60 protein-coding genes and 3 tRNA genes (1 of these 63 cut by a window edge) are annotated in these 56,191 nt (G+C 70.9%); 28 read left to right on the top strand and 35 right to left on the bottom strand.

Going from position 1 to position 56,191, the window contains the following annotated elements; all coding sequences use genetic code 11:
* Positions 1 to 41: the final stretch of an ATP-binding cassette domain-containing protein gene (locus UW392_RS15335; protein WP_320775535.1), read on the top strand. Its footprint begins 1,024 nt before the window's first position; the window shows 41 of its 1,065 coding nt (coding positions 1,025-1,065); its start codon lies beyond the left edge, outside the window; it ends in the stop codon at positions 39 to 41.
* A complete protein-coding gene (locus UW392_RS15330; RefSeq protein ID WP_320775534.1) occupies positions 38 to 886 on the top strand; it encodes an ABC transporter permease in 849 nt (282 codons plus the stop codon). Before UW392_RS15335 ends, UW392_RS15330 begins: the two co-directional genes overlap by 4 nt.
* A gap of 76 nt (positions 887 to 962) precedes the next feature.
* On the opposite strand, the gene UW392_RS15325 is transcribed toward UW392_RS15330, so the two are convergent.
* From UW392_RS15325 to pdhA, 6 genes are all read right to left on the bottom strand, one after another.
* Positions 963 to 2,060 (bottom strand): potassium channel family protein, encoded by a 1,098-nt coding sequence (locus UW392_RS15325; RefSeq protein ID WP_320775533.1) that lies wholly within the window; start codon positions 2,058 to 2,060, stop codon positions 963 to 965.
* Entirely contained in the window at positions 2,057 to 3,661 is a 1,605-nt protein-coding gene (locus tag UW392_RS15320; protein ID WP_320775532.1) for a molybdopterin molybdotransferase MoeA, read from the bottom strand. Before UW392_RS15320 ends, UW392_RS15325 begins: the two co-directional genes overlap by 4 nt.
* Positions 3,658 to 4,710, bottom strand: coding sequence for an NTP transferase domain-containing protein (locus UW392_RS15315; protein ID WP_320775550.1), 1,053 nt, complete (start codon positions 4,708 to 4,710; stop codon positions 3,658 to 3,660). The genes UW392_RS15320 and UW392_RS15315 overlap by 4 nt, the downstream gene beginning before the upstream one ends.
* 161 nt (positions 4,711 to 4,871) lie before the next feature.
* The gene (locus UW392_RS15310; RefSeq protein WP_320775531.1) at positions 4,872 to 6,296 is read right to left on the bottom strand and encodes a dihydrolipoamide acetyltransferase family protein; all 1,425 of its coding nucleotides are present in this window, start codon (positions 6,294 to 6,296) and stop codon (positions 4,872 to 4,874) included.
* Entirely contained in the window at positions 6,296 to 7,300 is a 1,005-nt protein-coding gene (locus UW392_RS15305; protein WP_320775530.1) for an alpha-ketoacid dehydrogenase subunit beta, read from the bottom strand. The genes UW392_RS15310 and UW392_RS15305 overlap by 1 nt, the downstream gene beginning before the upstream one ends.
* Positions 7,297 to 8,457: a pyruvate dehydrogenase (acetyl-transferring) E1 component subunit alpha gene (gene pdhA, locus UW392_RS15300; protein ID WP_320775529.1), complete on the bottom strand. Its 1,161-nt coding sequence runs from the start codon at positions 8,455 to 8,457 to the stop codon at positions 7,297 to 7,299. Before pdhA ends, UW392_RS15305 begins: the two co-directional genes overlap by 4 nt.
* Positions 8,458 to 8,631: 174 nt before the next feature.
* Between pdhA and UW392_RS15295 the strand changes: the two genes are divergently transcribed.
* Complete coding sequence (locus UW392_RS15295) at positions 8,632 to 9,132, top strand: Lrp/AsnC family transcriptional regulator (RefSeq protein ID WP_414496171.1); 501 nt, start codon at positions 8,632 to 8,634, stop codon at positions 9,130 to 9,132.
* Positions 9,133 to 9,203: 71 nt separating this feature from the next.
* On the opposite strand, the gene UW392_RS15290 is transcribed toward UW392_RS15295, so the two are convergent.
* Positions 9,204 to 9,794: a TetR/AcrR family transcriptional regulator gene (locus UW392_RS15290; protein WP_320775528.1), complete on the bottom strand. Its 591-nt coding sequence runs from the start codon at positions 9,792 to 9,794 to the stop codon at positions 9,204 to 9,206.
* Positions 9,791 to 11,308, bottom strand: coding sequence for a 3-hydroxyacyl-CoA dehydrogenase (locus tag UW392_RS15285; protein ID WP_320775527.1), 1,518 nt, complete (start codon positions 11,306 to 11,308; stop codon positions 9,791 to 9,793). The genes UW392_RS15290 and UW392_RS15285 overlap by 4 nt, the downstream gene beginning before the upstream one ends.
* 175 nt (positions 11,309 to 11,483) lie before the next feature.
* Here UW392_RS15285 and paaN point away from each other — a divergent pair, with 175 nt between their 5' ends.
* Positions 11,484 to 13,175, top strand: a complete 1,692-nt coding sequence (paaN, locus tag UW392_RS15280; RefSeq protein WP_320775526.1) for a phenylacetic acid degradation protein PaaN — start codon at positions 11,484 to 11,486, stop codon at positions 13,173 to 13,175.
* Here the strand turns inward: paaN and UW392_RS15275 are convergent.
* From UW392_RS15275 to UW392_RS15245, 7 genes are all read right to left on the bottom strand, one after another.
* The gene (locus UW392_RS15275) at positions 13,172 to 13,924 is read right to left on the bottom strand and encodes a TrmH family RNA methyltransferase (RefSeq protein WP_320775525.1); all 753 of its coding nucleotides are present in this window, start codon (positions 13,922 to 13,924) and stop codon (positions 13,172 to 13,174) included. The genes paaN and UW392_RS15275 overlap by 4 nt on opposite strands.
* On the bottom strand, positions 13,921 to 15,288 hold the full coding sequence (locus tag UW392_RS15270; protein WP_320775524.1) for an HTTM domain-containing protein: 1,368 nt from the start codon (positions 15,286 to 15,288) through the stop codon (positions 13,921 to 13,923). Before UW392_RS15270 ends, UW392_RS15275 begins: the two co-directional genes overlap by 4 nt.
* On the bottom strand, positions 15,285 to 16,001 hold the full coding sequence (locus tag UW392_RS15265; protein ID WP_320775548.1) for a DUF5819 family protein: 717 nt from the start codon (positions 15,999 to 16,001) through the stop codon (positions 15,285 to 15,287). The genes UW392_RS15270 and UW392_RS15265 overlap by 4 nt, the downstream gene beginning before the upstream one ends.
* 93 nt (positions 16,002 to 16,094) lie before the next feature.
* Positions 16,095 to 16,424, bottom strand: coding sequence for a rhodanese-like domain-containing protein (locus UW392_RS15260; protein WP_320775547.1), 330 nt, complete (start codon positions 16,422 to 16,424; stop codon positions 16,095 to 16,097).
* 14 nt (positions 16,425 to 16,438) lie between these two features.
* On the bottom strand, positions 16,439 to 17,281 hold the full coding sequence (locus UW392_RS15255) for a hypothetical protein (protein WP_320775523.1): 843 nt from the start codon (positions 17,279 to 17,281) through the stop codon (positions 16,439 to 16,441).
* 72 nt (positions 17,282 to 17,353) lie between these two features.
* Entirely contained in the window at positions 17,354 to 18,805 is a 1,452-nt protein-coding gene (locus UW392_RS15250) for a DUF2252 domain-containing protein (protein WP_320775522.1), read from the bottom strand.
* 235 nt (positions 18,806 to 19,040) lie between these two features.
* Positions 19,041 to 19,124, bottom strand: a tRNA-Leu gene (locus UW392_RS15245).
* Positions 19,125 to 19,625: 501 nt separating this feature from the next.
* Between UW392_RS15245 and UW392_RS15240 the strand changes: the two genes are divergently transcribed.
* The 7 genes from UW392_RS15240 (at position 19,626) to UW392_RS15210 (ending at position 28,643) form a co-directional block, all read left to right on the top strand.
* Complete coding sequence (locus UW392_RS15240; RefSeq protein WP_320775521.1) at positions 19,626 to 20,486, top strand: DUF3662 and FHA domain-containing protein; 861 nt, start codon at positions 19,626 to 19,628, stop codon at positions 20,484 to 20,486.
* A 10-nt stretch (positions 20,487 to 20,496) separates the two neighbouring features.
* Entirely contained in the window at positions 20,497 to 21,021 is a 525-nt protein-coding gene (locus UW392_RS15235; RefSeq protein ID WP_320775520.1) for an FHA domain-containing protein, read from the top strand.
* Between the two features lie 144 nt (positions 21,022 to 21,165).
* A complete protein-coding gene (locus UW392_RS15230; RefSeq protein ID WP_320775519.1) occupies positions 21,166 to 22,695 on the top strand; it encodes a Stp1/IreP family PP2C-type Ser/Thr phosphatase in 1,530 nt (509 codons plus the stop codon).
* 27 nt (positions 22,696 to 22,722) lie between these two features.
* Complete coding sequence (locus UW392_RS15225; RefSeq protein WP_320775518.1) at positions 22,723 to 24,156, top strand: FtsW/RodA/SpoVE family cell cycle protein; 1,434 nt, start codon at positions 22,723 to 22,725, stop codon at positions 24,154 to 24,156.
* Positions 24,153 to 25,625, top strand: coding sequence for a peptidoglycan D,D-transpeptidase FtsI family protein (locus UW392_RS15220; protein ID WP_320775517.1), 1,473 nt, complete (start codon positions 24,153 to 24,155; stop codon positions 25,623 to 25,625). Before UW392_RS15225 ends, UW392_RS15220 begins: the two co-directional genes overlap by 4 nt.
* Positions 25,626 to 25,815: 190 nt before the next feature.
* Positions 25,816 to 27,825, top strand: coding sequence for a Stk1 family PASTA domain-containing Ser/Thr kinase (pknB, locus tag UW392_RS15215; RefSeq protein ID WP_320775516.1), 2,010 nt, complete (start codon positions 25,816 to 25,818; stop codon positions 27,823 to 27,825).
* A gap of 182 nt (positions 27,826 to 28,007) precedes the next feature.
* Positions 28,008 to 28,643, top strand: a complete 636-nt coding sequence (locus tag UW392_RS15210; RefSeq protein WP_320775515.1) for a restriction endonuclease — start codon at positions 28,008 to 28,010, stop codon at positions 28,641 to 28,643.
* Between the two features lie 41 nt (positions 28,644 to 28,684).
* Here the strand turns inward: UW392_RS15210 and UW392_RS15205 are convergent, their stop codons facing one another.
* From UW392_RS15205 to UW392_RS15180, 6 genes are read right to left on the bottom strand one after another with little or no spacing between them, the layout of a single operon-like run.
* Positions 28,685 to 29,449: a class E sortase gene (locus tag UW392_RS15205; RefSeq protein WP_320775514.1), complete on the bottom strand. Its 765-nt coding sequence runs from the start codon at positions 29,447 to 29,449 to the stop codon at positions 28,685 to 28,687.
* 13 nt (positions 29,450 to 29,462) lie between these two features.
* Complete coding sequence (locus UW392_RS15200; protein WP_320775513.1) at positions 29,463 to 30,590, bottom strand: class E sortase; 1,128 nt, start codon at positions 30,588 to 30,590, stop codon at positions 29,463 to 29,465.
* On the bottom strand, positions 30,587 to 31,225 hold the full coding sequence (locus tag UW392_RS15195; protein WP_320775512.1) for an aminodeoxychorismate/anthranilate synthase component II: 639 nt from the start codon (positions 31,223 to 31,225) through the stop codon (positions 30,587 to 30,589). Before UW392_RS15195 ends, UW392_RS15200 begins: the two co-directional genes overlap by 4 nt.
* Entirely contained in the window at positions 31,222 to 31,419 is a 198-nt protein-coding gene (locus tag UW392_RS15190; RefSeq protein WP_320775551.1) for a hypothetical protein, read from the bottom strand. The genes UW392_RS15195 and UW392_RS15190 overlap by 4 nt, the downstream gene beginning before the upstream one ends.
* Before the next feature lie 16 nt (positions 31,420 to 31,435).
* Complete coding sequence (locus UW392_RS15185) at positions 31,436 to 32,089, bottom strand: class E sortase (protein WP_320775511.1); 654 nt, start codon at positions 32,087 to 32,089, stop codon at positions 31,436 to 31,438.
* 58 nt (positions 32,090 to 32,147) lie between these two features.
* Positions 32,148 to 32,927, bottom strand: a complete 780-nt coding sequence (locus UW392_RS15180) for a DUF881 domain-containing protein (protein ID WP_320775510.1) — start codon at positions 32,925 to 32,927, stop codon at positions 32,148 to 32,150.
* A gap of 151 nt (positions 32,928 to 33,078) precedes the next feature.
* Between UW392_RS15180 and crgA the strand changes: the two genes are divergently transcribed.
* Positions 33,079 to 33,333, top strand: a complete 255-nt coding sequence (crgA, locus tag UW392_RS15175) for a cell division protein CrgA (RefSeq protein ID WP_320775509.1) — start codon at positions 33,079 to 33,081, stop codon at positions 33,331 to 33,333.
* Between the two features lie 258 nt (positions 33,334 to 33,591).
* Here crgA and UW392_RS15170 read toward each other — a convergent pair whose 3' ends face one another.
* The gene (locus UW392_RS15170) at positions 33,592 to 34,482 is read right to left on the bottom strand and encodes a rhomboid family intramembrane serine protease (protein ID WP_320775508.1); all 891 of its coding nucleotides are present in this window, start codon (positions 34,480 to 34,482) and stop codon (positions 33,592 to 33,594) included.
* Between the two features lie 121 nt (positions 34,483 to 34,603).
* The gene (locus tag UW392_RS15165) at positions 34,604 to 35,137 is read right to left on the bottom strand and encodes a peptidylprolyl isomerase (protein WP_320775507.1); all 534 of its coding nucleotides are present in this window, start codon (positions 35,135 to 35,137) and stop codon (positions 34,604 to 34,606) included.
* 352 nt (positions 35,138 to 35,489) lie between these two features.
* Here UW392_RS15165 and UW392_RS15160 point away from each other — a divergent pair, with 352 nt between their 5' ends.
* Entirely contained in the window at positions 35,490 to 36,191 is a 702-nt protein-coding gene (locus UW392_RS15160) for a DUF5324 family protein (protein ID WP_320775506.1), read from the top strand.
* A gap of 120 nt (positions 36,192 to 36,311) precedes the next feature.
* Here UW392_RS15160 and UW392_RS15155 read toward each other — a convergent pair whose 3' ends face one another.
* On the bottom strand, positions 36,312 to 37,088 hold the full coding sequence (locus UW392_RS15155) for an isoprenyl transferase (RefSeq protein ID WP_320775505.1): 777 nt from the start codon (positions 37,086 to 37,088) through the stop codon (positions 36,312 to 36,314).
* 452 nt (positions 37,089 to 37,540) lie between these two features.
* Positions 37,541 to 37,613, bottom strand: a tRNA-Ala gene (locus UW392_RS15150).
* Positions 37,614 to 37,796: 183 nt separating this feature from the next.
* Here UW392_RS15150 and UW392_RS15145 point away from each other — a divergent pair.
* Entirely contained in the window at positions 37,797 to 38,345 is a 549-nt protein-coding gene (locus tag UW392_RS15145; RefSeq protein WP_215170393.1) for a helix-turn-helix domain-containing protein, read from the top strand.
* A gap of 99 nt (positions 38,346 to 38,444) precedes the next feature.
* Positions 38,445 to 39,929 carry a serine/threonine-protein kinase gene (locus UW392_RS15140; protein WP_320775504.1) on the top strand — a complete coding sequence of 495 codons (1,485 nt, stop codon included), beginning with the start codon at positions 38,445 to 38,447 and terminating at the stop codon, positions 39,927 to 39,929.
* Positions 39,930 to 40,016: 87 nt separating this feature from the next.
* Here UW392_RS15140 and UW392_RS15135 read toward each other — a convergent pair whose 3' ends face one another.
* Together UW392_RS15135 and UW392_RS15130 are read right to left on the bottom strand one after the other, a co-directional pair.
* On the bottom strand, positions 40,017 to 41,234 hold the full coding sequence (locus UW392_RS15135) for a hypothetical protein (RefSeq protein WP_320775503.1): 1,218 nt from the start codon (positions 41,232 to 41,234) through the stop codon (positions 40,017 to 40,019).
* 466 nt (positions 41,235 to 41,700) lie between these two features.
* Positions 41,701 to 41,829, bottom strand: a complete 129-nt coding sequence (locus UW392_RS15130; protein WP_003999697.1) for a DLW-39 family protein — start codon at positions 41,827 to 41,829, stop codon at positions 41,701 to 41,703.
* Between the two features lie 349 nt (positions 41,830 to 42,178).
* Between UW392_RS15130 and UW392_RS15125 the strand changes: the two genes are divergently transcribed.
* Entirely contained in the window at positions 42,179 to 42,550 is a 372-nt protein-coding gene (locus UW392_RS15125; protein ID WP_320775502.1) for a DUF6344 domain-containing protein, read from the top strand.
* Between the two features lie 97 nt (positions 42,551 to 42,647).
* Here the strand turns inward: UW392_RS15125 and UW392_RS15120 are convergent, their stop codons facing one another.
* A complete protein-coding gene (locus tag UW392_RS15120; protein ID WP_320775501.1) occupies positions 42,648 to 42,839 on the bottom strand; it encodes a ferredoxin in 192 nt (63 codons plus the stop codon).
* 375 nt (positions 42,840 to 43,214) lie between these two features.
* Positions 43,215 to 43,475 (bottom strand): winged helix-turn-helix domain-containing protein, encoded by a 261-nt coding sequence (locus tag UW392_RS15115; protein WP_320775500.1) that lies wholly within the window; start codon positions 43,473 to 43,475, stop codon positions 43,215 to 43,217.
* Between the two features lie 124 nt (positions 43,476 to 43,599).
* On the opposite strand from UW392_RS15115, the gene UW392_RS15110 reads away from it, so the two are divergent.
* The gene (locus tag UW392_RS15110) at positions 43,600 to 43,818 is read left to right on the top strand and encodes a hypothetical protein (protein ID WP_320775499.1); all 219 of its coding nucleotides are present in this window, start codon (positions 43,600 to 43,602) and stop codon (positions 43,816 to 43,818) included.
* 89 nt (positions 43,819 to 43,907) lie between these two features.
* Here UW392_RS15110 and UW392_RS15105 read toward each other — a convergent pair whose 3' ends face one another.
* From UW392_RS15105 to UW392_RS15095, 3 genes are all read right to left on the bottom strand, one after another.
* Complete coding sequence (locus UW392_RS15105) at positions 43,908 to 44,081, bottom strand: hypothetical protein (RefSeq protein WP_167531786.1); 174 nt, start codon at positions 44,079 to 44,081, stop codon at positions 43,908 to 43,910.
* A gap of 961 nt (positions 44,082 to 45,042) precedes the next feature.
* A complete protein-coding gene (locus UW392_RS15100; protein WP_320775498.1) occupies positions 45,043 to 45,708 on the bottom strand; it encodes a YdcF family protein in 666 nt (221 codons plus the stop codon).
* Positions 45,709 to 46,500 (bottom strand): GntR family transcriptional regulator, encoded by a 792-nt coding sequence (locus UW392_RS15095; protein WP_320775497.1) that lies wholly within the window; start codon positions 46,498 to 46,500, stop codon positions 45,709 to 45,711.
* Between the two features lie 160 nt (positions 46,501 to 46,660).
* Between UW392_RS15095 and UW392_RS15090 the strand changes: the two genes are divergently transcribed.
* The 11 genes from UW392_RS15090 (at position 46,661) to UW392_RS15040 (ending at position 52,930) form a co-directional block, all read left to right on the top strand.
* Positions 46,661 to 46,990: a hypothetical protein gene (locus UW392_RS15090; RefSeq protein WP_320775496.1), complete on the top strand. Its 330-nt coding sequence runs from the start codon at positions 46,661 to 46,663 to the stop codon at positions 46,988 to 46,990.
* Positions 46,991 to 46,992: 2 nt separating this feature from the next.
* The gene (locus tag UW392_RS15085; protein WP_320775495.1) at positions 46,993 to 48,339 is read left to right on the top strand and encodes an FtsK/SpoIIIE domain-containing protein; all 1,347 of its coding nucleotides are present in this window, start codon (positions 46,993 to 46,995) and stop codon (positions 48,337 to 48,339) included.
* A gap of 14 nt (positions 48,340 to 48,353) precedes the next feature.
* Complete coding sequence (locus UW392_RS15080; RefSeq protein ID WP_320775494.1) at positions 48,354 to 49,034, top strand: DUF2637 domain-containing protein; 681 nt, start codon at positions 48,354 to 48,356, stop codon at positions 49,032 to 49,034.
* Positions 49,035 to 49,052: 18 nt separating this feature from the next.
* Positions 49,053 to 49,235: a hypothetical protein gene (locus UW392_RS15075; RefSeq protein WP_320775546.1), complete on the top strand. Its 183-nt coding sequence runs from the start codon at positions 49,053 to 49,055 to the stop codon at positions 49,233 to 49,235.
* A 5-nt stretch (positions 49,236 to 49,240) separates the two neighbouring features.
* On the top strand, positions 49,241 to 49,429 hold the full coding sequence (locus UW392_RS15070; RefSeq protein ID WP_320775493.1) for a mobile element transfer protein: 189 nt from the start codon (positions 49,241 to 49,243) through the stop codon (positions 49,427 to 49,429).
* Between the two features lie 12 nt (positions 49,430 to 49,441).
* On the top strand, positions 49,442 to 49,597 hold the full coding sequence (locus tag UW392_RS15065; RefSeq protein WP_320775492.1) for a hypothetical protein: 156 nt from the start codon (positions 49,442 to 49,444) through the stop codon (positions 49,595 to 49,597).
* Positions 49,598 to 49,621: 24 nt separating this feature from the next.
* Complete coding sequence (locus UW392_RS15060) at positions 49,622 to 49,915, top strand: SpdD protein (RefSeq protein ID WP_320775491.1); 294 nt, start codon at positions 49,622 to 49,624, stop codon at positions 49,913 to 49,915.
* Positions 49,916 to 50,068: 153 nt separating this feature from the next.
* Complete coding sequence (locus UW392_RS15055) at positions 50,069 to 50,194, top strand: hypothetical protein (protein ID WP_414496161.1); 126 nt, start codon at positions 50,069 to 50,071, stop codon at positions 50,192 to 50,194.
* Positions 50,191 to 51,588 carry a replication initiator protein RepSA gene (gene repSA, locus UW392_RS15050; RefSeq protein ID WP_320775490.1) on the top strand — a complete coding sequence of 466 codons (1,398 nt, stop codon included), beginning with the start codon at positions 50,191 to 50,193 and terminating at the stop codon, positions 51,586 to 51,588. Before UW392_RS15055 ends, repSA begins: the two co-directional genes overlap by 4 nt.
* On the top strand, positions 51,585 to 51,773 hold the full coding sequence (locus UW392_RS15045) for a helix-turn-helix domain-containing protein (RefSeq protein WP_320775489.1): 189 nt from the start codon (positions 51,585 to 51,587) through the stop codon (positions 51,771 to 51,773). The genes repSA and UW392_RS15045 overlap by 4 nt, the downstream gene beginning before the upstream one ends.
* Positions 51,773 to 52,930, top strand: a complete 1,158-nt coding sequence (locus tag UW392_RS15040; protein WP_320775488.1) for a site-specific integrase — start codon at positions 51,773 to 51,775, stop codon at positions 52,928 to 52,930. The genes UW392_RS15045 and UW392_RS15040 overlap by 1 nt, the downstream gene beginning before the upstream one ends.
* A gap of 68 nt (positions 52,931 to 52,998) precedes the next feature.
* Here the strand turns inward: UW392_RS15040 and UW392_RS15035 are convergent.
* The 3 genes from UW392_RS15035 to gyrA form a co-directional block, all read right to left on the bottom strand.
* Positions 52,999 to 53,075 (bottom strand) — tRNA-Ile (locus UW392_RS15035).
* Between the two features lie 88 nt (positions 53,076 to 53,163).
* A complete protein-coding gene (locus UW392_RS15030; RefSeq protein WP_320775487.1) occupies positions 53,164 to 53,949 on the bottom strand; it encodes a DUF3566 domain-containing protein in 786 nt (261 codons plus the stop codon).
* 18 nt (positions 53,950 to 53,967) lie between these two features.
* The coding region (gene gyrA / locus UW392_RS15025) for a DNA gyrase subunit A (protein ID WP_320775486.1) at positions 53,968 to 56,191 on the bottom strand (2,224 nt) is incomplete at its 5' end.

Here is a 56,191-nt window from a genome sequence, read left to right as displayed (position 1 = left end):
CCGGCTCCGGCGACGACACGAAGGACGAGGTGGCGGCATGAGTACGGCCACGAGCACCGAGACCAAGGAACTCGCACCGGTCAGCGCCGAGTCCCTGGCCGCCCTCCTGATCGCCGGGGACCGGCCGCCACGGCCCAGCCCCCTGTCGGCGTCGCTGACGTTCGGCTGGCGCGCGGTCCTCAAGATCAAGCACGTACCGGAGCAGCTCTTCGACGTCACCGCGTTCCCCATCATGAACCTGCTGATGTTCACGTATCTCTTCGGCGGCGCGCTGGCCGGTTCGCCGGGTGACTACATCCAGTTCGTGCTGCCCGGCATCCTCGTGATGTCGGTCGTGATGATCACCATGTACACCGGGGTGTCGGTCAACACCGACATCGAGAAGGGCGTCTTCGACCGCTTCCGCACCCTGCCGGTCTGGCGGCCCGCCGCGATGGTCGGCTACCTCCTCGGCGACGCCCTGCGCTACACCATCGCCTCCGTCGTGATGCTCGTCGTCGGCCTGGTCCTCGGCTACCGGCCGGACGGCGGCCTCGGCGGCGTGGTCGGCGGGATCGCGCTGCTGCTGGTCTTCTCGTTCGCCTTCTCGTGGATCTGGACGATGTTCGGGCTGCTGCTGCGCACCGAGAAGGCGGTGATGAGCGTCAGCATGATGGTGATCTTCCCGCTCACCTTCCTGTCCAACGTCTTCGTCGACCCCTCGACCATGCCGGGCTGGCTCCAGGCGTTCGTCAACAACAGCCCGGTCACCCACGTGGCCTCCGCGGTGCGCGGACTGATGGCGGGCGACTGGCCGACCGACGAGATCGCCTGGTCACTGGGGTGGTCCGCCCTGTTCCTGCTGGTCTTCGGCCCGATCACGATGCGGCTCTACAACCGCAAGTGACCCCCGTGTCCTCACGACGACGGCGCCCCCGGCCTCGCGGCCGGGGGCGCCGTACGACCGTCTCCCGCCCTTCGGATCAGTCCCGGGGCAGCGGCCGGGCGTCGGGCGCGACCTGCGTGACCGCCGTCGCGCGTACGATCGTGATCAGCCGGTCCGTCAGTTCCAGCCCGCCGACGACCGGATCGTCGTAGCCGAGTACCCGGTGCCCGCGCAGGATGCTCACGACCAGGTCGTCGACTTCCCGGGGGCTCTTGCCCACCTCGGCCTTTATGACGGGCCGTTCCACGAGGTCGAGACCGCTGCCCTGGCTGATGAGGTCCTCCATGACCATGCCGGCGGCCGGGCTGAGCACGGAGAGACCGAGCAGCCGGCCCGCCGCGCTCGCACTGGTGATCACGGCGTCCGCGCCGGACTGCTTCAGCAGCGGCGCGTTCTCCTCCTCGCGGACCGCGGCCACGATCTTCGCGCCCCTGTTGAGCTGCCGGGCCGTCAGCGCCACCAGCACCGCCGTGTCGTCGCGCTGCGTGGCGATGATGATCTGCCGCGCCCGGTGCACCTCGGCGCGCTTCAGCACCTCGCTGCGGGTGGCGTCCCCTATCACCCCGGCGAACCCGTCGGCCGTGGCCGCCTCGATCGCCTTGCCGCTCGGGTCGACCACCACGACCTGCTCCCTGCGCAGCCCCGTCGCGCAGACGGTACGTACCGCCGACCTGCCCTTCGTGCCGAATCCGACGACGACGGTGTGATCACGCAAGGTGGACCTCCAGCGGTTCAGTCGCCATTCCTCCCGGGTGCGCTCGGTGAGGGCCTCCAGCGTGGTGCCGACGAGGATGATCAGGAACAGCACGCGCAGCGGCGTGATGACGAAGATGTTGGTCAGCCGGGCGGCGTCGCTGACGGGCGTGATGTCGCCGTACCCGGTGGTGGAGAGGGTGACGGTGGCGTAGTAGAACGCGTCGAGCAGGTCGACCGCACCGTCGGAGTTGTCGTTGTAACCGTCTCTGTCGGCCCACACTATGAACGCGGTCGCCACCAGCACCACCAGCGCCCACGACAGCCGCTTGCCGACCTGGCGGATCGGGTGCTCCACCAGCTTCCGCGGCAGCTTGACCTTGTGGGTCACCAGATGTTCGTCCGCCTGGCGCGCGATGGCGTCCTGGCCGGGAAGTTTCACGTGAAACACACTCCGATTCCGCCGGTGGCCCAGGGCAGGCCGAGCATCTCGGCCTCCTGACCCGGCCGCGCGCCGCCCGGGGGGACGACCGCGAGGGCGTCGGCGGCCGCGATCCCCCGCAGCATGGCCGGTCCGTTGTAGCGCAGCGGCACGGCCCCGTCGTCCCGCAGCAGCACGGGGACGAGCCGGGTGTCGTGCGGGTGACCGTGCACCTCACCGCGGAACGGCAGCGTGTACGGCTCCGGCACCGGACGCGCCGCCAGCATCCGCAGCAGCGGCTCGGCGAGGGTGAGCAGCCCGGAGACGGCGGCGAGCGGATTGCCGGGCAGCCCCACGAGATGCTGGGCCTTCCCGATACGCGCCAGCAGCATCGGGTGACCGGGCCGTACCGCCACGCCGTCCACGAGGAGTGCGGCGCCGGTCCGCTCCAGCGTGGGGTGGACGTGGTCGACCGGACCGGCGGCGGTACCGCCGGTGGTGACGACGAGATCGGCGTCGGACGTGGTGACGGCCCGGTGCAGGGCCTCGGCGTCGTCGCCGAGCCGGCGCACGGCGGTCACCTCGGCGCCCAGGGCCCGCAGCCAGGACGGCAGCATCGGGCCGAGCGCGTCCCGGATGAGGCCGTCGTGCGGCAGTCCCTCGGTGAGCAGTTCGTCGCCGAGGACGAGCACCTCGGCCCGGGGACGCGGTACGACGGTCAGCGCGTCGTACCCGGCGGCCGCCGCCAGGCCCAGCACGGCCGGGGTCACCAGCGCGCCGGCCGGCAGCAGCGCCTCGCCGCTGCGACACTCCTGGCCGCGCGCGCGGATGTCCTGGCCTGGGACGACCTCCCGGACGGCGTGCAGCCGGTCGTTCGCGTCGGTGCGGCCGTGCTCACTGCGGAGCACGGCCGAGGTGTCGGCGGGGATCCGGGCGCCGGTCGCGATCCGGACGGCCTCCCCGTCGGCGAGGGGTGACTGCCCGGCGTGCCCCGCCAGGACGCCCTCCTCCCGCACGGCCCACGGGCCTGGCCCCGCGACCGCCCAGCCGTCCATCGCCGAGGTGTCGAAGGACGGCAGGTCGGTGAGGGCGCCGAGCGGCACGGCCAGGGTGAGGCCGAGGGCCTCGTCGAGGGGTACGGAGACCGGGGCGCGGCCCGCTGCCCGCGCACCGTCCCGGCCGGCCCGCTCGGCGGCCCGGCGGGCGTCCGGCCAGGAGGCGGCACGGTGCCGGGTCCCACCGGATCGGGGGGACCCGGCGGGACGCCGACCGTCGGCAGCGGAGGGACGCCGCCCGTCGGCGGAGGCGGAGGCAGGAGTGGGAGTGGAGGCTGAGGCGGACGTGGAGGCGGCGGCTGAGGTGGAGGGGGTGGCGGCGGTCGTGGTGGTGAAGCCGACCGGGTCGTCCGGTCCGGAGTCGCCGGAGACGGCGGGGCCCGCAGAGCCCGGGGAGCCACCGCCGGGCCGGTGGGCGTCCTCCCGGCCCGGCCTCCGCGCGGACCGGGACGAGGGGTGACGGTCCTCGTTCACGAGGGCGAGCGCCTCCTCGACATCGAGGTCCTCGGGGTCCAGGCCGGTACCGGTACCGGTACCGGCGCCCGTACCCGAGGAGCGGGGGGTCATCCGGCGTCCGGACGGCCGCCGGGGCCCGCGTCGGCCCCCTTCGGGTCCGCGGCGACGTCAGGGCTGAAACCCACGCCCGTCCCGTCGGCCGTCCCGGCGTCCGTCCCAGGGGTTGCCCCGGCGTCCGTCCCGGCGGTCGTCCCGGCGTCCGTCCCAGGGGTTGCCCCGGCGTCCGTCCCGTCGGTCGTTGCGGGGATCGTCCCCGCGGTCGTCCCGGCGGTCGCCCCCGCGTCCGGCCCGGGAGAGTTCTCCTCCTCCCAGCGTAGGGCGAGTGCCGCGGCCTTGCGGGCGGCTTCGTCGACGGCCTCGGGGCCTCCTCCGGCCCGCCCGGCCGCGTAGCCGACGAGGAAGGTGGTCAGCGGGGCCGCGGGCCGGGCCACCCCATGGGCGGCGTCGCGGGCCAGATCGAGCAGGACGGCGGTGTCGACGTCGAGCTCGATGCCGAGTTCGTCCTTGGCGGCGGAAATCCATTCATCCAACACGTGCCCATGCTCCCTGATGCGTGCCCTTGCGGTGGCGATGTCGTCCCAGGTGTCGCAGTCGAAGGACGCGACGGGGTCGGGGACGCGGACGAGGTGCAGCCCTGCGGTCAGCCGGCGCAGGGGGAGCCCGGTGAGCCCTCCGTGCGCGGCGTCCAGTGCGGTGAGTTCACGGCGGAGTGCCGACGCGCGGTACGCGGCGACCAGCGGCTGGTCGCGTCCGTCGGCGTCGGTGAGCAGCGCGCCCTCGGCTCCGCTCCCGGCGAGGGACGTCAACAGCCGCCGCACGGTGGTCCGGTGGAGGAAGGGCAGGTCGGCCGAGACCACGAGCACGTGCTCCGCCGACGTACCGCGCAGACCGGCCGCGAGCGCCGCGACGGGTCCGGCACCGGGCGGGTCCTCGCGCGCCCAGGTGACGGGCCGTACGGTCGGCCGGGCGTCGGCCACGACGACGGTGGCCGTGGCCCCGGCGCAGGCGGTGAGCACCCGGTCGAGCAGCGGACGGCCGCCGACCCGGACGCCGGGCTTGTCGGCGCCGCCGAGCCGCCGGGCGGCCCCGCCGGCGAGCACGACGGCATCGTGCGGGGCGTCGTACCGGGCGTCGTGCTCGTCGGCGCCGTCGTGTGCGGCGGTGGACTCGTACGCGGTCACCCCCCGAGTATGCGACCCAGGCCGATCACACGGAACGCGGGGGAGGGCCCGCAATCACAGAGTGCGCTTGGCAGGGGTGTTCAGAGCGTGCGCAGCAGGACCGCCGGCTGTTCGACGCAGTCGGCGACGTACCGCAGGAAGCCGCCCGCCGTGCCGCCGTCGCACACCCGGTGGTCGAAGGTGAGGGAGAGCTGTACGACCTGCCGCACCGCCAGTTCCCCTTCGTGCACCCAGGGTTTGGGGGCGATCCGGCCGACGCCGAGCATGGCCGCCTCGGGGTGGTTGATGATCGGCGTGGAGCCGTCGACGCCGAACACGCCGTAGTTGTTGAGGGTGAAGGTGCCGCCCGTGAGCTCCGAGGGGTTCAGTGTCCCGGTCCTGGCCGCCTCCGTCAGCCGGGCGAACTCGGCGGTGAGGGACTCCGCGTCCCGCCCGTGCGCGTCCCGGACGACCGGCACCACCAGGCCCCGGTCGGTCTGCGCGGCGAAGCCGAGGTGGACGCGGTCGAGCCGGACGATCTCCCGCGCCTCGGTGTCGACGGTGGAGTTCAGCTCGGGGTGGCGGGCGAGCGCGGCGGTGCAGATCCTGGCCAGCAGGGCGAGCAGGGAGATCTTCGGCCGTCCGGCGGTGTTCATCGTGGTCCGCGCCCGCATCAGCTCGGTGGCGTCGGCGTCCACCCAGACGGTCACCTCCGGTATCTCGCGCCGGCTGCGGGAGAGCTTGTCGGCGACGGCACCGCGGACGCCCTTCAGCGGGACGCGGTGACCGTCCGCGGCGAGTACACCGGCTCCCCGCCCGGCATCGGCGGGCACGGGAGCGGGGACGGGAGCGGGGACGGCGGCGTCGACGGGCCCGGGAACCGTGGCGTCCGCGATCCGTGCGGCGGCGGCCCGCAGTTCGTACTCCACGTCCGCGCGCAGGATCAGCCCGTCCGGTCCCGAACCGGTCATCTCCCGCAGATCCAGACCGTTCTGCCGGGCCAGTCGGCGCACCAGCGGCGAGATGACGGGAACGGGCCCGTCGGCCCGCTCCTCGGTCCGCACGCCGGCCGGCCCGCGTCCGTTGACCCGCCCCACGTCCCCGGTCACTCGCACCCGGCGCCGCGGCGAGGTCACCCCCGCCGTGCCGTACCCCACGAGAACATTCCCGGAGCCCTCGTCGGCCCTCTCGTCGGACCCCTCGGTGCCACCCGCATCACCGGCACCACTGGCACCACTGGCACCTCTCGAACCACCCGCATCACTCGCCCCCTCCGCCACCGTCAGCAACGGAGACCCCACCGGCATCTCCGTCCCCTCCTCACCGAAGCGGGCGGTGACGACACCGGCGTAGGGACAGGGCACCTCCACCATCGCCTTGGCCGTCTCGACCTCGACGACCGGCTGGTCGACGGTGACGGCGTCGCCGACCTCGACCATCCACCGCACGATCTCCGCCCCGGTGAGCCCCTCACCGAGGTCGGGGAGCCGGAACTCCCGGCCGTGCCCGTCAGAAGCATGTGCCATCAGCTCTCGGCCTCCCATTGCAGACGCCCCACCGCGTCCAGGATGCGGTCGACACCGGGCAGATGGTGACGCTCCAGCATCGGCGGCGGATACGGGATGTCGAACCCGGCCACCCGCAGCACCGGCGCCTCCAGGTGATGGAAGCAGCGCTCGGTGACCCGGGCCACGATCTCCCCGCCCGGTCCGCCGAACGCGCCCGACTCGTGCACGACGACCGCCCGTCCCGTCCGCCGTACCGAGGCGCACACCGTCTCGTCGTCGAACGGCACCAGCGAGCGCAGATCGACAACCTCCAGGTCCCAGCCCTCGGCCCGAGCCGCCTCGGCCGCCTCCAGGCAGACCGGCAGCGACGGCCCGTACGTGATGAGTGTGGCGCTCCGGCCCGAGCGCCGCACCACCGCGCGGCCTATCGGTTCAACGGATGCCGGCTCCTCGGGGTTCCAGGCGTCCTTGGCCCAGTACAGCCGCTTGGGTTCGAGGAAGACGACGGGGTCGTCGGAGGCGATGGCGGCGCGCAGCAGGCCGTAGGCGTCGGCGACGGTGGCGGGGGTGACGACGTGCAGGCCCGGCGTCGCGGCGTAGTACGCCTCGGAGGAGTCGCTGTGGTGCTCGACGCCGCCGATGCCGCCGCCGTAGGGAATGCGGATGGTCAGCGGCAGGGGCATCGCGCCGCGGGTGCGGTTGCGCATCCGGGCGACGTGGGAGACGAGCTGCTCGAAGGCCGGGTAGGCGAAGGCGTCGAACTGCATCTCCACGACCGGGCGGAGCCCGTACATCGCCATGCCGACGGCCGTGCCGAGGATGCCGGCCTCGGCGAGCGGCGTGTCCGAGCAGCGCTCCTCGCCGAACTCTGCGGCAAGTCCGTCGGTGACCCGGAAGACACCGCCGAGCGTGCCGACGTCCTCGCCCATGACGTGGACGGCGGGGTCGGCGGCCAGGGCGTCGCGCAGCGCGCGGGTGAGGGCCTGCGCCATGGTGGCCGGGCGGACGGCGACCGTCGTCATCGGCGCGCCCCTTCCGCCCCGGCCCCGCTGCCGGCGGCCGCGTCGGCGGCCAGCTCCGCGCGCAGCAGCTCGCGCTGCTCGCGCAGGTGCGGGGTCGGCTCGGCGTAGACGTGGTCGAAGAGGTCCATGGGGTCGAGCACGGGGTCCTGGTGCATACGGGCGCGCAGGTCGGCGGCCATGGCCTCGGCGTCCTCGCGCGCCACCCGCGCGGTGTCCTCGTCGAGCAGGCCGCGCCGGGTCAGCTCGTGCTCCAGCAGGTCGACGGGGTCGTGGCCGCGCCAGGTCTCGACCTCGGCGTCGCCGCGGTAGCGGGTCGCGTCGTCGGCGTTGGTGTGCGCGTCCAGGCGGTACGTGATCGCCTCCACCAGGACCGGGCCGCCGCCCTCGCGCGCGTGCCGTACGGCGTCGGAGAGCACCTCGTGCACGGCGAGCGCGTCGTTGCCGTCGACGAGCCGGCCGGGCATGCCGTAGCCGACGGCCTTGTGGGCCAGCGACGGCGCCGCGGTCTGCTTGGCGAGCGGGACGGAGATCGCGAAGCCGTTGTTCTGCACGAGGAAGACGACCGGTGCCCGGCGGACCGCCGCGAAGTTCAGCGCCTCGTGGAAGTCGCCCTCGCTGGTGCCGCCGTCGCCGACCAGCGCGAGCGCGACCACGTCGTCGCCCTTGAGGCGGGCCGCGTGCGCGAGACCGACGGCGTGCGGGAGCTGGGTGGCGAGCGGCGTGGAGAGCGGGGCGACCCGGTGCTCGTAGGGGTCGTAGCCGGTGTGCCAGTCGCCGCGCAGCAGGGTGAGCGCCTCGACGGGGTCGACGCCCCGCGCGACGACGGCGAGCGTGTCGCGGTAACTGGGAAAGAGCCAGTCGCGGTCCTCAAGGACGAGCGCGGCGGCGATCTCGCAGGCCTCCTGCCCGGTGCTTGAGGGGTAGACGGCGAGCCTTCCCTGCTTGGTGAGGGCCGTCGCCTGCGCGTTGTACCGCCGGCCGGACACCAGCCGGGCGTAGAGCGTCCGCAGCAGCTCCGGGTCGGCCTGCGCGGCGGCCTCGGTGCCGAGGACGCGGTACGGCTCGCTGTCCGGCAGCAGCGGACCGGGGTCCGTGGCGGGCTGCCAGGCGGGCGGCGGAGTCGGCCGGTGGGCACTCCGCTGCTCCAGGACCGTCATGACGGCACCTCCTCGTGGGAGCGGTTCGCGGCACGCCACGGGTGTGACGGGCCTCACCTACCGATTGTTCGATCGTCGGCACATTTTGGCTACAGCGGCCCCCGGGCTGTGGACAAACGGTTCTCCACAGCCTGTGATGGACGCAGTACGTCCATGGTGGGAAGGCGGGGGGAGATGGCAGCTGAACAAATGGCCGAACGTACGGAGGACAGCGCCGGCGCACCGCCCCCGCGCCCCCTGGACGCCGTCGACCAGGACATTTTGCGCATACTTCAGGCGGACGGCCGCGCCTCGATACGGTCCGTCGCCGAGCGGGTCCACGTCTCCCGGGCCAACGCCTACGCGCGCATCAACCGGCTCGTGGAGGACGGCGTCATCCGCGGCTTCAGCGCCCGCGTCGACCACGAACGGGCCGGTCAGGGCACATCGGCGTACATCACCCTGAAGATCGTGCAGAACTCCTGGCGGACCGTGCGCGAGCGGTTGGAGGAGCTGCCGGGCGCCGCGCACATCGCCCTGGTCGGCGGCGACTTCGACGTCCTGCTGCTGGTCCACACCCCCGACAACCGGGCCCTGCGCGAACTGGTCCTGACCCGCATCCAGGCCATCCCCGAGGTCCTCAGCACCCGCACGCTGCTGGTCTTCGAGGAACAGGACCTGGAACCGCCGAGCTGAGCCGAGCCGAGCCGCCGAACTGCGCTGCCGAGCGGAACCGCCGGGTGGAAATGCCCGGACGAAGCGCCGGGTCACGCTCCCTCCCGCAGCCCCCCGAACACCAGCCGCACCACCGCGTCGGCGACCTCGCGCTCGCCCACGCCCCGGCCGTCGGGCCGGTACCACTCGACGATCGAGTTGATCATGCCGAAGACCAGCCGGGTCGCGAGCCGCACCGCCACGTCGCCGCGCACGTCCCCCTCGGCCTCCGCGGCCTTCAGCAGCTCCGCCACCCGGTGGTCGAACTCCCGGCGCCGCTCCAGCGCCCACCGCTCGGTGCCGGTGTTGCCCCGCACCCGCAGCAGCAGCGTCACATAGGGCAGCTCGGCTATGAGGACCTCGACCATGCGCCGCACGACGTACTCCAGCCGCCCGGCGGCGGGGCCCACGCGCGCGTGCTCCTCGTCGAGGATGCCGAACAGCCCGTCCAGGGCCCGGCTGACGGCCCGCCGCAGCAGCTCCTCCTTGCCGGAGACGTGGTGGTAGATCGACGACTTGGAGATCCCGGCCGCCTTGGACAGGTGCTCCATCGACGTGCCGTCGTAGCCGCGTTCGTTGAAGACCCGCACCGCGACGGAGAGCAGGGTCTCGGGGGTGTACGTGTCGCGCCTGGCGGTGGTCACGAGGTGCTGCCCTCCCTCTTGCCGGAGGCGTAGGCGTGGCGGTAGAGCGCCAGGGACGGCGCGTAGCGGCCCGACGGGTCGCGCAGGTGCAGGTCGTCCAGGAGGGCGTACGCCCAGCCGCGGCCGAGTCTCCGGCTCCACGCGAACGGCCCGAGCGGGTAGTTGACGCCGAGGCGCATCGCGGTGTCGACGTCCTCCTCGGTGGCCACGCCCTTGGCGACCGCGTCGTGGGCGAGGTCGATGATCCGCGCGACCGTGCGGGCGACGATCATGCCGGGGACGTCACCGATGACGCTGACGTTCTTGCCGAGCGCCTGGAAGAGGCCGACGGCCTCGGCGAGGGTGCGCGGCGAGGTGTCCTGGGAGGCGGACAGCGCGATCCGGGTCGCCGCGCGGTAGTCGAGCGCGAGGTCGAAGTAGACGACGTCACGGAACTCCACCGAGGTCTGCCCGTCGGCGAGGGCGAGCTGTCCGCCGCTGGGCAGGACCAGCCGCGTGCCCTTGTCCTCGTCCTCCTCGCGGACCTCGATGCCCGCCTCGCGGATCAGCCCGAGCAGCGCCCCGGCCGGCTCCAGGTCGCCCTCGGCGACGACGTACGCGGGCGGCCGCTCGGCCTCCGCGGTGTGCGGCTCGGGACGCTCGGCGCCGTCGCCGTGGTCGTACCAGCCCTGTCCGCTCTTGCGGCCGAGGCGGCCGGACTCCACCAGGCGCCGCTGCGCGAGCGACGGAGTGAACCGCGCGTCCTGGAAGAAGGACCGCCACACGGAGTGCGTGACGGACTCGTTGACGTCCTGCCCGATGAGGTCGGTCAGTTCGAAGGCGCCCATCCGGAAGCCGCCCGACTCGCGCAGCACGGCGTCGATGGTGGCCGGGTCCGCGCCCTGCGCCTCGTACACGGCGAACGCCTCGGCGTAGAACGGCCGGGCGATCCGGTTGACGATGAAGCCGGGGGTGTCGGCGCAGGCCACCGGGGTCTTGCCCCAGGCCCGTGCCGTCTCGTACGCGCGCGTGGCGGACGACAGGTCGGTGGCGAACCCGGAGACTACCTCGACCAGCGGCAGCAGCGGCGCCGGGTTGAAGAAGTGCAGCCCGACCAACCGGCCGGGCGCGCGCAGGGCGCCGCCGATCGCGGAGACGGACAGGGAGGAGGTGTTGGTGGCGAGCAGACAGTCGTCGGCGACGACGTCCTCCAGCGCGCGGAACAGCTCCTGCTTGACCTCCAGCCGCTCCACGACCGCCTCCGCCACCAGCGCGCAGCCGGCGAGCCCCGCCAGGTCCTCCACGGCCGTCAGCCGGCCGCGTGCCGCGTCCCGCTCCCCGGGCGCGAGCCGTTCCTTCGCGACGAGCCGGTCGAGCCGGGCAGCGATCGCGTCGGCGGCTTCGCGGGCCCGCCCGGGAACGGTGTCGAACAGCCGTACGGGATGGCCCGCCACCAGTGCGACCTGGGCGATGCCCTGGCCCATGGTGCCGGCGCCGACGACGGCCACGGGGCTGCTGAGGTCGAGTGCTGTCATGTGCGCGATCCTCCCGCACGCGGTTGTCCACAGATGCGGCGGACCCCCTTGTCCCGACCGATCGTTCGGTTACTCTAGCCGTGTCCGGCTGTTCCCGCCCAGGCTTTCCCCATGCCCCGAGCCCGCCGGCCCGTGAGCTCGACGGAGAGCTCGCAGAACGAGGAGTTGGTCCCGCATGGCCGCCGAAGTCACCGCGCAGACCCTGACCGCCCGGCACCGCCCCACCCTCGACCAGGCCCTGGAAGCGATCCGCACGCGCGCGTACTGGTCCCCGCACCCCGAGCACCCCAAGGCCTACGGGGAGCACGGCAGCCTCGACGCGGCGGCGGGCCGGGCCGCCTTCGACGCCCTGCTCGGCACCCGCCTGGACCTCGGCCAGCCCGGCACCGACGCCTGGGTGGGCGGCGAGACCTCCCCGTACGGCATCGAGCTGGGCGTGACCTACCCGCACGCCGACCCCGACGTGCTGCTGCCCGCCATGCGGGCCGGACAGCCCGCCTGGCGGGACGCCGGACCGGAGCTGCGCGCGGTGGTCTGCCTGGAGGTCCTCAAGCGGATCAGCGACCGCACCCACGAGTTCGCGCACGCCGTGATGCACACCTCCGGGCAGGCGTTCACGATGGCGTTCCAGGCGGGCGGCCCGCACGCGCAGGACCGCGGCCTGGAGGCCGTGGCGTACGCCTACGCGGAGCAGACCCGCGTCCCCGCCACCGCCGGGTGGACCAAACCCCAGGGCAAGCGCGACCCGCTGACGCTCACCAAGTCCTTCACCGCCGTCCCGCGCGGCGTCGCCCTGGTCGTCGGCTGCAACACCTTCCCCACGTGGAACGGCTACCCGGGCCTGTTCGCCTCCCTCGCCACCGGCAACGCGGTCCTGGTCAAACCGCACCCCCGCGCGGTGCTCCCGCTCGCCCTCACCGTGGCCGTCGCCCGTGAGGTCCTCACCGAGGCCGGCTTCGACGCGAACCTCGTCGCGCTGGCCGCCGAGGCCCCCGGCGAGGGCCTCGCCAAGACCCTCGCCGTCCGCCCCGAGATCCGGATCATCGACTACACCGGCTCCACGGCCTTCGGCGACTGGCTGGAGACCCACGCCCGCCAGGCCCGCGTCTACACCGAGAAGGCCGGCGTCAACACGGTCGTCGTCGACTCCACAGACGACTACCGCGGCATGCTCGCCAACCTGGCCTTCTCCCTGTCCCTCTACAGCGGCCAGATGTGCACCACCCCGCAGAACCTGCTGATCCCCCGCGACGGCATCCGCACCGACCAGGGCCCCAGGTCCTACGACGAGGTCGTCACCGACCTCGCCGGTGCCGTCGACGGCCTCCTCGGCGACGACACCCGCGCGGTCGCCCTGCTCGGCGCCCTCGTCAACCCCGGCGTCAAGGAGCGCCTTGACGCGGCCCCCGGGCTCGGCGAGGTCGCCCTGGCCTCCCGCGCGGTGGCCCACCCCGACTTCCCCGACGCGACCGTCCGCACCCCGGTGATCGTCAAGCTGGACGGCAGCAAGCCGGACGACGAGGCCGCGTACCTGAGTGAGTGCTTCGGCCCCGTCTCCTTCGCCGTCGCCGTCGACTCCACCGCCGACGCCACCGCGCTGCTGAGCCGCACCGTCCGCGCGAAGGGCGCGATGACGGTCGGCGCGTACACGACCGACGCGGCGGTCGGGCGGGCGGTGGAGGAGGTCTGCCTGGAGGAGTCCGCGCAGCTCTCCCTCAACCTGACCGGCGGGGTGTACGTCAACCAGACCGCCGCCTTCTCCGACTTCCACGGCTCCGGCGGCAACCCGGCGGCCAACGCGGCCCTCACCGACGGCGCGTTCGTCGCCGACCGCTTCCGGACGATCGAGGTCCGCCGCCCGTCCTAGCCCGCGCCCGCGCCCGCGCCCGCGCTCCAGTGGTACAGCGTCATCGCCACGCTGGTCGCCAGGTTGTAGCTGGAGACCTGGGGCCGCATCGGCAGCGCCACCAGGTGGTCGGCCCGCGCGCGCAGCTCCGCGGAGAGCCCGCTGCGTTCGGACCCGAAGGCGAGCAGCGCGTCGTCGGGGAGCTTCGTCCCCCGGATGTCCTCGCCCTCCGGGTCCAGCGCGAACACCGGGCCAGGCGGCAGCTCCGGCACGGCCAGCCGCTCCACGGCGGTCGCGAAGTGCAGCCCGGCCCCGCCGCGCACCACCGTGGGGTGCCAGGGGTCCAGGGTGCCCGTGGTGACCACGCCGGTCGCCCCGAACCCGGCGGCCAGCCGGATGACCGCCCCCGCGTTGCCGAGGTTGCGCGGCTGGTCCAGGACGACGACGGGCGCCGTGCGGGGCGTGTGCGCCAGCCGCCGCAGCGCCGCCTCCCGGTCGGGGCGTACGGCCAGGGCGGCCACCGCGGTGGGGTGCGGACGCGCCACGAGGGAGGCGTACTCCGCCTCCGTCACCTCCGTCAGCAGGCCGTCCAGCCGCTCCCGTACGTCCGGGGCGAGTTCCCCGGCGAGCGCGAGCGCCGCGGCCCGGTCGGCCGCGACCGCCACCGGGACGTCCGCCCCGAACCGCAGCGCGTGTTTGAGGGCGTGGAAGCCGTCGAGGAGCACGCACGTACCGGCGAGACGGCGCCAGGCGCGCAGGGGGTCGCTCATGCGCCGAAGCCTACGTGCGCCGACCCGGGGTCCCTGGGCCCGGACCCGGCACCACCGGGACCGGGACCAGTCCCGGCAGCCCCATCGGCCCCATCGGCCCCGGCACCACCGGGACCGCCCTGCGCGGGCACCCCGGGCACCCCGAACGTCCCAGACCCTCCAGACCCCCCGGGCTCCCCGGGCCCCCCGGACACCCCAGGCGCCGCCTCCACCGGCCGCCCCCGTACCGGCCCGACCAGCCACCCCCATCCCCGCCCCGCCGTCCCGCCCAGCCGCCGCAGGAACGACGTCGGCAGGAACACCGCGTCGGTCACGATCATCGCCAGTGAGAAGAACGGCAGCCCCAGCACCACGGCGATCACCGCGTGCTCGGTCATCATCGCGGCCAGCAGCACGTTCTTCACCCGCCGGTTGAACAGCGTGAACGGGAACGCGACCTGTACGGCGACCGTCCCGTAGGTGATGAGCATGACCAGCGTCCCGCTGGCCGCCAGCAGCCCGGCGAGGGCCGGCCAGGGCGAGAAGTACTCCAGCTGCAAGGGGTAGTAGACCGCGGTGCCGTCCTGCCACCGCGACCCCTGCACCTTGTACCAGCCGGCGGTCGCGTAGATCAGACACGCCTCCGCCATGATCACCAGCAGGGCGCCGTTGTGCACGAGGTTGGCGATCACGTCCAGGAGGATCCGCGGGTCGCCGCCCGGCGCCCACCGCCCCACCGCCCACCACAGGCCCTGGCACAGCCACATCCCCCACATCAGCGCCGGGATCAGCCACTCGCCGTCGAGCCGCCCCGCGAGCGTCACCACCGCGAGCGCCGGTCCGAGCACGGCCCAGAGCACCACACCCGCACGGTCGTGGACGTGCTCCCCACGCGCGCGTGCCCGCGCCGCCCGCCGCTCCCGGCGCGCGTCCAGCGACCACACCCGGCCGCAGCGCGTGAAGACGAGGTAGACACTCATCAGGTGCAGGACGTTGTCGCCGCCGTCCCCCATGAACACGCTGCGGTTCTGCAGCGACAGCACCCCGACCATGAACAGCACCGACACCGCGCGGGTGCGCCAGCCGAGCGCCAGCAGGACGCTCGCGAGCACCGCCAGCGCGTAGAACACCTCGAACCAGAGCCGGCCGTCCGACCACATCAGTGCCGTGAACGCGCCGTTGTCACCGGTCAGCCGCCGCGCCAGGCCCCAGCTCCACGGCCCGTCAGGACCGTACAGCTCGTGCCGGTGGGGGATCTCCCGCAGCAGGAACAGCAGCCAGGTCACGCCGAAGCCGATCCGGATCACGGCGGTCTGGTACGGGCCGAGGGCGGCCTCGGTCACCCGGGCGATACCGCGGGAGACCGACAGGGCGACACCGTTCACGCCACGCCCTCCTCGGCCTCCCGGGCCGACAGCTGCCACCAGGGCAGCTCCCGTCCCTCCGGCCGGTCCGAGACCTGCTCACCGCTCCACTCCGGCGGCGGCACCGCCGTGGTCCGGGCCCGGTACTGCACCCGCTGGAGGACGTCGCCGGCCCCGGCCGCGTCCGCCCGGTCCAGCCGCATGACGGCGATCCGGCGCAGGTACGTCTCGGACAGCGTGCCGCGCAGCCCCACCGGACGGTCGTCCGAGTCATGGGTGGCGACGTAGAAGTCCCAGGCGCGGCGCAGTTCGTTCTGCTGGGTGTGGCTGGGCAGCACATTGCCGTCGATGGCCCGGCCGTCCGCGGCGGACAGGTCGTACCAGCCGGTGGTGCGGAACCCGCCGTCCGCCGTGCGCAGCTCCGCGCGGACCTGCACGGAGATGTTCTGCTGGAGCGGGTTGGGCGCGAACAGCTTCCAGTTCTGCTCGAACTCGGGGTAGATCCACTCCTCGATCGCCTCGCCGTGCTGCTTGGTGACCGTGTTCGACGGCGCCACGTGCAGGAACGTCATGACGAGGTGGACCGAGACGACGGCGGCGACGACCGCCAGCGCCAGCGCCGCGCCGATCCGGTAGCGCAGGGAGAGCGCGGCGACGCCGGTACGGACACCCTCGCCGCCGGCCGGCTCGTCCGGTCCCTGCCGGGCGTCAGGCCCCGTGTCGTACACGTCCATCCAGCCCCGCTCCCGCGCGTCCATGGCGAGGGACACCCTAAGGCCCTGGCCGACCGCCCCGTCACCCGAACCGAACGACCGGTCGAACTCGGATCAGAGGACGTGCCCGGCCTCGCCCGAGTCCCGCACCACGGGGCGTCCGGCGGCGGCCCAGACCTGCATGCCGCCGTCGACGTTCACGGCGTCGATGCCCTGCTGCACCAGGTACATGGTGACCTGCGCGGAGCGTCCGCCGGACCGGCAGATCACATGGACGCGGCCGTCCTGCGGCGCCGCCTCGGTCAGCTCCCCGTACCGGGCGACGAACTCGCTGATCGGGATGTGCAGGGCGCCCTCGGCGTGCCCCGCCCGCCACTCGTCGTCCTCGCGGACGTCCAGCAGGAAGTCGCCGTCCTTCAGCTCCGCGACCTCGACCGCGGGCACACCAGCTCCGAAACTCATGCTCCGACGCTACCGGACCCGGCGCCCGGACCGTCCGCCGCCAGCAGCGCGGCCAGCTCCGCCTCCCGCTCGGTCACCTGCGCGGTCAGCTGCTCGGCGATCTCCTCCAGGAGCCGGTCGGGGTCGTCCGGCGCCAGCCGCAGCATTCCGCCGATCGCGCTCTGCTCCAGCTCGGTGGCGAGCTGCGTGAGCAGTTCCTTGCGCTCGGCCAGCCACTCGAGCCGCGCGTACAGCTCCTCCGCGTGGCCGGGCCCCCGCTCCTCCTGGGGCCCCGCGTCCCACTCCTGGGCCAGCCGCCTCAGCTGCTCCGCGTCCCCGCGCGCGTAGGCGGCGTTGACGCGGGTGATGAACTCCTCGCGCCGGGCCCGCTCGTCCTCCTCCTGCGCCAGGTCGGGGTGGGCCTTGCGGGCCAGCTCGCGGTAGAGCTTGCGGGCCTCCTCGCTGGGCCGCACCCGCTGCGGGGGCCGCACCTCCTGCCCGGTGAGCATCGCGGTGGCCTCCGGGAACAGCCCGTCCCCGTCCATCCAGCCGTGCAGCAGCTCCTCGACCCCCGGCAGCGGCATCAGCCGGGCCCGCGCCTCGTCCGCGAGCCGCCGGTCCTCGGCGTCACCGCTGCGCGCGGCCTTCGCCTCCAGGATCCGCGCCTCCAGCTCGTCGAGGCGCGCGTAGACCGGGCCGAGCCGCTGATGGTGCAGCCGGGAGAAGTTCTCGACCTCCACCCGGAAGGTCTCCACCGCGATCTCGTACTCGATGAGCGCCTGCTCGGCGGCCCGTACGGCCTTCTCCAGCCGTTCCTCGGGCCGCGCGGCTCCGCCCTGCTCAGCTTCCGGGGTCGTCACACGCCCACCCTAGGCCCTGCCGCCGCCCCACCCGCACGGCGCCCGGCGCCCGACGAGCCACCCGAACCGTCCTCACACCCCCAGCTCGGCGGCGACCCGTCCCGACCGCACCGCCGTCACCAGCTCCGCGTGGTCCGCCTCCGTGCGGTCGGCGTAGGCGACGGCGAACGTGGCGACGGCCTCGTCCAGTTCCTCGTTCTTGCCGCAGTAGCCGGCCACCCGCCGCGGATCGGCGCTGTGCGCGTGCGCGCGGGCCAGCAGCGCGCCGGTCATCCGCGCGTAGTCGTCGATCTGGTCGGCGGCGAGCGCCGTGGCGTCGACGCTGCCCTTGCGGTTGCGGAACTGCCGTACCTGGAACGGCAGTCCGCCCACCGTCGTCCAGCCCAGCAGGATGTCGCTGACGACCTGCATCCGCTTCTGCCCGAGGACCACCCGGCGCCCCTCGTGCCGCGCCTCGGGCACCTCGAACCCGGCGGCCGGCAGGTGCGGCCCGAGCGCCGAGGCCCGCGCCTCCTTCACCTGGAGCACCAGCGGCTCACCGCGGTGGTCGAGGAGGAGCACCACGTACGACCGGGTGCCGACGCTGCCCGTGCCGACGACGCGGAACGCCACGTCGTGCACCGCGTACCGGGCCAGCAGCGGCAGCCGGTCCTCGGTCAGCGTCGTCAGGTACTGGGCCAGGGACGCGGCGACCGCCGCCGCCTCGGCGTCCGGGACCCGCCGCAGCACCGGCGGGGTGTCCGTGAAGCGCCGCCCGCCGTCCGCGGCCGCCTCGGTCGACCGCGCCGCGAACCGCCCGCTGGTGTTGGCCCGCGCCTTCTCCGAGACCCGCTCCAACGTCCCCAGCAGGTCGTGGGCGTCGGTGTGGGAGACCAGTTCCTCGTCGGCGATGGCGTTCCAGGCGTCCAGCGCGGACAGCTTCGAGAGCAGCCGCATCGTCCGCCGGTAGGCACCCGCCGCGTCGTGGGCGGCCTCGCGGCAGGTGTCCTCGTCGGCCCCCGCCTCCCGGCCGGCCAGCACCAGCGACGCCGCCAGCCGCTTCAGGTCCCACTCCCAGGGCCCGTGGACCGTCTCGTCGAAGTCGTTCAGGTCGATGACGAGACCGCCCCGGGCGTCGCCGTACAGACCGAAGTTGGCCGCGTGCGCGTCCCCGCAGATCTGCGCCCCGATCCGGGTCACCGGCGTACGCGCCAGGTCGTGGGCCATCAGACCGGCCGCGCCGCGCAGGAACGCGAACGGGGTGGCCGCCATCCGGCCCGCCCGTATCGGGGTCAGGGCGGGTATGCGGCCCCGGTTGGACTCCTCGACCGCGCGCACCGCGCCGGGCCGGTCCGCGTCCGCCCGAAGCGTCGCGTGCGCCGAGCGCGGGACCCGCTCCCGCAGCGCCTTGCCCGCCGCCTTCGCGGAACCCGCGTCGGGCCACCGCGCGAACCCCGGCACCGAGGGCACCCGGCCCCCGCCCGCGACCGCCGCGTCCCCGCCCGCGCCGCCAGTGCCGCCTATGCCGCCCGCAGACCCATCCATCCCCGTCACCCTCCCGGCGCGCTCCCGGCGCCCGTCCGGCACCCGTCCGCCGGGCCGTAAGCACCGCTCGCACGGCGTGTACGCCCAGCTCGCACGACCTGCCCGTGCGCCGGCCCCGACGCTACTCCGCGCCCCGCCCGGGGCGACCGCGGCCACTGAGACCTTCCTCACAGCACAGGCGCCCGGACAACGCGGAAGCCCCGTAGGTCTGAGACCTACGGGGCTTCCGTCTGTGTGCGCGAGGGGGGAGTTGAACCCCCACGCCCTTTCGGGCACTGGAACCTGAATCCAGCGCGTCTGCCTATTCCGCCACCCGCGCATTGGGTGTGTCTTCCTGCCCCGTTCCTTTCGGCCCGGCGCCTTCCGACATGCAGAACATTAGCACGCTGGCCGGGTCGGATTCACATCCGTTTCCCGCCCCCGGCGGCCCGCCCCCGACGACGTAGCAGGTCACGTCCCGACGGGCGGACGTTCACGTATCAACCTCGTACCGGTCCGCCCCGTCTCCCCCACAGGGGGGCCGGCCGCACAGCCCGGTGCGGGACACTGGTCGCCGAGCGGCTCTACGATCCTGGGCAGGAGTACGCGCGGGAACGCACCGGCAGAGTTCGAACACGGGCTCCGGCGGGAACTCCGGAAGGCATCGACGGAAGGCGTCGCGGAAGGCATCGATGAAGACGTCGACACCCTCCGACCGGGCCGACAGGGGGAACCAGCCGATCGACCGGCGCGTGGATACGATCAGTAAGCAGTACCAGCAGTACCAGGCAGGCAATGCGCAGGGCAGTGAACAGGACGGCAGCGACGGAGGAGGTGCCCCATGGGAGTCCTGAAGAAGTTCGAGCAGCGTCTCGAAGGTCTGGTCAACGGCACCTTCGCGAAGGTGTTCAAGTCCGAGGTGCAGCCCGTGGAGATCGCGGGCGCGCTTCAGCGTGAATGCGACAACAACGCGACCATCTGGAACCGCGACCGCACGGTCGTGCCCAACGACTTCATCGTGGAGCTGAGCACTCCGGACTTCGAGCGGCTCAGCCCCTACTCCGGACAGCTCGGCGACGAACTGGCCGGCATGGTGCGCGACTACGCCAAGCAGCAGCGCTACACCTTCATGGGCCCCATCAAGGTCCACCTGGAGAAGGCGGACGACCTCGACACCGGTCTGTACCGGGTCCGCAGCCGCACCCTCGCCTCCTCCAGCTCGCAGGCGCCGGCGGCACCCACCGCCCCGCCGGCCGGCCGCCCCGGCGGCTACGGCTATCCGCCCGCCGCACCCGCACCGGCCCCGCCGATGCCCTCCGCGCCGCCTCCCGGCGCACGCGGCGGCGCCTACGGATATCCGCAGCCCGCGAGCGCGCAGCGGCCACCCGCCGCACCCGCGCCGGCGCCCGCCACCGGTGGACGCGTCCGCCACTGGATCGAGATCAACGGCACCCGCCACCAGATCTCCGGCGCGACGCTCGTCATGGGCCGCAGCACGGAAGCCGACGTGCGGATCGACGACCCCGGCGTGTCCCGCCGGCACTGCGAGATCCGGACCGGAACGCCCTCGGTGATCCAGGATCTCGGCTCCACCAACGGCATCGTGGTGGACGGGCAGCACACCACCCGCGCTACGCTCCGCGACGGCTCGCGGATCGTCGTGGGCAGCACCACCGTTATCTATAGGCAAGCCGAAGGGTGATCCGGGGGCAATGTCAGAGCTGACCCTCACGGTCATGCGGCTGGGTTTTCTCGCCGTACTGTGGCTGTTCGTGATCGTGGCCGTGCAGGTCATCCGCAGCGACCTGTTCGGTACGCGGGTCACCCAGCGCGGGGCCCAGCGCGGCTCGCGCCGGGACTCCGGCCGCGCACAGCAGCAAGCCGCGCGCCAGGCACCTCCGCCCCAGCGCCAGCAGTCCGGCGGCGGCCGCGGCCGCCGCAACGCTCCCACCAAGCTGGTCGTCACCGAGGGCACCCTCACGGGCACCACCGTCGCCCTCCAGGGCCAGACCATCACGCTCGGCCGGGCACACGACTCCACCATCGTGCTGGACGACGACTACGCCTCCAGCCGCCATGCCAGGATCTACCCGGACCGCGACGGCCAGTGGATCGTCGAGGACCTCGGCTCCACCAACGGCACCTACCTGGACCGGTCCCGGCTGACCGCCCCCACACCGATCGGGCCGGGCTCGCCGATCCGCATCGGCAAGACCGTCATCGAGCTGCGGAAGTAGTGCTACACCAATGAAAGAGCGCGAGCGGAGCGAGCACGCAGCGGCGGCCGGCACCCCGGGCCGCCCCGGCGCGCTCCCGACCGGAGGGTGGGCAGTGTGGCTCGACACGACCGGCTGTACCCGGAGCCGACGGGCGAGGTGCGCATGAGTCTGTCACTGCGCTTCGCCGCCGGATCGCACAAGGGCATGATCCGGGAGGGCAACGAGGACTCCGGTTACGCCGGTCCCCGCCTGCTCGCCATCGCCGACGGCATGGGCGGCCAGGCCGCCGGTGAGGTCGCCTCCTCCGAGGTCATCTCCACCATCGTCGCCCTCGACGACGACGTCCCCGGCTCGGACATCCTCACCTCGCTCGGCACCGCCGTCCAGCGCGCCAACGACCAGCTGCGCCAGATGGTCGAGGAGGACCCCAGCCTCGAAGGCATGGGCACCACCCTCACCGCGCTGCTCTGGACCGGCCAGCGCCTCGGCATGGTGCACGTCGGCGACTCCCGCGCCTACCTGCTGCGCGACGGCGTCCTGACCCAGATCACCCAGGACCACACCTGGGTGCAGCGCCTCGTCGACGAGGGACGCATCACCGAGGAGGAGGCCGGGACACACCCCCAGCGCTCCCTCCTCATGCGCGCCCTCGGCAGCGGCGACCACGTCGAACCCGACCTTTCCATCCGGGAGGTCCGGGCCGGCGACCGCTACCTCATCTGCTCCGACGGCCTCTCCGGCGTCGTCTCCCACCAGACGATGGAGGAGGCCCTCGCCAGTTACCAGGGCCCCCAGGAGACCGTGCAGGAGCTGATCCAGCTCGCGCTGCGCGGCGGCGGCCCCGACAACATCACCGTCATCATCGCCGACGTCCTCGACCTGGACACCGGGGACACCCTCGCCGGGCAGCTCTCCGACACCCCCGTCGTCGTCGGCGCCGTCGCCGAGAACCAGAGCCAGTTCGGCGACAACGGCATCATGCAGACCCCCGCCGGCCGCGCCTCCGGCCTCGGCCGCCAAGGCGGCGGCGGAGGCGGCGAGTTCGGCCCGCCCGGCAGCGGCGACACCACCGGGTACATCCCCACCGACGGCTTCGACTACGGCGACGACGACTTCGTCAAACCCCGCAAGGGCCGCCGCTGGCTGAAGAGATCCTTCTACTCCGTACTGGCGCTCGCCGTCGTCGGCGGCGGCCTCTACGGCGGCTGGCGCTGGACCCAGACCCAGTACTACGTCGGAACCAAGGACGACCACGTCGCCCTCTACCGGGGTATCAGCCAGGACCTCGCCTGGGTGTCGCTGTCGAAGGTGGAGAAGGACCACCCCGAGATCGAACTCAAGTACCTGCCGCCGTACCAGCGCAAGTCGGTCGAGGAGACCATCGCCGAGGGAGACCTCAGCGACGCCCGCTCGAAGATCGACGAACTGGCCGTACAGGCCTCCGCCTGCGAGAAGCAGGCCGACCGGCGCACCACGCAGAACGAGAGCAACGCCAAGACGGGCGAAGGCTCGACCGGGGGGACGGGAACCGACCCCGTCTCCCTCACGTCCAAGGCGACCCCGACGCCCACCGCGTCGGGCACACCGAAGGCACCCGACCCGTCCCCGTCCACGACCTCACCCACCCCCGATGCCGGCCCCACCCTCTCGGAGGAAGAGCAGAAGGTCGTCTCGCGGTGCGGTAAGCAGTAGGCAAGCCGTGAGAGGCCCTGTCACACGATGAGCAGTACTTCCAACTCGCCGACGCACCACACGTCCACGATCGGCGCCATCGGCGCGCCGAGCCGGCGCAACACCGAGCTGGCGCTGCTGGTCTTCGCGGTCGTCATCCCGGTCTTCGCCTACGCCAACGTGGGGCTGGCCATCAACGACGAGGTGCCCGCGGGGCTCCTGAGCTACGGCCTGGGCCTCGGCCTGCTGGCCGCCGTCGGCCACCTCGTGGTCCGCAAGTTCGCCCCGTACGCGGACCCGCTGCTGCTGCCGCTGGCCACGCTCCTCAACGGCCTCGGCCTGGTCGCCATCTGGCGCCTGGACCAGTCCGAGCTGCTCCAGTCCATCCAGCAGGCGGGCAACGCGGCACCCCGGCAGCTGATGTACACCGCGATGGGCATCGCCCTCTTCCTCGCGGTCCTCATCTTCCTCAAGGACCACCGCGTCCTGCAGCGCTACACCTACATCTCCATGGTCGGCGCGCTGATCCTGCTGCTGCTCCCGCTCGTCCCCGGCCTCGGCCAGAACATCTACGGCGCCAAGATCTGGATCAAGGTCGGCAGCTTCTCCATCCAGCCCGGCGAGTTCGCCAAGATCGTCCTCGCGATCTTCTTCGCCGGCTACCTGATGGTGAAGCGCGACGCGCTCGCCCTCGCGAGCCGCCGCTTCATGGGCCTCTACCTGCCCCGCGGCCGCGACCTCGGCCCGATCCTCGTCGTCTGGATCGTCTCGATCCTGATCCTCGTCTTCGAGACCGACCTCGGCACCTCGCTGCTGTTCTTCGGCATGTTCGTGATCATGCTGTACGTCGCCACCGAACGGACCAGCTGGATCGTCTTCGGTCTGCTCATGTCCGCCGTCGGCGCCGTCGGCGTGGCCAGCTTCGAACCCCACATCCAGCAGCGCGTCGACGCCTGGCTCGACCCGCTGCGCGAGTACAAGCTCTCCCAGGCCGGCAGCGTCGGCCACTCCGAGCAGGCCATGCAGGCCCTGTGGGCGTTCGGCTCCGGCGGCACGCTCGGCACCGGCTGGGGCCAGGGCCACTCCGACCTCATCCGCTTCGCCGCCAACTCCGACTTCATCCTCGCCACCTTCGGCGAGGAGCTCGGCCTGGCCGGCCTCATGGCCCTGCTCCTCCTCTACGCCTTGATCGTGGAGCGCGGCGTACGCACCGCCCTCGCCGCCCGCGACCCCTTCGGCAAGCTCCTCGCCATCGGCCTCTCCGGCGCGTTCGCCCTCCAGGTGTTCATCGTCGCCGGCGGTGTCATGGGCCTCATCCCGCTCACCGGTATGACGATGCCGTTCCTGGCGTACGGAGGTTCCTCCGTCATCGCCAACTGGGCGCTGATCGGCGTGCTCCTGCGCATCAGCGACACCGCGCGCCGACCCGCCCCCGCCCCCGCCAACCCCGACGCCGAGATGACCCAGGTGGTCCGACCGTGAACAAGCCCGTGCGCCGCATCGCGCTCTTCTGCGGCCTTCTGGTCCTGACCCTGCTGCTGCGCGACAACTGGCTCCAGTACGTCAAGGCCGACGAGCTGAAGACCGCCGACAGCAACCGACGCGTCCTCATCGAGCGCTACGCCGCCCCGCGCGGCGACATCATCGTCGACGGCAAGGCCATCACCGGGCACGCCACCACCGACGGCGACTTCAAGTACAAGCGCACCTACAAGGACGGCGCCATGTGGGCGCCCGTCACCGGGTACGTCTCCCAGGCCTACGGCGCCACCCAGCTGGAGTCCATCGACGACGGCATCCTCACCGGCAACGACGACCGCCTCTTCTTCCGCAACACGCTCGACATGCTGACGGGCAAGAAGAAGGAGGGCGGCAACGTCGTCACCACCCTCAACGCCGCCGCGCAGAAGGCGGCCTACGAGGGTCTGGAGAAGCAGGGCGGCAAGGGCGCCGTCGCCGCCATCGAGCCCTCCACCGGCAAGATCCTGGCGCTGGCCTCGTACCCCTCGTACGACCCGTCCTCCTTCGCCGGCGGCAGCGACACCGACGCCAAGGCGTGGAAGTCGCTCCTCAAGGAGAACAACAAGAACGACCCGACGCTGAACCGGGCCCTGCGCGAGGTCTACCCGCCCGGCTCCACCTTCAAGGTGCTCACCGCGGCCGCCGCCCTGGAGAACGGCCTCTACGACAGCGCCGACGAGAAGACCGACTCGCCGCTGCCCTGGACCATGCCGGGCACCGTGACGGAGCTGCCCAACGAGGGCGACCTGCCCTGCGAGGACGCCACCCTGCGCAAGGCGCTGGAGGTCTCCTGCAACACCGTCTTCGGCAAGATCGGCTCCGACCTCGGCAACGACAAGATGCTGGAGATGGCCAAGAAGTTCGGCTTCACCGAGGAGCAGTTCGTCCCCGTCCGCTCCTCCGCCTCGGTCTTCTCCGACGACATGGCGCCCTCCGAGGTCGCGCAGTCCTCCATCGGCCAGTTCAACACCGCCGCGACGCCGCTCCAGATGGCCATGGTCACCTCGGCCATCGCCAACAACGGCACCCTGATGCAGCCGTACATGGTCGACGAACTGCAGGCCCCGAACCTCGACACCATCGAGAAGACGGACCCCGAGGAGAAGAGCAAGCCGCTCTCCGCGGACAACGCCCAGATCCTCCAGTCGATGATGGAGACCGTCGTCAAGGACGGCACCGGCAAGAACGCGCAGATCCCCGGCGTCACCGTCGGCGGCAAGACCGGTACCGCCCAGCACGGCGTCGACAACAGCGAGAACCCGTACGCCTGGTTCATCTCGTACGCCAAGGGCGAGGACGGCAGCTCCCCGGTCGCCGTCGCCGTGGTGGTCGAGGACGAGAACGCCAGCCGTGACGACATCTCCGGCGGCGGCCTCGCGGCACCGATCGCCAAGAACGTGATGCAGGCCGTGCTGGACAGCAAGAAGTGACCACACGCTGAACGGGACGTGACTCCGGTCACGTCCCCTTCACATCGGCGCACGTTGCGATACCGGTCGTGTATCGGGTATCGGGCTTGGCCAGGTCGCACAGAGCGAGCCGGGTACGGTAGGCCGGACGGCAGCCTCCGACCGTACAAGCATGCCGGTCGGGACCGACGGAGAGGGCTGGTAGGTAGCTATGGAAGAGCCGCGTCGCCTCGGCGGCCGGTACGAGCTGGGCCCGGTGCTCGGCCGTGGTGGCATGGCGGAGGTTTACCACGCGCATGACACCCGGCTCGGACGCCAGGTGGCGGTGAAGACGCTGCGCGCGGACATGGCGCGCGACCCGTCCTTCCAGGCCCGGTTCCGCCGTGAGGCCCAGTCGGCCGCCTCGCTCAACCACCCCGCGATCGTGGCGGTCTACGACACGGGCGAGGACTACATCGACGGGGTGTCCATCCCGTACATCGTCATGGAGTACGTCGACGGCTCCACCCTGCGTGAACTGCTGCACAGCGGCCGCAAGCTGCTGCCGGAGCGCACGCTGGAGATGACCATCGGCATCCTCCAGGCGCTGGAGTACTCGCACCGCGCGGGGATCGTCCACCGGGACATCAAGCCGGCCAACGTCATGCTCACGCGCAACGGCCAGGTCAAGGTCATGGACTTCGGCATCGCCCGCGCCATGGGCGATTCCGGCATGACCATGACGCAGACCGCGGCCGTCATCGGCACCGCCCAGTACCTCTCCCCCGAGCAGGCCAAGGGCGAGCAGGTCGACGCGCGCTCCGACCTCTACTCCACCGGCTGTCTCCTCTACGAGCTGCTGACCGTCCGCCCGCCGTTCGTCGGTGACTCACCCGTGGCCGTCGCCTACCAGCACGTCCGTGAGGAGCCGCAGCCGCCCAGCGTCTTCGACCCCGAGATCACGCCGGAGATGGACGCGATCGTCCTCAAGGCGCTGACCAAGGACCCCGACTACCGCTACCAGTCGGCCGACGAGATGCGCGCCGACATCGAGGCCTGCCTCGACGGACAGCCCGTCGCCGCCACCGCCGCCATGGGCGCCGTCGGCTACGGCGGCTACCCGGGCGACCAGCCGACCACCGCCCTGCGCTCGGACTCCGGCGCCGGCGCCACCTCGATGCTGCCGCCCATGAACCCGGACGACGGCGGCTACGGCTACGACGAGCGCCCCGACCGGCGCCGCCAGCCGCAGCGCAAGTCCAACACCTCCACGATCGTCCTGGTCGTCGCGGGCGTCCTGGTCCTGATCGGCGCCGTCCTGATCGGCATGCAGCTGTTCGGCGGGGACGGGGCCGGGGACGACGGCAAGATCGCCGCCCCCAACTTCGTCGGCCAGTCCAAGGCGGACGCCGAGAAACAGGCCGTCAACGCGGATCTGAAGGTCACCTTCACCGAGGACTCCTGCGAGGAGGAGCCCAAGGGCAAGATCTGCTCCCAGGACCCGGAACCCAACACCGAGGTCGACAAGGAGTCCACGATCGCCCTGGTCGTGTCGACCGGCGCCCCCAAGGTCGAGGTCCCCGACGTCGAGGGCCAGAGCTACGACGACGCGCAGGCCGCGCTGGAGGAGAAGGGCTTCGAGGTCGAGCAGAAGACCCAGGAGTCCACCGAGACCCCGGACACGGTCCTCGCCCAGAACCCGGCGGGCGGCACGTCGAAGGAGAAGGGTTCGACGGTCACCCTCACCGTGGCCAAGGAGACGGCGCAGGTGACCGTCCCCGACCTGACGGGCAAGACTCCGGACGAGGCGAAGCAGCTCCTGGAGGCGAAGGGCCTGGTCCTCGGCGGCCAGACCGAGGAGGAGTCCACCGCCCAGGACGAGGGCAAGATCATCAAGCAGAGCTTCGGTCCGGGCTCGGACGTCGACCGCGGCTCCACCGTCACGGTGACGATCGCCAAGAAGCCCGCCGAGGAAGAGAAGTTCGCGATGCCGAAGGTGACCGACATGACGGTCGCCCAGGCGAAGCAGGTCCTCTCCCAGGCCGGGCTCTCGCTCGCCGGCGTCTCCGGCTCGGACGACGACAACGCCAAGGTCGTCGCCAGCAGCCCGACCGAGGGCCAGGAGGTCAAGAAGGGCGACAAGGTCACTCTGATCGCCGTGGCCCAGGGCGGCGACAACGGCGGAGGCAACGGCGGCGGAATCAACTGGTTCGGCGGCACGGACGGCGGCGACGACGACTGACCCGCCCGCACCACCACGGAAGAGCCCCGGCCTCCACGAGGAGAGCCGGGGCTCTTCCGTTGCCCCTTCGCGCCTGTGGCCGACTGTCGATCGTGTCTTCGTATGTCATGACTCGTTGGTATATACGGGGAGGGGCACGTCTTCCCTGGACCGGAACAGAGCGGCAACTGGGAGGACATCGCATGATCAGCGACACGGCGCTGCTGGAATCACCGACCCTGCGTGACAGCGTGCGCGAACGCACCGACGTACTGGACCGCGTGAAGGTGCTGGCCTTGCTGCCGGACGGGGTGCATGTGACGACCGCGATGGTCGCGGCCTACTTCGGCGTCACCATCGAGGCCGTCCGCGCCCTCGTTCACGACCACCGACCGGAGCTGGAGGCGAGCGGGTACCGCGTCCTCACCGGCCCCGAACTGAGTTACTTCAAGCATCTCAGTGGCATCCGGTCCCGCTCCCGCTCCCTGGCTCTCTTCCCCCGCCGGGCCGTCCTCAACGTCGCCATGCTCCTCCGCGACAGCGAAACCGCACGTCAGGTGCGTGTCTACCTTCTCGACGCGGAGCAATCCGTCCGCCCACAGCCTGTGGATAACCCGCTCGACATCCACATCGACCGGCGGGTCACTCGTATCCTCGGCGTAGCGCTCGTACCGATGTTCAACGCCCTGATCGCCACCGCCGTCCAGCACCACCGCGAGCTGACCGGGCTCCGGGAGAGCGTCGAGGACCTCGAACGCAGGCTGGAGTGGCACCACCGGCGCCTCATCACCCTGGAGGAGAGCACCTCGCCGGATTCGCCGGATTCGCCGGCGCGGTGACCGCGGACCTCGGTACCGGCGGCGCGTCACCGCCGCCGGGATCAGCGCAGCTCCTCCGGCGGCGTCCGGTCGGCGTCCACCTTCTCCGTGCGTTCCAGCTCGCCCCAGACGATGTAGCGGTACCGGCTCGTGTACACCGGCGTGCACGTCGTCAGCGTGATGTAGTGGCCGGCCTTCTTCTTGCCGGACTCCTTCGGGATCTTCCCGAGAACGTCGACGTTGTACTTCGAGGTCTCCGGGAGGATGCCGTAGACCTTGTAGACGTACCAGGTGTCCTTCGTCTCGAAGACGATCGGATCACCCTCGTCGATCTTGTCGATGTTGTGGAACTTGGCGCCGTGCCCGTCCCGGTGGGCGGCCAGCGAGAAGTTGCCCTTCTCGTCGGTCATGGGCAGCTCCGCCTTGACCGGATCGGTGTAGTAGCCGGCGACCCCGTCGTTGAGCACCTTCATCGAGGTGCCCTTCTCGACCAGGATCTCCCCCTTGCTCATCGCCGGAACGTGCAGGAACCCGATGCCGTCCTTGGTGTTCAGCGTCCCCGGACCGGCCGAACCCCCGCGCCCGTCGGCCCAGTTGTCGCGGACCTTGTCCCCCTGCTTGTCCGCCTCACGGTCGGCCATGACGTTCGTCCACCACAGCGAGTAGACGACGAACAGACCCATCACCAGGCCCGCCGTGATGAGGAGTTCACCGAAGACGCTGACGGCCAGCGCGACCCGGCCGCGACCGCGCGGACGGGAAGCCGGTTCGGCGCCGGACGTGTCGCCGGTCTGCGGTTCGTGATCGGTGTCGGTGGTCGCTGCCACTGGTCATCTGCCCTTAATTGACGAGCGCATCAGGCTTGCCCTTGCTGCGCGGCCGTTCCTCGACCATCTTGCCCCACACGATCATCCGGTACTTACTGGTGAACTCCGGCGTACACGTGGTCAGCGTGATGTAGCGCCCGGGGCCGGTGAAACCCGACTGCTGCGGAACCGGGTCCAGGACACTGGTGTTGCTCGGCGGCGTCACCGGCAGGATCGACTGCATCTTGTAGACGAAGTACTTGTCCTGCGTCTCCACGACGATCGCGTCGCCCTGCTTCAGCTTGTTGATGTAACGGAAGGGCTCACCGTGCGTGTTGCGGTGCCCCGCCAGCCCGAAGTTGCCGGTCTTCGCGTCCGGCATCGCCGTCTTCAGCGCCCCCTCCGCGTAGTGCCCCACCATCCCGCGGTCCAGCACCTTCTCGTTGCTGATGCCCTCCGCGATCGGCACCACGACGTCCAGCTTCGGGATGTGCAGCAGCGCGAACCCCTGCCCCGGCTGGAACGTCCCCGGATTGCGCTTGCCCTCGGCCCAGTCGTCCTGGAGGCTGCTCGCCTCCTTGCCCGCCTGCGCGTGCGCCCGCACGTTCGTCCACCACAGCTGGTACGTGACGAACAGCAGCAGCAGCACACCGGTGGTGATGAACAGCTCCCCGACCGCCCGGCTGGCGATCACCGCCGCCCCCGGCTTGCGCGCACGGGCCAACCGCCGTGCCTCCACCCGGGAAAGCGGCGCAGACGGCCCCTCCGCGGCCTCCCGTGACGTTTCGGCACCCGAAGGGCCCGGCGCCCGTCGCGAGCCGCCACGGCCCCCACGACGCCGCTTGGCGGCCTTCCTGCGCTCCGCACGGCCGCCGGTGACCGGCCCGGACCTCTCCTGGGCCGCGCCGCCGGGTATTCGCGCCGGCGGATCCACCACGCGCAGCGCCACGGTCTCGTCGTCCGGGACCGCCGGTACCACCGGCTCCTCGTACCCCGGCTCCTCGTACCCCGGGGCCTCGTACCCCGGCTCCGGTGCCTGCGGCCGGCCGTAGGCCGACGCCTGTCCCGGCCCGTCCGCGCGGCCGTCCCCGAGCACGGTCGCGTCCCCGTACGGCTCCCGCCCGTACGGGGAGGACTCGCGCTCGGGGCGCAGCGCGGTCACGCCGTGGCCCTGCCCACCACCGGGGCGAGCCCCGCCGACCTCGCCACGGCACCCGCGTCACCGCACTCCGCCAGCCAGTTGGCCAGCATCCGGTGCCCGTACTCGGTCAGTACCGACTCGGGGTGGAACTGCACGCCCTCCACCGGGAGTTCCCGGTGCCGCAGCCCCATCACTATCCCGTCGCGCGTCCGCGCCGTCACCTCCAGCGCGTCCGGCACCGTGGCCGGTTCCGCCGCCAGCGAGTGGTAGCGCGTCGCGGTGAACGGCGACGGCAGCCCCGCGAAGACGCCCTTGCCGCCGTGCTCCACCGGCGAGGTCTTGCCGTGCAGCAGCTCCGGTGCCCGGTTCACCACGCCCCCGTACGCCACCTGCATCGACTGCATCCCGAGGCAGACCCCGAAGACCGGCACCCCGGTCGCCGCGCAGTGCCGCACCATGTCGATGCAGACACCGGCCTGCTCGGGCGCCCCGGGCCCCGGGGACAGCAGCACGCCGTCGAAGCCGTCCTGCGCGTGCGCCGTGGACACCTCGTCGTTGCGCAGCACCTCGCACTCGGCGCCCAGCTGGTACAGGTACTGCACCAGGTTGAAGACGAAGCTGTCGTAGTTGTCGACGACGAGAATCCGCGCACTCACTGGTTGTCCACCGTCACATCGTTGAAGGGCAGCAGCGGCTCGGCCCACGGGAAGACGTACTGGAAGAGGACGTAGACCACGGCCACGCAGAGCATGAGTGAGAGCAGCGCCTTCACCCACGCGTTTCCCGGCAGATTCCGCCAGATCCAGCCGTACATGCCGTCCCTTCCGTCGAACCACGGCACCAGACTCACGCCGTACGCCAACAGACTAACGGCGCAACGCCTCGGGTTTCCCGGCCTCCGCGGGCCTGGTGGAGTCCAGACGCGCCCACACGATCAGCCGGTGACTGTGCCCCCATTCCGGGTCGCAGGTGGTCAGCGTCAGGTACCGGCCCGGCCGTGTGTATCCCGACGCCCGCGGTACGGGGTCGACCACCCCGACGTCCGACGGCACGGTTTTGTACGGCCCTTTGTCGATCCGATACGTGAACCAGGTCGTCCCGTCGGTCAGCACCACCGCGTCGCCCCGCCGCAGCTCGGGGAAGTCCTTGAACGGATCGCCGTACGTCCGCCGGTGCCCCGCCACCGCGAAGTTCCCCGGCTGCCCGAGCCGCGTGGTCTCCGCGTAGTGCCCGAGGCCCTTCTTCAGCGTGCCCGTCCCGGTGCCCTCCAGCACCGGCTTGTTCCACGTGAAACCGAACCGCGGGATGTACATGATCGCGAAGGGCTTCCCGGGCGCGTACGGTGCCGGCTCCTGGGCGACCGGCTCCTTCCGCCACTGCCGGTGCAACAGGTCGACCTGGTGCTCCATCTCCGCGTCGGCCCTGACCCCCGTCCAGAACAGCACGTAGACGGCGAAGAGCAGCAGCACGGCCCCGACGGTGACGCACAGCTCGCTGACGGCCCTGACGACGACACGCACCGGCAGCTCCTACCGGGGGCTACGGCTACGGAGGGCCACGGCCAGAGGGGGCTACGGCCTACTTCACGGGTTCCGCGTAGTGCAGGTCCACTGTGCCCGAGTAGCCGGGCAGCGTCACCGCCCCGTCGTCCTCGACTTTCCAGCCGAGCCCGTAGACGTTGACGTACACCATGTAGTTCTGGATCGCCGGGGACGCCGACAGCGCCTGCTTCAGCGTCTCCGGGTCGCCCACCGCCGTGATCTTGTACGGGGGCGAGTAGACGCGGCCCTGGAGGATCAGGGTGTTGCCCACACAGCGCACGGCGCTGGTCGATATCAGCCGCTGGTCCATGACCTTGATGCCCTCGGCGCCGCCCTGCCAGAGCGCGTTCACCACCGCCTGGAGGTCCTGCTGGTGGATCACGAGGTAGTCGGGCTCCGGCTCGGGATAGCCCGGGAGCTTGGCGGTGGCGTCCGGCGGGGCGTCGTCGAGCGTGACGGAGACCGCCTCGCCCTTCACCTCGTCCGTGCCCGCGCTCTTCTCCAGCTCGGCGAGGTCGGCGTCCTCCGACTCGCTGCTGCCGTCGTCCCGCTCGGCGAGACCCTCGATGTCGTCGCGCAGCGCCGCGTTGGTCTCGTCCAGCTCGCCGTTGTTCCGGCTGCGCTCCTGGATGAGGTCGGAGAGCTTCAGCAGCGAGTCGTCCGTCCGGATATTGGTGCCCTTGGCCGTATTGAAACTGGTGAAGAAGATGAGCCCGGCGAGAGCGAAGACGGCCGCCGTGAGCACCCGCACGGGCCGGAAACGTCGCCTGCGGGCGGGACTGGTCCCGGCCTGGGGGGAGTCGGCAGAATTGCTCAACGTACCCTTATCTCCTTCGGCGCCACGGAAGCACTACGCTAACGGACGCCCGGGGGAACGTTCCGTCCACCTGTTAGTCCCCTAGTACGTCGCCCCGAGCCCGACCCAGTTCCCTGCGCGGCCACGCAGCGCATCGACAGGAGAGACCCTCGTGCCGAAGTCACGTATCCGCAAGAAGGCCGATTTCACGCCGCCGCCGGCCAAGCAGTCGACGAGCATCAAGCTGAACAGCCGTGCCTGGGTCGCACCCGTCATGCTGGCGATGTTCCTCATCGGCCTCGCCTGGATCGTCGTGTTCTACGTCACCGACGGTTCGCTGCCCATCGACCAGCTGGGCAACTGGAACATCGTGGTGGGCTTCGGCTTCATCGCCGCCGGGTTCGGCGTCTCCACGCAGTGGAAGTAGCGTCGGCCGCCCGGTGAACCCAGCTCTGCCCAGGGCTATCCACTGAGTTATCCACAGGGCTTGTCCACACGCTGGGGAAAAGAAACGACGATCTGTGGATAACTCCCCGGACGTTGACGCCGGTGTGACAGAACCACCGGCAACCGAATACATGTTCGCCCCCTGCCTGACCTGCGGAAATACAGTTCAGCGACAGGGGGCACACGTGTTCTTACACACTGTGCACAAGATCGGACACCCGCTGTGGACAACAGCCGCTCAGGTGAGCTGTGACGTCCTCAGCAGGGCCAGCGCCAGGCAGACCACCAGGACCAGCGCACAGGTGCCGTACTGGATGAGCGCGCGCCGCTTTCGCGGGGCGTGGATCATGGCGTAGCCGATCACGACGCCGGCGACGAGACCGCCGATGTGCGCCTGCCAGGCGATGTTGAAGCCCGGACTGAAGGTGAAGATCAGGTTGATCGCCAGCAGGGCGATGACCGGCCGCATGTCGTAGTTGAGGCGGCGCAGGAGGACGGCGGTCGCGCCGAACAGCCCGAAGATCGCGCCCGAGGCACCGAGCGAGGGCTGGTTGGGCTCCGCGATCAGGTAGGTGAGGGCGCTGCCCGCGAGGCCGGACACGAGGTAGAGGGCCAGATAGCGGGCGCGGCCCAGGGCCGCTTCGAGGGGGCCGCCGATCCACCAGAGGCTGAGCATGTTGAAAAGGATGTGGATGTAACTGCCGTGCAGGAACATCGAGGTCAGCAAGCGGTACCACTGGCCGTCCGCGACGCCCTCGACGGAGCCGAGCAGGGGCACATAGGCCCGGCCGATCAGTTCGAACCGCTCGGTGAAGCGGTCGCCGACGGCGAGCTGGACGAGGAAGAGGGCGAGGTTGGCGCCGATCAGGACCTTGGTGACCAGCCGGGGATCGCCGGTGACCGGGCCGCCGGCCACGGTGCGAGGGCGGGTCGCGGTGGGCGCGTGGCCCGTACCGGAGCCGTCGCGGACGCAGTCGGGGCACTGGAAGCCGACCGAGGCGTCGATCATGCAGTCGGGGCAGACGGGCCGCTCGCAGCGGACGCAGCGGACGCCCGTGGGGCGGTCGGGATGGCGGTAGCAGGCCGGCGATCCGGCGTCCTGTGGGATGCCTCCCGCTGCCTGGTCCATGAGGTCCCCTCGATCGTCGCGTGCAAGTGTCGTGTGCAATGCGCCCGCCCCGCCCATCCCTACGGATGAGCGGGGCGTTTTGTTCCCGTGCGGGCCGGTCGGGGCCGTCCCGGACCCGGGATCAGCCTTCGCGCGTCTCCACGACGACCGACTCGATGACGACGTCCTGGACCGGACGGTCCGTACGCGGGTTGGTCGGCGCGGCGACAATGGCGTCCACGACCTTCTTCCCGGCGTCGTTGGCGACCTCACCGAAAATGGTGTGCTTCCGGGTCAGCCACGTCGTCGGCGCGACGGTGATGAAGAACTGCGATCCGTTGGTGCCCGGACCCGCGTTGGCCATGGCCAGCAGGTAGGGCCGGTCGAAGGAGAGATCCGGGTGGAACTCGTCCTCGAACTGGTAACCGGGACCGCCGGTGCCGTTCCCCAGCGGGTCGCCACCCTGGATCATGAAACCACTGATCACCCGGTGGAAGACCGTCCCGTCGTAGAGCTTCTCCGTGGACTTCTGGCCAGTGGCCGGATTCGTCCACTCGCGCTCGCCGGTGGCGAGCTCGACGAAGTTCTTGACCGTCTTGGGGGCATGGTTCGGCAGGAGCCGGACTTCAATGTCGCCGTTGTTGGTCTTCAGGGTGGCGTAAAGCTGCTCAGCCACGATCTGCCTTCCGTTGTCTTCCTGTGACGCCCTGATCCTCGCACGGTCCGCCCCGCACGTCGCCCAGCGGTCGATCGCCTTCCCTCTTCGACGCGGGTCGCTTGCGGAAATCCGGCCGAGTACTCCCGGGACGGGAGCGCTGCGCGTCGATCCGTGGCATTGTCGACGACAAGCTCCCGTTGCCCCGGATTCACCCGCTATCGCGGTCGATCTCTCGCGGTCGATCTCCGCATCCGGCGACAGCGTCATGACCCGGATGCCCGCCCTCACATGCCTGACGGTGCGTCGAGAGGCATGATCCGTAAAAGGGTGGAAAGTCGAATTACCGTACGCCACCGAGGAGGAGGAACCCGTGACCCGCATCGACAGCGTGCGCGCCGCGACCGGTTCGGCGAAGGACAGCGTGCTGCACGCCGCGGAAGTGGTGGCGCCCTACGCCGACACGGCCAAGGACAGGGCCGCTCACTACGCACACGAGGCGCGCGTACGGCTTGCGCCCAAGGTGTCTTCGGCCGCCGGCCAGGCTCGACAGCAGTACGGCGTGTATGTCGCGCCGCGGCTGGAGCAGGCCCGTTCGCATGTGCCACCGAAGGTGGACCAGGCCGCTCATGATGCCGCCCTGCGTACCCGCGTCGCCGCCCGCCAGGCGGCCGAGTACTCGCGTCCCCGGATCGAGCAGGCCGTGGCCGCCGCCACTCCGGTGCGGGACGAGGCGGCGCTGCGCGGCGCCGCCGCGCTGGCCGCGCTGCGCGGTCAGGTCTCGGCCAAGGAGATCCGGAAGCTGGCGCGCAAGCACGAGCGCCGTGCGAAGACCAACCGTGTCGCCAAGGCCCTGCTGGTCCTGGGCGTGGTGGCAGGCGGTGCGTTCGCCGCCTGGAAGTGGTGGGACAAGCAGGCCAACCCGGACTGGCTGGTGGAACCCCCGGAGGCGACGGAGGTTCCCGAGTCGACCCGGCTGACCTCGGTGGACGGCAGCGGGCAGACCTCGCTCGACCCCGAGGTGCAGGCCAAGCAGGCGGAGGACGAGGCCGCGGGCCGCGACGAGCAGCGCTGAGCGCCGCCGGACGGACGCGTTGCACTGAGGGGCGGGAGAGCCTTGGCTCTCCCGCCCCTCAGTGATGTTTCTCAGTGATGTTTCACGTGGAACGGCGGAACAGCCGGGTCCGGCGTCCCGTCACCGTCCGTAGCGACGATCGCGCAAAGAGTACGAGCGAAGGGCGCGCAGGAAGTCGATCTCGCGGAAATCCGGCCAGTAGGTCTCGCAGAAGTACATCTCGGCGTACGCGGACTGCCAGAGCAGGAAGCCGGACAGCCGCTGCTCCCCTGAGGTGCGGATGATGAGGTCGGACTCGGACCGCGCCTTGGAGTACAGGTGCTTGGAGATGTGCTCCATGGTGAAGGTCTCGATGAACTCGTCGATGTCGCCGCCCTGGGCGCTGTGCTCCATGAGCGCGGAGCGGACGGCGTCGACGATCTCACGGCGTCCGCCGTAGCCGACGGCGACGTCGACCTTGGTGCCGCCGTGCCGGTCCTGGGTGGCGGCGGTGGCGACCTTGAGGCGGTTCGCGGACTCGGCCGGCAGCAGGTCCAGGGCGCCGACGACCTCGACCCGCCAGGGATTGCCGGGCGCGGCGAGCCGCTCGACGACCTCGGCGATGATGTCGATCAGGGGCGTCAGCTCGGCCTCGGGGCGGCGCAGATTGTCGTCGGAGAGCATGTACAGCGTGACGTGCTCGATCTCGGCGGAGTCGCACCAGCGCAGGAAGTCGGAGACCTTGGCGCCGCCCGCGCGGTAGCCCTCGCGCGGGTCCTCTATGCCGGCGGTCTTGGCCCAGCGGCGGTTCCCGTCCAGCATGATGCCGATGTGCTGAGGGCGTGGGCGTCCTTCCAACTCCCTGACAAGCCGCTTCATGTAGAGCGCGTCGAGAGCGGCCCGTACCTTCGCCCGCATGGTTTGCCCCTTCCACGTCGTCGGCAGCGTCCGAACGGCCCCGACGGCGATGAGCCACGTGGCACCGCCCCGCAGAGGTGGGGGTCCCGGTGCCCTGTGGAGTGACGATATCAAGAGCCGACACCCCGTTTTCCGCGTCGTACCGGGGCTCCCCCGGCACCCTCTCCATGATCGGCAAATCCCGCCGCCGCAAGGGAAGTTGGCCACTCATCGCACGGACCGGCGGGACGCCTCTGTGACCACCGGATTTGACGTGGGACACACAGGGACGGTAGTGGAGCCGGTCCAGCCGCCATCGCGGAGCCGCAACGAAAAGGCCCCTCCGAGTACGTTCCCGCAGCCCGGAGGGGCTTTCCAGTGAAGCTGTGACACCTGTGAATCCGTGAACCCCGTGACCCTGAACCCCGCGAGGTCTGTGGGATCTAGGGGATCTATGGAATCTGTGAGATCTGTGGAGCCTAGGGGAGTCGAACCCCTGACATCTGCCATGCAAAGACAGCGCTCTACCAACTGAGCTAAGGCCCCGGAACCGAAGCGTCCGACCGGCCGGAAATCCGTCCTGCCGGGCGCCGCAGCCAAGAGTACCGGGTCGCCCCCCGTATCTCCCAAACAGATTGGGGGTCCCGGTGGACGACCACTCTCCGTAAGATGCTCGGCGTGGTTCGCTGGAGCGAACTGCGGTTTTTGGGGTAGCGATGGGGAGACGCAATGGACGCCGCACAGCAGGAAGCCACCGCAAGAGCGCGGGAGCTGCAGCGGAACTGGTACGGGGAGCCGCTGGGGGCGCTCTTCCGTAGGCTGATCGACGATCTCGGGCTCAACCAGGCACGTCTCGCGGGGGTCCTGGGACTTTCCGCGCCGATGCTGTCGCAGCTGATGAGCGGCCAGCGGGCGAAGATCGGCAATCCCGCGGTGGTCCAGCGGGTCCAGCTGCTCCAGGACCTGGCGGGGCAGGTCGCGGACGGCAGTGTGAGCGCGGCCGAGGCCACCGAGCGCATGGACGAGATCAAGAAGTCGCAGGGAGGCTCGGTGCTCAGCAACACCACGCAGACGACGAGCAGTTCCGGTGCGCCCACGGTCAAGCGGGTGGTCCGCGAGATCCAGTCCCTGCTGCGGTCGGTGGCGGCCGCCGGCGACATCATCGAGGCCGCCGACACCCTCGCCCCGACCCACCCGGAGCTGGCAGAGTTCCTCCGGGTATACGGCGCCGGCCGCACCTCGGACGCGGTCGCGCACTACCAGTCCCACCAGAGCTGACCCCGTCCGGGCCCGACCGCCGAGGGGGTACGGCAGCCGGGCCCGGGATGTTCCGGGGCCACGGAGCAGGCAGGGCAGGGGGAGGGCGACGCAGAAGCCATGGGTGAGGTCTTCGCCGGCCGGTACGAACTGGTCGACCCGATCGGACGTGGGGGAGTCGGCGCCGTCTGGCGCGCCTGGGACCACCGCCGCAAGCGTTATGTGGCCGCGAAGGTGCTGCAGCAGCGGGACGCGCACGCCCTGCTGCGTTTCGTCCGCGAGCAGGCCATGCGGATCGACCACCCGCACGTGCTCGCGCCGGCCAGCTGGGCCGCCGACGACGACAAGGTTCTGTTCACGATGGACCTGGTCACCGGCGGCTCGCTCGTGCACCTGGTCGGGGACTACGGTCCGCTGCCACCGTCCTACGTCTGCGTCCTGCTCGACCAGCTCCTGGCCGGGCTCGCCGCGGTGCACGCTGAGGAGGTCGTGCACCGGGACGTCAAACCCGCCAACGTGCTCCTCGAAGCGACCGGGACCGGCCGGCCCCGGCTGCGGCTGTCGGACTTCGGCATCGCGATGCGGCTGGGCGAGCCGCGGCTGACGGAGACCAACCTGGTGGTGGGGACACCGGGCTATCTCGCGCCGGAGTCGATGCTGGGCGCGGAGCCGGATTTCCCCGCCGACCTGTTCGCCGTGGGTCTGGTCGCGCTCTATCTGCTGGAGGGCGCCAAGCCGGACACGAAGGCGCTGGTGCAGTACTTCGCCGAGTACGGGACGCCGAGGGCGCCGGCCGGGGTCCCCGAACCGCTGTGGCAGGTCGTGTCCATGCTGTTGCAGCCCGATCCGCTCGCCCGTTTCCGTACGGCCACGGGAGCGCGCAAGGCGCTGGCCGCGGCGGTGGAGCTCCTGCCGGAGCCTGGCCCGGACGACGAACTGATCGAGATCTTCGACCAAGTGGGCCAGCTGCCGGTCGGGTTCGGCCCGCAGGGGCCGGTCAGACCGTCCCGCGGGTTGCCGTCGGCACGGGCACGGGTACGGACCGAGGACGGGACGCTGGACCGGACATCAGATCAGACGCCGGACCAGGCATCGGACCAGGCGTCGGATCGAATGCCGGGCCAGGCGCTGGACCAGGCGTCGGGACGGGACCCGCAGGGGAACAGGCACCCATCGATACCACCCCTGCCCTCGACCTCACCGACACCACAGACACCACAGACACCACAGGCACCGCCGACACCACCGCATCCCTCCCCACCGAGCATGTCGGACACCGGCAGCTTCCCTCTGGCGCCGCCCCAGTCCACCGTCGCGCTGTCGTCCCGCGTGCCGCTCCCGCACCAGGCACCGCCCACGCCCCCACCGACTGCCGCCCCGCACCCCTCTCCGTACCCCACGCTCCCGCCCCAGCCGCGCGAAGATCCCTCCACGGCCTCGTACACGGCCAGGAACGACCAGGTTCCGGCGCCGGGTCCGTCGGTAGCCCAGCACCGCGCCCCCCGGCGGCGCCGTCCCGGCCCTCCGGCAGCGGTGGTCCTGCCGGTCCTGTTCATCGCGCTGGCCTGCTACGCGGTGGGGTTCTGGGCGCTGACCCGGATCTGAACATGATCTGACCCGGACCTGACCCGGATTCGATCCGCATTTGATCCGGGTCCGGGCCTCGCCCGAGGAAGGCTCGACCCCGGTCAGTCAGGCACCCCTGCGCCGTCCCACGACCGTCCACACACCCAGCCCGGCCAGCAGGATGCTCCCCGTGCCGATCCCGCCCACCGCGACGGCCTTCATCGCGAGGTTCTCCCCCGGGCCCGCTCCGGTACCTCCGCCCGAACGCCCGGCCGTCCCGTGCTCCGGCGTCGTCCCCTGGAACGGCGCCACCGCCTCGAAGACATCGCGCGGCACCGGCTCCCCCGCGTACCCGGGTCCGTTCTCCGCCTCTCCCATGATCCGCACGCGCAGGACCAGTTCGAACGGTCCCTGCCCGAACCGGTCGGCGACCTGTTCCGCGAGGTGCACGACCAGGTAGTAGGAGCCGGCGAACCGCATCGCGCGCTGCTCGCCGGTGGCGGCGTACCGGTTGGCGTAGGCCACGGGCGGTACGGGGCCCACGTCGGCGGTGGCCTGTCGTCCGGTGTAGCCGGTGGCGGCGGAGTCGACCCGGCCGCGCACGGGGTTGTGGAGCGACAGGCCGAGGGCGGCGGTGGCGTAACCGGAGGTGCCGTCACTGGCGCCGAGTTCGGCGGTGGCGTGGACGCGTCGGCCCCAGTCGAGGGGGACCTTGTAGAAGAGGGTCTGTCCGGGGCGTACGTCGGTGCGCCAGGCGCCCTGGCCGAGGACGGCGGCGTCGGTGAATCCGGCGCCGGCGGGGCGGCGTTCGGGCTCGTCGGTGAGGGGCTCGGGGGTGGCGGAGTCACCGGCGTCCGGGGCACGGGTCGTGCCGGTCTCCTTCAGGGCCGGCTCGGTGACGGTGGTCAGCTCCAGGTCCCAGTCGTCGGGCTGGGAGTCCTGGGGCCGGGTCCGTTCGACGACGACGTAGTAGAGGCCGGGGTGCTGGCAGCGGGTGGTGCCGGGGGTGATCTCGCGGCGGCCCCAGGCGGTGAGGGGGTGGGGGCTGCGGGCGGCGCCGAAGGTGGCGGTGTCCAGGGAGCAGGAGCCGCCGTCGGCGTCCTGGAGGGAGACCCGGATGCCGTCGACCGCGACGACGTCGCCGCCGGGACGGGGTACGGCGGTGACGGAGACGTAGGCGGTGGAGGCCGCGTCGAGTTCGAGGGCGTAGTGGGCCTCGGCTCCGCGGGCCAGGGAACTGCGGTAGGTGGCGCCGGGCGCCAGACGGTCGGCGTCCGCGGCGGTGGCGGCTCCGTCGACACGGCGGGCGTCCGCGGCGAAGGCGTATCCACTGTCGGTGTCCACGGCGAGGGCATATCCGCTGTGGGCACCGGCCGCGTGGGCGGGGCCAACGGGGAGTACGGCGGTGAGACACAGGACGGCGGCCGCGGCGACCGCAGCTGCCGTGCGGCGAGACACCGGAAGAAGGGGAGCGCGCCCGGCAAGCATCAAGGGCGCCGACGCGGCGGGTGCCGAGGGCCCGCGCCCGGCGGGCGTCGAGGACGCAGGCCCGGCGGGCGTCGAGGACGCAGACCCGCCGTCCCTGGCCACCGGCTTCGACGTACGCCGCCACCCCATCGTGCGCCACCCCTCGCCGTTGCCCGGACCGGATCGTGGCCCATCCTGCCCCGCCGCGCGGCCCGCCATCCGCCGGATCCGTACGAGCGTCCGAAACATCCATCCCGCCGGCGATGCTCCGGCGCAGCGGACACACAAAACCCCGACCGTGGCACGGCCGGGGTCTGTTCTCAGGACCGGGTGTCGGTCTTGCTCACGAACCCGTGGGCACGGAGTCAGTCGCCTCCGTCCACAGATCCTGCTCGGCGCGATCCGCCTGGATCTGGCGGTACACGAGGAGCCCGCCGATGGCGGCCAGTGCGACCAGGAGAAGCTTCTTCACCGCGCGACCTCGTCTTTCCTTGACGTAGGGGACCTCTGGCGCCCGACTATACACACCGACCGATATCGATCGGTGACCTGCGTCCGGCGCCAACTCACCCCTGTCGGTACCCAGTAGAGGCGAGTCGAGCCGCTCCGATCTGAGGGTGATCACACGGTGATCACGCGTCCACGGACGGTGAACTTTGACCGCCCTTCTCCTGCCTCCGCACCTTTCGGCCCCTCTTGCACCCATCCGTGTGGTGTTGATCTGAAGATCGACGCGCCGGGGGCGTCGGTCCACCACTTCGCGGCACCGATACACATCATGAGGAAAGTACGCAAATCGCCCAACCCGAAAGTGAGGGGTTATGGCCCGGAACAAGGTCATGAACCTGTGGACCGCCTTCGTCACCGCCTTCCTCGCGCTGTGCACGGCGCTCGGACTCATCACGACGACCGCCTCCGCGGCGGTACAGCAGACCGAGACCACTCGCAACAGCGAGGCCGGCCAGGAACTGAGCGAACCGGCGGCGGCCCCGCGGTCATGGCCACGGGTCGGCTCCCTGCCCCCCACGATGAAACAGCGCATCCGCGCCGAGGCGCACGGCAAGTCCCCCAGTTGCCGCCACCGTCCCTCCACCGACGCGGCCGACGCGGCCCGCTCCGCCGCCCTGTGCGAGGGCGAGGAGACCGCGGACGCGGAGCCCGGTGCCCCTGTCGACACACCGCTGCAACGCTGAGCGCCCCGCCCCTCCATCCCCTTACATCCCTCTGGTCACCACGGCGATATCGCGTACTGCAGCAGCGAAGGCCCGGCGCTCGACGAGCGCCGGGCCTTCAGCCGTCCGTGACGGTGATCGCCTGCGACGGGCACAGCTCGGCTGCCTCCTGGACGCCCGGATCGTCGCCGGAGTCCTCGCAACCGGGCCGTACGGCACCGAAGCCGTCCACGGTGGTGAAGACGGAGGGGACCCGGTAGACGCAGTCCCCGGAGCCGTAGCAGAGGTTCTGATCGACGGAGACCTTCATGGGGAGCCAGGCTAGTGCGGCCTCTCGGTGCCGTCACCGGCGCCGGCACCGGCCCACCACTCCCGAGCCCCGCCAGGTCCACCGAATGCACGATTACCTGTTCCCGTTCCAAGGTCATCGAGCGAGCGTAACCACAGGTCAACGCATGAGAAAGACCCCCGACCGATACCGGCCGGGGGTCTTTCTCGCTGGTGGGGCTAACAGGATTTGAACCTGTGGCCTCATCCTTATCAGGTCGATCATGGAGCCCCGTCGCCCCTGGCTCTCACCTGCTCGGCGGCCTTCTGCCGGTCGCCCTGGTGCGCCTTGATCCGGCGGCGTACGGGGCTGTTGGTGTCGTCCACTGGTGTCAGACACCAGCAGGCCGCTTGACAACTACCGCTTGGGCAGCTCGGTGACGAACGTCCCGATGCCCGGCTGCATGTACGCCAACCCCGCCTTGCGCAGCTCCGTCAACACACGCTTGGCCGTCACCTGGCTGATCCCGAACTCGTCGCAGATGTCCATCGCAGACGGAAGCCGCCCCTCGGGCGGATAGGTCCCGTCCAAGATCCGCTCCGACATGACGGCGTACACCTGCCGCCACCTCGGTACATCCGGCTCCCACTTCATGATCTCGAAGTTAGGTGGGCTCATCCGTACACGCGAGATCAGACAACCCATACGACCTATACCACCTATCCCGCAGCGGTACCCTGCAAGTGCAGGGCCCCGACCGCGTGGACGGCCCAGGGGCATGGACGACCGAGACGGAGTCGACGTGAACGAGGGCACGCAGGACCAGAGCGCTCTGAACACCCCAAGCGCGGCCGTGACGGAACCGATGACCTACGGCTACTGCTCATGGCACCGGGGGTACACCGCCGGCATCCGGGCCATCGAGGTGGTGGAGCAGGCTTCCGGGCCGGGGCATGTGCAGTCGGCGTGTAGGCCTTGCCGTGAGGTGTACGACCTGGTGCCGTATGCCGATCAGCCGTGACCGGGTCGTACTGCCGACAACGGCATCTGACTGCTGTGCTTCCGTGGCACACGAAGTAAGGGGCAGGCCCCGAAGAGCCTGCCCCTCAATCACTTGCCCTTCGGCTTGTGCTTGGTCGGGTCAACGAGCTTGTAACCCTGACCAGCCTTGGGCGTCGGCGGAAGGGGCTTGCCCTTCACGGCCGTGACCTCGGTCTTGGAACCGGGGACCTTGTACTGCCCTGACTCTGGCGCCGGCGTACCCGGCGTGAGCTTCTTGGCCATTTCGATCACCTACCCTTCGAGCTGGATACCGCTCGATGTAGACCCCGCTCTTCTAGGTGAAGGGCGGAGCCATGTAGGGTCGATGGGCGCCTAGGAACGCATCATGACCCCAGTTCGAGCAGGTACCGACCCCGCGTCAGTCCTTCTGAACTGGGGTCTTTCGCGCTGTTGAGAAGGATAGCGCCTCCTGTGGCTCAAATGGGGTACACAGACCACAACTTGTGGGCATGTTCGACCAACCAGCCACTAGATGTAGGGATAGCGGCGAACCTTTCAGGCTACCGGCACCCACTGACAGTCCCAACGCATGGCGATCAAGCCTTCGTGAGCTTCCAGCACATGCAACAGCCCGGTGGCCCACCTCCTCACCCACCACTCACCCCAGCTCCCATCCCGTCCGCCGTCGACCCACACACCGTGGAGCGGGCGTGGTTCAGGGCGTCAAGGTGGAGCGCCCCGCTGGACGAACGACCTTGACGCCCTGGGCCGCGTCCGCTCGGCTCTGCCTGGGTCGGCGGTGGACGGGATGGGAGCCCCCGCGCGTACCCCTACGGGTCCGCAGTCGGCGACGGCGCCCCCTCCATCCCGGTGCCGGCCGATCCCCCGCCGGAGGCATCGCCTTGACCGCACGCTGTTCTGCGCGGTGATCGACTCACACACCCCGGCGCTTCTTGCTCGTGGGCGCGCGTAGGCGCAGCGCGGGCGGAGCGGGCCGGAGGCAGGAGCGGCGCCCGCGGCGGAGCCGGGAGCGCGCCCGGCGAAGCGGAGCGCAGCCGGGCTTGATGAGGTAGAGAAACTCGTAACAGCTCAGGGCCGCTGGGTCTCAGACGTAGTCATCCGCTGGGGGTGTCGGCATGCGGCCGCCGGGGCCTGGAGAGGCAACGTCTCGCCGTTCCTGCTGTCCGCGATGGAGCCCGTGCGGGTCGCGCTCCACGTACGGGTCGTGCCGCTCTGCCGGGGCTCAGCCCGTGGACGCGTCCACAGGAAGCAGTCGGCTCGTGAAGCCCTCGGCGCACAGGCGCTCGTACGCTTCGAGTACCTCGCCCGGCATGGACTGGCTGATCATGAACCCTTTCTCCGGGTAGACCAGCAACCGCTGCAACGCCCCCACCAACATGTCGATGACCAGGCGGGCATCCTGGATGGAGTCCACATAGTCCTCCAGCGTCATGGGTGTTGAGGCGCTGACGAACTCGACTCCCGGCCACTGCTTGCACGCGGTGGCGTACGCGCGCCGCTCCTCGTAGGGCTTGCTGATCAGCAGTACCGAGGACACCTCGACGCCGGCCTCTTCGAGCACGGCCCGGGAGAAGCGGATGTTCTCGCCGGTGTTGCGTGCCCGCGGCTCCACCAGGATCGCTGAGCTGGGGACGCCGAGGGCGAGAGCGCGCTCGCGGTAGTGGACGGCCTCCCCCTTCGGCATCCGCTCACGCGTCGTGGGGCTGGTGGACCCAGTGAACACCAGCAGGGGGGCCATGCCGTGCGCGTAGAGATCTGCCGCCGTGTCGGCCACGCCCAGGTCGTGACTGCCCAGGCCGATGGCGACCGAGCAGGGACGCAGGGCGTGGCCCATCTGGTGGTAGTCCCACAGGCGCCGAGTGTCGGCCCATGCCTGCGTCGAGATCATTTACTGCCCCTTCTCGCCCTTCGCTGAGTCGGGGACCTTGAAGTCGTACTCCCAGGCGAAGCGCGAAGCCGCGTGTACACCGATGGCGAATTCGACCACTGTGCCAGACGCCGTGTAGGTGGTCCGGTGCAGCTCGACGACCGGTTCCCCCGGGGGGAGCTGGAGGAGGCGGACTTCGTCGGCGGTCGGCGTCCGGGCGAAGAGTTCTTCCTTCATGTGGTCGATCTCGTATCCGGCGTCGTACAGGACGCGGAAGCCGCCGCCCTTGCCGGCCGGTCCCGGGGTCGGGTCAACGAGCCGGGTTCCCTCGACGTGCTCGGGGCGGTAGTAGCTCGTCAGGGTGTGGGTCGGCTGGTCGCCTTCCTTGACCAGACGCGCACGCGCGTACACCTGCGCGCCTTCGGCCAGGCCGTGAGCAGCTGCGACTGCCGGCGGTGCCTCGACCAGGCTGATGGTCTGGGTCTGCTCGTTCCGCCGGTAGCTGCGTCCGCTGGCGACGCGGTCCGCGATGAACGCGACCTCGTCCCCGTCCCGCCACTTGGCCTTGTCGTACCTGGCGATGCCGAGCCGCTTGAGCGGGAACCGCTTCCGCACGACCGTGCCGTGCCCACGGGACGACGTGACCAGACCTTCGGCTTCGAGTGCCTTGTAGGCCGCGTGGACGGTGGACTTCGAGCCCTCACCGTCCGCGACCAGCTCTCTGATCTGCGGAAGCTGCTGGCCAGGGGCGTATTCGCCGCTCCTGATCCGGTCAGCCAGCTTGTCTGCCAGCTCGCGCCACTTGGGTGCCATCGCTGACTCCTCTCATCAAGGCAAGTCTTGCACAGTCCCAGGACTGTTGACAGTCCTGGGACTGCATGCCACAGTCATGTCGTGCCGCCAACAGTCCCAGGACTGCGGCGGGGCCAGTCCTCTTTGGGCTGCTCGTAAAGCAACGACATGGGAGTGCTTCATGCCTTCGTTCAAGATCGACCTTTCGACCGCCGTCGTGTTTGTGGCGACTGCCCCGGAACCGAAGATGGCCAACAAGAAGACGGGTGAGCGGGCTGTGGACCGGGAGACCGGTGCGGGTCTGTCGACCGTGGGTCTGCTGGTCTCGGATGAGGGGGAGGGCAACCTCTACCAGGTGACCGTTCCGGAGACGGGCTACCCGGAGGGCCTGGCGCCGGGCACGCCCGTGAAGGTGGTCGGGCTGAAGGCGCGGGACTGGGAGAACGAGTTCAACGGCCAGAAGCGGCACGGCATCGCGTTCCGCGCCGTCGCGGTCACCCCGGCGGCCTGACCATGACCGACCTGACGATGTGGCTGGAAGCCACGGGAGCCGTCGCGGGTGCCGGCGGTCTCGGCTATGCGAAGGTCCGCGCCCCTCGCGTGTACTGGTCGCTGGTCGGCCTGCCGGTCACCTGGGGCCGCTTCGTCTGCTCGTACCGCTCGACGATGGATGTGTGCGGGCTGACGGTGCAGCCCTCGGGCCTGCGGGCGTTCATGACCCGCAACGTGGCCCGGCGGGAAGTTCAGCCGGTGCCGCCGAAGATCCGCCGGGTGGCGGGTACCTCGACGGGGCTGCGGGTCACGCTGCGGCTTCCGGCCGGTCTGGAGCCCGCCGACCTGATCGCCTCCTCCGAGCGGCTGCGGCACGCCTGGGGCGTCCACTCGGTCACCGTCACGGAGACCAGGCCGGGCTACGTGGAGCTGCGGATGACCGGCTACGACGTGCTGCGCCGGGTGCGGATGCCCCGTAGTGCGGTGCCCCGGGACATGGTCGTTCCGGTGGCACTGCGGGAGGACGGCACGGCTTTCAAGCGGGACTACCACAAGGTGCCGATGGCGCTGACGCTCGGGGCGAACCACTCGGGCAAGTCGATGTACCAGCGCAACCTGATCAAGGGGCTGGCTCAGTTGCCGGTGGCCCTGGTCGGCATCGACTGCAAACGCGGCGTGGAACAGACCGCCTACGCCTCCCGGCTCTCCGCGCTGGTGACCAGCCCGGACGATGCCGCCGCGCTGCTCGGCGTCCTGGTCGCCGAGATGGAAGACCGCTTCGACCTGCTCAGCAGTGAGGGTGTCTCCGACCTGTGGGAACTGCCCGCCTCGGCGCGGCCGGTGCCGGTCGTGGTCCTGGTGGACGAGGTCGCCGAACTGTTCCTGATCTCCTCGAAGAAGGACGAGGAGCGCCGCGAGCAGATCGTCACGGCGTTGATCCGGCTGGCGCAGATGGCCCGCGCGGTCGGCATCTACCTGGAGATCTGCGGGCAGCGCTTCGGCTCCGAGCTGGGCAAGGGCGCCACCATGCTCCGCGCCCAGCTCACCGGCCGGGTGGTGCACCGGGTGAACGACAAACAGACCGCCGAGATGGGGCTGAACGACGTGGCCCCGGACGCGGTCCCGGTAGCCAGCCTCATCCCGATGGAGCGCCCCGGCACGGCGGTCGCTGCCGACTCCTCCGGGGGCTGGTCGAAGATCCGAACCCCGGACACCTCCCGGGACGAGGTCGCGGCCATCTGCCGGGCCTTCGCCCACCTGGTCCCCGACCTTCCCGCGCTCAAGCCGTTCCAGCCCGCCGTGCCCGCCACCCCGGCGGCGCCGGCCGCTGGCCCGTCGCTGGCCAAGCCCCGCCCGGCCACCCCCTGAAGGGAGGTATCCCCGTGCCCCGTTCGATCCGTCCGGACGCGGTGCTCGTGCAGGCCGTGATCGCTGGTGCGCTGTCCTTCGCCCATCTGCACGACCTGGCCGAAGCCGCCGGGCAGTCCGGCTGGAAAGCCTGGGCTTATCCCGTCTCCGTGGATCTGCTGCTGGTCGCTGCCTGGCGTCGGCTGCGCACCGTCCGCCGGGACCGCTCGGCCTGGACCTGGTTCGTCATCGCCCTGTTCGCCTCGCTCGGCGCCAACATCGCCACCGCCGGACTCCTTGACCTGACCGCCGTACCGGCGTGGCTGTGCATCCTCGTCGCTGGCTGGCCCGCTCTCGCGTTCCTCGGCGGAACCCTTCTGGTCCACTCACCCACCGACCAGCCCGCCGACGACGAACCGGCCGCACCGGACATCGCGGTGCAGCGCACCGACACCCCCGAGCCTGCGCCCGTTCCCGAGTCTGACCCGGTCCCGGAACTGGCCCCGGCCGCGTCCGAACCTACGCCTGCGTCTGCGCCTGTGCCTGCGGTCAGTGCACCGGTTGTGCCGGCCGCTCTCCTCGACCACGCCCGGAAACTCGCCGACGCGCACCGGGCGTCGACCGGCACACCGATGCCCGCCGACGCGCTCTCGGCCCGGCTCGGCCTGCCCACCCCGATGGTCGACGCCATCACCGCTGAACTCCAGCTCACCTGACCAGTACAAGGAGGAACGATCGTGCGGAGCTTCAACCGCCCGTCCGACTACGTGGACGCTGCCCGCGAGATGGCCGACACCGGCCGCCCGACCCTGGCCCGGCTGCTCGCCGAGGAAGCCGCCGACCTCACCTCGGACCCGGACGGCAAGGCGCGCATCCTCGCCGAGTTCCCCGGCCGCAGCCTCCGGCAGGAGGGCTGACCGCCATGTCCGTCTACCGCCGCTTCCGCAACCGCTCACGCATCGGCCCGGTCGAGGTCGGCACCTACTACGACGGCCGTGGCCGTGAGAAGCACACCGCCGCCTGCACGGCCCCGCGCTGCGGCTTCTCCGCCGACTACCACGACCGTTCCGCCGCCGAGCTGGCCGCCCGCACCCACCGCTGCAAGGCCTGACAGGAGACCTCCGTGGACGTACCGCTCTGGCTCGCGCTGCTCGTCGTCGGCTTCCTCGGCATCAAGCTCATCCGCCCGCCCTGGTGGCTCATCGCCGTGCTCCTCCTCGGCGGCTACCTCATCGCCGACAGCATCCTCGCCCCCGCCGTCGACACGGTCGTCAAGTAACCCCGCCGCGAAGGGACACCCATCGTGTTCACCCCGAAGTACCCCCACCCGGACACCGTCGCCCCGGTCACCGAGGCACCGGCACCCACCCCCGCCGTCCCGGCCCCGGCACCGTCCGCACCCATCGTGGCCCGTCCTGCCGTGCAGCTCACCCCGGGCAGCGCGCTCGCCCTCGCGGCCGGCGGCAGCGCCGTGGTCCTGGTCGTCGGTGCCGTCCTGGTCTCCATGCTCCTCGCCGTCGCCATCACCGGCGTCTCCGTCGCCCTGGTCGCCGTCGTCCTCCGCCTGCTGCTCAAGGACCTCGCCCAGCAGCGCTGACGGCCCCCGGAGCGGCCTCGGTCGCCAAACTTCCGCCGCTCCGGGCGCCTGCACCCCCAACAGATCCAACGGACCCGAAAGGGACGCTTCATGATGCCCCAGCCCGCCCCCGTCACGCGTGTCTGTCGCGCATGTGACGGCTTCGCCACCGCCGTGATCACGACCGGCGCCCGGCACCGCGACGGCACCCGCGCCACCCGCCGCCTGTCCTGCCCGGCCTGCAAGGGCACCGGCCACACCACCCCCGCCTCCCGCCGCCGGGCGGTGACCGGCGCGTGAACGACTCCGCCACCCTGGCGGGCCTGGACCCGGCCACCCTCACCGACGTACTGAGGCTGGCCGGGGCCCCCGGCTTCGACCGCATCCAAGACCAGATCCGCCGCACGGGCGGCTGCTCCGACCCCATCCACCTGCATGGCTCCGTCGTCGTCCGCGACGCCCACACCCGGCACGTCCTGCACTCCTACTCCACCGACACCGAACCCGGCGGACGCCTCCGCATCGCCTGCGGCAACCGTCGTGCCTCCCGCTGCCCCTCCTGCGCCTGGACCTACGCAGGCGACACCTACCACCTCATCCGCGCCGGCCTCACCGGCGACCCCGCCAAAGGCACCCCGGAGACAATCCGCGACCACCCCCGCGTCTTCGCCACCCTCACCGCCCCCTCCTTCGGCCCGGTCCACAACCGCCCCGGCACCCGCCCCTGCCGCTGCGGCACCCACCACCCCGATGACGCCCCCGAACTCGGCACCCCGCTCGACCCGGACACCTACGACTACGCGGGCGCCGTCCTCTGGAACAACCACGCCTCCGACCTGTGGCGCTACTTCACGATCTACCTCCGCCGCGAGATCGCCCGCCGCGCCGGCCTCACCCAGAAAGCCGCCCGCGAGCAATCCCGCATCGCCTTCGGCAAGGTCGCCGAGTACCAGAAACGCGGCGCCGTCCACTTCCACGCCGTCATCCGCTTCGACGGCCCCGACGGACCCGACTCCCCACCACCCGCCTGGGCCACCCTCGACCTGCTCACCGACGCCATCCACGCAGCAGCCGCCCGCGTCGCCGTCGACATCGCCCCCGCCGGGGACCAGCCCGCCCGCACCCTGCACTGGGGCACCCAACTCGACGTACGCCCGATCCGGGCCTTCGGCGACGGCGCCGACATCACCGAACAGGCCGTCGCCTCCTACGTCGCCAAGTACGCCACCAAGGCCGCCGAAACCACCGGCACCGTAGACCGCCGCATCGGCAACAAAGAGGCGCTCACCCTGCTCGGCGTCCCCGACCACCCGGCCCGGCTCATCGCCGCCTGTCTCGACCTCCACCCCCTCTACCCGGACCGCAAGCTCCGCGACTGGGCCCACATGCTCGGCTTCCGCGGCCACTTCTCCACCAAGTCCCGCCGCTACTCCACCACCCTCAGCGCCCTGCGCCAGACCCGCGCCGACTACCGCGCCACCCAGCAGCGCCAGGCGCTCGGCCTGCCCGATCCCGACGACGAACAGGCCACCACCCTCACCCTCACCCACTGGACCTACGCCGGCCACGGCCACACCCCCGGCGAATCCTGGATCGCCGCCAACATCCGCCGCGACCTCCAGCACAACCGCGAAACCGCCCGCGAAGAACTACCCGGTCTCCTCAACCTCGACCAGGACGGAGCCGCCGCATGACCACCGCCACCCCCGAGCTGCTGACCGTCCCCGAAGTCATGGCGCGGCTCAAGGTAGGGCGGACGAAGGTCTACGACCTGATCCGCACCCACCGCCTCGTCTCCATCAAGGTCGACGGCTGCCGCCGCATCCCCTCCCACGCGCTCGGCGACTTCATCACCCGCCAGATCGGGGAGGCGGCCTGATGGCGAAGCGACGCCCCAACGGCGGGGGCACCATCTCCCGGCGTGCTGACGGGCGCTACATGGGCCGCGCCTACGTCACCGACACGGACGGCCACCGCGTCCGGAAGACCGTCTACGGCGCCACCTGGGACGAAGCCAACGAGAAGCTCGGCAAGCTCCAGGACCAGGAGCGCAACGGCATCCCGGTGCCTTCCCGCTCCTGGACGCTCGGCGAGTGGCTGACCTACTGGCTGGAGCACATCGTCCAGCCTGAGCGCGAGCACAACACGTACGTCAAGTACGAGTCCAAGGTGCGGCTCTACCTGCTGCCTCACCTCGGAAAGAAGCCGCTGGTCAAACTCACCCCGGCGCAGATCCGCGTCTTCATGGCGGCACTGACCCGCGAAAAGGTCGGCGCTGCGGCCCGCTTCGAGGTCCTCCGCGTCCTGCGCAACGCGCTGAACCGCGCCATGCGCGAAGAGCTGCTCACGCGCAACGTCGCGCTCCTGGTCGACATGCCCAAAGTCACCAAGGACAAGGGCACGGCGTGGAACGCCCGGGAAGCCATCGCGTTCCTGCGCTCGGTCCGCGCCCACCGGCTCTACGCGGCCTGCGTCCTCGTTCTGGTCCTCGGGCTCCGTCGCGGTGAGGTGCTCGGGCTGCGCTGGCAGGACATCGACTTCGAGGCCGGCCGCTTCACCCCGGTCAAGCAGGTCCAGCGGAAGAAGGGCGTCGGCCTGGTCCTCAAGGACCTCAAGACCGAGTCCTCACAGGCTGTCCTCCCGCTCCCGGAGTTCTGCGCCCGCGTCCTGGATGAGCGGCGCGAGCTGCAAGCACTGGAACGGAAGATCGCCGGTGAGCACTGGTCGCAAAAGCCTGACCATGACCTGATCTTCTCCGCCGAGCATGGCGGCATGATCGACCCGGTGGGCTTCTCCCGCACCTTCGACCGACTCGTCAAACGGGCCGGTGTCCGCCGGATCACGGTTCGCCTGGCCCGGCACACCTGCGGGACCCTGCTCGCCTTCCTGAAGGTGCACCCCAAGGTCGCTCAGGCGATTCTCCGGCACAGCCAGATCAGCATGACGATGGATGTGTATACGCACGTCGTCGGGGACAGCGAGCGGGAAGCGGTCGGCATGCTCGCCGAACTTCTCGAAGACCCGCTCATCGGCTGATCGCCGCCGTTGGTGTCAAGAACTGGTGTCAAAAGGCCCCCGGACCAATGATCCGGGGGCCTTTTGGCTGGTGGGGCTAACAGGATTTGAACCTGTGGCCTCATCCTTATCAGGGATGCGCTCTAACCAACTGAGCTATAGCCCCGCCGCGCTCTGCGGTGTGTTTCCCGCGCGCTGACTCCTGAAGATTAGCGCACGACGGGGGCAGTCCCAAAATCGGTATCCGGTGGCCGTCACTCGTCCTCGGCGAGCGTCAGCTCCACGCCGCCGACGAAACCGGCGGAGAGGTTGTAGATGAACGCGCCGAGCGTGGCCAGCGCCGTCGCCAGGACGACGTCGATCACCGCGATGATCGTCGTGAACAGCAGGACGTTGGGCAGCGACAGGAACGACTGCAGGTCGAAGCCGTTCGACTCATTGGAGCCGGTGGCCTCGGAGATCGTGCCGCCGACCGTCGAGAAGACGCCCATGGCGTCCATGACCATCCACAGCACGGCCGAGGCGACGATCGTGCACACGCCGAGCGCGATGGAGAGCAGGAAGCTCACCTTCATCACGGACCACGGGTCGGCCTTGGCGACCCGCAGGCGTGCCTTGCGGACGCGCGGTGTGGTGGTCGCGCCGGTGCGCGGACGGCGCACGGCGCCCGTGCGGGCGCCGGAGCCCGACGGGACGCCCGCCTGGGTCTGGTACGCCTGCGGCGGGTGGTAAGGCCCGCCGGCCTGTTGCTGCTGCCGTTCGCCCGGCAGCGGAGAAGCGGACTGCTGGGCAGCCTGCTGGTGCGGCGTGGCCTGGGCCTGGGCGCCGCTTGCGGCCGGGCCCGCGCCAGCCGCGTACTGCTGGCTCTGCGGGCCTCGGGTTTCCGTCACAGTTCCCCCCTGGGATCCATGAGTCTCGTACGAGGATGAGGACGCGTTCCCGTGCGGGTCCGTTCCCTGCGCGGCGGAGCCACGGCCGCCGCCGTCCGTTTCCGTACCCCTTGAGGTACCGGCCGATCCGGCGCCCGTGGCTCCGCTCACGATGACTCTCTCCTCGTGCTACTCGGCCGAGGGCGCCTCACCCTCGTCCGTGCCGGCGACGGTCGCGGCATCCTCGGCGGTCTCGTCGACGACCACGTCGCCGTCGACTTCCTCCGCCTCGCGTCCTGCCTCGGCGTTGCGTGCGATGCCCACGACGGCATCGCGCTTGCCAAGATTGATCAGTTGGACACCCATGGTGTCACGGCCCGTCTCCCTGACCTCGTTGACTCGCGTGCGAATCACACCGCCGGAGAGGGTGATGGCGAGGATCTCGTCGGTCTCCTCGACCACCAGGGCTCCGACGAGTTCTCCGCGGTCCTCCACGATCTTGGCGGCCTTGATGCCGAGGCCGCCGCGTCCCTGGACGCGGTACTCGTCGACGGAGGTCCGCTTCGCGTAACCGCCGTCCGTGGCAGTGAACACGAACGTACCGGCTCGAACAACATTCATCGAGAGCAGCTCATCGCCGTCACGGAAACTCATGCCCTTGACGCCCGAGGTCGCACGGCCCATGGGCCGCAGGGTGTCGTCCGAGGCAGTGAACCTGATCGACTGCGCCTTCTTGCTGATCAGCAGGAGGTCGTCGTCGGCCGAGACCAGTTCGGCCCCGATCAGTTCGTCGTCGCTTCCGTCCTCCCGCTCGCGCAGGTTGATGGCGATGACGCCGCCCGAGCGCGGGGAGTCGTAGTCCTTCAGCGACGTCTTCTTCACCAGGCCGCCCTTGGTGGCCAGGACCAGGTACGGCGCCGCCTCGTAGTCGCGGATCGCGAAGATCTCCGCGATCGCCTCGTCCGGCTGGAAGGCCAGCAGGTTGGCGACGTGCTGGCCACGCGCGTCCCGGCCGGCGTCGGGCAACTCGTAGCCCTTGACGCGGTAGACGCGGCCCTTGTTGGTGAAGAACAGCAGCCAGTGGTGGGTGGTGGAGACGAAGAAGTGGTCGACGATGTCGTCTTCCTTCAGCTTCGCGCCCCGTACGCCCTTGCCGCCGCGCTTCTGCGCCCGGTAGTCGTGGGTCTTGGTCCGCTTGATGTAGCCACCGCGGGTGACCGTGACGACGATGTCCTCCTCGGCGATCAGGTCCTCGATGGACATGTCGCCCTCATAGGGGATCAGCTTCGTCTTGCGGTCGTCGCCGTACTTGTCGACGATCGCGGTCAGCTCCTCGCTGACGATCTCGCGCTGGCGGACCGGCGAGGCGAGGATCGCGTTGTACTCGTTGATCTTCGCCTGGAGCTCGTCGTGCTCCTGGACGATCTTCTGGCGCTCCAGGGCGGCGAGCCGGCGGAGCTGCATCTCCAGGATCGCGTTGGCCTGGATCTCGTCGATGTCCAGCAGGTCCCGCAGGCCGACGCGGGCGACCTCGACCGTCTGGCTGGCCCGGATCAGCGCGATGACGTCGTCGATGGCGTCCAGGGCCTTCAGCAGACCGCGCAGGATGTGGGCGCGCTCCTCGGCCTTGCGCAGCCGGAACCGGGTCCGGCGGACGATGACCTCGATCTGGTGGTTCACCCAGTGGCGGATGAACGCGTCCAGCGAGAGGGTGCGCGGCACGCCGTCGACCAGCGCCAGCATGTTGGCGCCGAAGTTGGTCTGCAGGTCGGTGTGCTTGTAGAGGTTGTTGAGGACGACCTTGGCCACCGCGTCCCGCTTGAGGACGATGACCAGGCGCTGGCCGGTGCGCGAGGACGTCTCGTCGCGCACGTCGGCGATGCCGCCGATCTTGCCGTCCTTCACCAGGTCGGCGATCTTCTGCGCGAGGTTGTCGGGGTTGGTCTGGTACGGCAGCTCCGTGACCACCAGGCACTGGCGGTTCTGGATCTCCTCGACCTCGACGACGGCGCGCATGGTGATCGAGCCGCGCCCGGTGCGGTACGCCTCCTCGATGCCCCGGCGGCCGACGACCAGCGCGCCGGTCGGGAAGTCCGGGCCCTTGATGCGCTCGATGAGGGCGTCGAGCAGCTCCTCGTGGGAGGCCTCGTAGTTCTCCAGGTACCACTGGGCGCCGGCGGCGACCTCGCGCAGATTGTGCGGCGGGATGTTGGTCGCCATGCCGACCGCGATGCCGGCCGAGCCGTTGATCAGCAGGTTCGGGAAGCGCGCGGGCAGGACGGTCGGCTCCTGGGAGCGGCCGTCGTAGTTGTCCGTGAAGTCGACGGTCTCCTCGTCGATGTCGCGGACCATCTCCATCGACAGCGGCGCCATCTTGCACTCGGTGTAGCGCATGGCCGCCGCCGGGTCGTTG

The organism is Streptomyces sp. CRN 30, from assembly GCF_034105845.1.
The sequence above is the reverse complement of the archived record's forward strand: the minus strand, read 5'-3'. Positions and strand labels throughout refer to the sequence as shown.

Bases quoted from the DNA above. Each gene is read 5' to 3' on its own strand.
- UW392_RS15100 (WP_320775498.1), bottom strand. From the start codon at position 45,708: ATGATCTCGACGCAGGCATGGGCCGACACTCGGCGCCTGTGGGACTAC.
- UW392_RS15230 (WP_320775519.1), top strand. From the start codon at position 21,166: ATGAGTCTGTCACTGCGCTTCGCCGCCGGATCGCACAAGGGCATGATC.
- UW392_RS15115 (WP_320775500.1), bottom strand. From the start codon at position 43,475: ATGAGCCCACCTAACTTCGAGATCATGAAGTGGGAGCCGGATGTACCG.
- UW392_RS15085 (WP_320775495.1), top strand. From the start codon at position 46,993: ATGACCGACCTGACGATGTGGCTGGAAGCCACGGGAGCCGTCGCGGGT.
- UW392_RS15070 (WP_320775493.1), top strand. From the start codon at position 49,241: ATGTCCGTCTACCGCCGCTTCCGCAACCGCTCACGCATCGGCCCGGTC.
- UW392_RS15105 (WP_167531786.1), bottom strand. From the start codon at position 44,081: ATGGCCAAGAAGCTCACGCCGGGTACGCCGGCGCCAGAGTCAGGGCAG.
- UW392_RS15120 (WP_320775501.1), bottom strand. From the start codon at position 42,839: ATGAAGGTCTCCGTCGATCAGAACCTCTGCTACGGCTCCGGGGACTGC.
- UW392_RS15275 (WP_320775525.1), bottom strand. From the start codon at position 13,924: ATGAGCGACCCCCTGCGCGCCTGGCGCCGTCTCGCCGGTACGTGCGTG.
- pdhA (WP_320775529.1), bottom strand. From the start codon at position 8,457: ATGACGGTCCTGGAGCAGCGGAGTGCCCACCGGCCGACTCCGCCGCCC.
- UW392_RS15040 (WP_320775488.1), top strand. From the start codon at position 51,773: ATGGCGAAGCGACGCCCCAACGGCGGGGGCACCATCTCCCGGCGTGCT.
- paaN (WP_320775526.1), top strand. From the start codon at position 11,484: ATGGCCGCCGAAGTCACCGCGCAGACCCTGACCGCCCGGCACCGCCCC.
- UW392_RS15095 (WP_320775497.1), bottom strand. From the start codon at position 46,500: ATGGCACCCAAGTGGCGCGAGCTGGCAGACAAGCTGGCTGACCGGATC.
- UW392_RS15265 (WP_320775548.1), bottom strand. From the start codon at position 16,001: ATGGACGTGTACGACACGGGGCCTGACGCCCGGCAGGGACCGGACGAG.
- UW392_RS15295 (WP_414496171.1), top strand. From the start codon at position 8,632: ATGGCAGCTGAACAAATGGCCGAACGTACGGAGGACAGCGCCGGCGCA.
- UW392_RS15140 (WP_320775504.1), top strand. From the start codon at position 38,445: ATGGGTGAGGTCTTCGCCGGCCGGTACGAACTGGTCGACCCGATCGGA.
- UW392_RS15330 (WP_320775534.1), top strand. From the start codon at position 38: ATGAGTACGGCCACGAGCACCGAGACCAAGGAACTCGCACCGGTCAGC.
- UW392_RS15170 (WP_320775508.1), bottom strand. From the start codon at position 34,482: ATGGACCAGGCAGCGGGAGGCATCCCACAGGACGCCGGATCGCCGGCC.
- UW392_RS15225 (WP_320775518.1), top strand. From the start codon at position 22,723: ATGAGCAGTACTTCCAACTCGCCGACGCACCACACGTCCACGATCGGC.
- UW392_RS15125 (WP_320775502.1), top strand. From the start codon at position 42,179: ATGGCCCGGAACAAGGTCATGAACCTGTGGACCGCCTTCGTCACCGCC.
- UW392_RS15250 (WP_320775522.1), bottom strand. From the start codon at position 18,805: ATGGATGGGTCTGCGGGCGGCATAGGCGGCACTGGCGGCGCGGGCGGG.
- UW392_RS15045 (WP_320775489.1), top strand. From the start codon at position 51,585: ATGACCACCGCCACCCCCGAGCTGCTGACCGTCCCCGAAGTCATGGCG.
- UW392_RS15240 (WP_320775521.1), top strand. From the start codon at position 19,626: ATGGGAGTCCTGAAGAAGTTCGAGCAGCGTCTCGAAGGTCTGGTCAAC.
- UW392_RS15310 (WP_320775531.1), bottom strand. From the start codon at position 6,296: ATGGCACATGCTTCTGACGGGCACGGCCGGGAGTTCCGGCTCCCCGAC.
- UW392_RS15210 (WP_320775515.1), top strand. From the start codon at position 28,008: ATGATCAGCGACACGGCGCTGCTGGAATCACCGACCCTGCGTGACAGC.
- UW392_RS15145 (WP_215170393.1), top strand. From the start codon at position 37,797: ATGGACGCCGCACAGCAGGAAGCCACCGCAAGAGCGCGGGAGCTGCAG.
- UW392_RS15320 (WP_320775532.1), bottom strand. From the start codon at position 3,661: ATGACCCCCCGCTCCTCGGGTACGGGCGCCGGTACCGGTACCGGTACC.
- UW392_RS15090 (WP_320775496.1), top strand. From the start codon at position 46,661: ATGCCTTCGTTCAAGATCGACCTTTCGACCGCCGTCGTGTTTGTGGCG.
- pknB (WP_320775516.1), top strand. From the start codon at position 25,816: ATGGAAGAGCCGCGTCGCCTCGGCGGCCGGTACGAGCTGGGCCCGGTG.
- UW392_RS15155 (WP_320775505.1), bottom strand. From the start codon at position 37,088: ATGCGGGCGAAGGTACGGGCCGCTCTCGACGCGCTCTACATGAAGCGG.
- UW392_RS15235 (WP_320775520.1), top strand. From the start codon at position 20,497: ATGTCAGAGCTGACCCTCACGGTCATGCGGCTGGGTTTTCTCGCCGTA.
- UW392_RS15305 (WP_320775530.1), bottom strand. From the start codon at position 7,300: ATGACGACGGTCGCCGTCCGCCCGGCCACCATGGCGCAGGCCCTCACC.
- UW392_RS15285 (WP_320775527.1), bottom strand. From the start codon at position 11,308: ATGACAGCACTCGACCTCAGCAGCCCCGTGGCCGTCGTCGGCGCCGGC.